Below are 46,182 nucleotides of genomic sequence, written 5' to 3' on the forward strand. Positions count from 1 at the left end.
AAGCTCGCCAGGACGTGTTCGACTACATCGAAATGTTCTACAACCCGAAACGCAAGCACGTCAGAAACGGGATGCTGTCGCCCGTCGAGTTCGAGAAGCAGCAGAGAACCTAACCCGAGGGTGTCTACAAAACTCGGGGCTATTCAGTCATTGATAAAAGCGGAGCCAATCTGGCTGGTGCGCAGGCTGTAAACAACATCCTGAAAATCACCGGTACAGGTAAAATGATCGAAATTCTTCAGGTCAAATATCTCAACAATATTCTTGAACAGGACCATCGCTTCATCAAGCGGATTACAAAACACACATTGGGCTTCAAGGCGTTTCACAGCGCTTCAGCAACAATTGCTGGCATCGAAGTGGCGCATATGATCCGCAAGAAGCAGTTCGCCAACAATAATCGCTCGCCATTCCAGCTCTTTGCGGAGCTCGCAGCATAAGTGCGTCCGGAGATACGGCCGCCTTTAATGTGATGAAAATTTTGCGACACAGCGGCTTCGTTATCTGATCTGACGAGAACGCATTCGAGTGAGTTTTCGGGATCGGCATTGATTTCCTGATGCGGCACATAGGGCGGCACGAAGATGAAATCGCCGGGTCCAGCTTCCGCGACATACTCCAAATGGTCGCCCCAGCGCATCCGTGCTTTGCCACGAATTACGAAAATGACACTTTCGAGTGGGCCGTGATGATGAACGCCGGTCTTGGCGTTCGGCTCAATGGCGACCGTGCCGGCCCAGATTTTCTGGGCAGCGACGCGGGCATGATTGATCGCCGCCTGTCGGAACATGCCTGGTGTCTGCGCTGTATTGGGGTCCAACTGATCGCCCTTGATAACCCTGATACCGTCGTGTTTCCAGCGCTCCGCGCCATCGTGGTGGTGATGTTCGTCCATCTTCCGTTTCTCCAATATGCTAATCACTCAGAAGCTGTACAGGCTATCATGAAAATGTTTGTGCTCATAAGTCGTTCTGACCAGCCGTCCGTGATTTCTTCAATGTAACGACGAGCCAATGGGAACGCATGGATGAGAAAACCGTCGCCGCTGATCTGATCGGCAACTTCGCCCATTCTGTCCGCGACCGAGGCCCGTGCCCCGACGAACTGAAGCATTCTTGTGGAGCGGCCAAGACACGCCTCGACCATATCGCATATGGGCATTGGCGGCGTAACGCCAGCACAGAAACTGAAAATGGCCAAGTGAATTCTACTGACGAGCCCCGTTAAAAACGGGGGATTACGGTAGCAATTCGAAATCGGTTAAATCAAAACGCATCATCACTGCCTCCAAATCAATGGAGACAGTGAACCATAAGCAGCTAAAACTGCAATAGAATATACGGGTATGTGACCTAACATAACGGGAGCATGCCAAGCTAATTGAGTCTATTCTAGGATCAGTTTTTTTCAGCTATGGCGCGATTAAAGCCTTCAATCACCTTGGAACGGTTGGCGTTGATTTCATTCCAATTTGGCAGAGAAAGGCTTTTTACACTACCATCTGCACCCCACGGCATTTTTTGCTTCGCATTGTCAGACAATTCAATGTCCTTCGTGGCTGGGCCAACGAAAATGCGCTCAGACATGCATTTTGCGGCTTCCTTGCCCACAGCAAAATCGATGAATTTCTCCGCTGCTTCTTTGCGTGGCGTGTTGGCAACAAGATGCAAACGGATGTCGCCACCGATTGCTCCCTCCTGAGGCACCACGAACTCGATTGGCAGGTTTTGGTCGCGCATCGCAAATACGGAGCTTGCATAATGTGCGCCAGCAATGACTTCCCCGCTCTGGAACAAGTTGGTCCCGGCACCGGCTGTGTCAAAATATGCAGCTACGCGCAATTTCTTGATGTCTTCCAGAACCGGGCCGATTTCGCTAAGTGGAGTGCCTTTGTGTTTGGCGAGTTCAGCCAGGAAAGGTACGCCCATCGCATTGGCCGGACTTGGGAAGGTCACAGCACCTTCATATTCCGCGTCCCACAGATCGCTCCAGGATTTAGGAGGCGTACTAACCTGATCCTTGTTAAAGGCCAGGCCAAGCGAATAGAAACCAGTGCTGAGAGCGAAAACCTTGCCATCAGCATCCTTATAGACGCCTTCCTCAACCAATCCGGCCACACCGGGGATTTTCTCTACGTCGATACTATCAAGTACACCTTGGGCGGCGGCTTGCTCGGAAACACCACCATCCAGCCATACCGCATCCAGAACGGGGGCATCCTTCTGTTGTAGCAATTTGCTCAGTGTAACGCCCGAGACGCCCGGTTCAGGCGTTACCTTAATACCTGTCGCTTCAATGAAGGGGTCAATGATACACGCCTGTAAGGCAGCACCCCATTCACCGCCATAAGTGGCAACGGTAATGGAAGACTGCGCCATTGCTGGCGCGCTTAGACAGCCAGCTGCAAGCGTGGCCATGACAATTTTTGCGAATTTTTGTTGCGTCATTCCGAAACTCCCCTTTTGTGTTGTATCATTCGGGAGGCATATTAAGTATTGTGAACACGGGAACAGCAAATTACAATTGATTTATCTGGGATAACTTCGAGTTATGAATGTCAGACAACTTGAAGCCTTCAAGGCCATAATGGAGCTTGGAAGTTTCACGCGCGCGGCCGAGAAGCTTCACCTCACCCAGCCAGCGGTCAGTAAACTGATCATGCTTCTCGAACATAAATGCGGGTTTCAATTATTCCACCGTCAAAAGAACGGCGTGATCCCCACAGCCGAAGGCGAAATGCTTTATTCCGAGGTGGAACGTGTCTTTTTGGGACTGGAATCCATCTCTGCCCGGGCGCGGGCGATCAAGCATTTCGATTTCGGCGAAATTGACCTTGCCGTATTTCCTTCGCTTGGCACCCGCGTATTGCCGCTGATTCTTGCCAGCTTTCTTGAAAACAAGCAGATCAAGCTCAATCTGACGAGTCGTAATTCATGGCTATTAGTGGATCGCGTCGCCACGCAAGGCATCGATGTTGGTTTCGGCATGGCCAGAACCGAGCGCCCCGGTGTGCAATTTTCCCACCTTTGTTCAATGCAAGCCGTGTGCGTTCTGCCCCCATGGCATCCTCTGGCAGAAAAGGACGCAATCTTCGTGCGCGACCTGGAGAATGAAAAATTCATATCTCTGGCCGAAGAAGACGGCGTTCAGGTGGCGATTGACCGCGCTTTCAGTGAATATGGGGTAAAACGTAATATCGTACTCAAATCACAGCTGTCAGAAAGTATCTGTTCGTTCGTTTCAGCAGGCCTTGGCGTTGCGATTGTCGATCCGATCAGTGCAGTCGGCTTCACCCGAGCCGAACTCATAGTCAAACCGTTTCTCCCTGTTATAAAACAGGATATTTGGGTGATAACCCCGAGTTTTCGCGAAGTATCGTTGGGGACGCAGGCCCTTATAAAGCACGTCAGAACCGCGCTTCCTGCCAAGATAAACGAGCTTACGGAAGCCATGGCTCCCGCTTCCAGGCCTTAGCTGGGCCCAGACATATCGAAAAGTTATGTGTGACTTATTATTAGAAATTTGATTTCCTTTGTCAGGCTGCGCATCCTTCATCAAACAGGAAATACTTCTTGTGCACTATGGAAGTACTCCCAATAATATTTTGATTGAATGGAAGTTTGTCATGGGAACGAGTAGAACTATTACAGTTCTAACGCCAACGGGTACGTTGGGCTATGGGTTCGGTGCTGAAGCACTTTCACGGGGAATGGAGCTGGGGCCTCAGGTCATCGCCGTTGATGCGGGCTCGACCGATCCGGGTCCTTCTTATCTCGGATCAAACGAACCTCTGGTGTCGGACTTCGGAATTCGCCGTGAACTGAAGCAATTGATCTCTGCAGGTCACAAGGCTGGCATTCCGGTTATCGTCGGCAGCGCCGGTGGGGCGGGTACTGGTGCACAAGTTGATCGCACGGTGGCTCTCGTACGCGACATTGTTGCCGAACTCGGGCTTCACATCAAATTGGCATGGATCTATTCCGATATTCCGATCGAACGTGCGAAAGCTGCTGTTCGCGCTGGCGAAATAGTTGACTTCGAAGTCGGCTCGCTCTTGACGGAAGAAATGCTCGATGGAACCTGTAACCTGGTTGCACAGATGGGGCATGAGCCTATCTGCCAAGCGCTTGAAGCCGGTGCCAATGTAATTATCGCTGGCCGAGCTTGCGATGACTCAGTTATCGCTTCATATCCGATCTGGCGCGGGGCTGATCCGGCGCTCGCCATTCACATGGGCAAGATTCTTGAATGCGGTGCTTTCTCGGCTGAACCATTTGCCATGGATGTAATGCTGGGTACGATCCATGACGAACACTTCGTTCTTGAGCCCGGCAGCATTAATCGCCGTGCGTCGGTGAAGTCGGTCGCCGCTCACTCCCTTTACGAACGCGAGAATCCATTCTCCCAAGGTGGCCCCGGCCATATTATGGATCTTTCCGACTGCGCGTTCGAGCAGATCAATGAGCGTCAGGTCAAAGTCACCGGCGCGAAAATTTCTGATACTGAGGATTATTATATCAAGCTCGAAGGTGCCCGTCTGGCCGGTTATCGCTCGATCTGCATCGCAGGTCTGCGCTGCCCGACACTGGCCGGTTCCATCGAACGCCTTCTGGAAGAAATACGCGTAAAGGCGCTCGACTATTTTGCCCCTGAAAAGCTGAATATCACTTTCCATCTTTATGGCCGCAATGCAGTCATGAAGGAGCTGGAACAATCGGCTCCTTCGGGTCACGAACTGGGTCTTCTGATTGATGTCGTTGCAGATAATCAGGAAATTGCACATGCTGTCTGTCACTATATCAGCGGCGGCCTGCTGCATTACCATTATCCGGAAGTCGTCAACCCGTCCGGCAATCTGGCCTTCCCTTATTCTCCCTCCGATCTCGACACCGGCCCACATTACGAGTTCAGTGCATATCACCTGATGAAGGTGGCGTCGCCAACCGAGCTCTTCCCCGTTCATTTCGAGGATTTATGAGATGACGAACCGCCCTCTGTATGAAATAGCCGATATTGTCCGCAGCAAAAATGCCGGCCCTTATCGCATTACATTTGATATTATCTTCACGGATAAAAAGCGTTACGAAGCCGTCCGCGATAGCGAGGCAATCACGCCTGAATCTGTTGCAGCCGCCTATGGCCTGGATATTTCGCAAATATCGTCTTTCTTTAAGATCGATCAGGCTATGGCGATGAAGATAACGATTAAGCGTCCAATCGCGCAGGGCGCTGCCGGTGATGGCGACATGTATGGTTGCCAACATCACGTCCCCCTGATGAATATTCCGGTACCAGTAACCAACATCAAGTGTGACAATGGCTAATTATATAGACGTCAGAAATCTTACCAAGCGCTACGCCGACTATGTCGCATTGAACGACGTGTCTATCGGAATCGCAGAGGGCGAGTTTCTGGCGCTTCTTGGGCCAAGCGGCTGCGGGAAGACCACGCTCCTGAGATCGATTGCCGGTTTCGTCGAGAACGTATCGGGCGAAATTTTCATTGACGGCAAATCGATGCGTAATCTGCCCCCTAATCGACGACCGGTAAACACCGTGTTCCAGAACTATGCGCTGTTTCCGCATATGACGGTTGCCGATAATGTCGCTTATGGTCCCCGCCGCAATGGTGCAAGTCGCAGTGCCGCTGCGGCTCTTGCTGAAGAAAGTCTCGCGACCGTTGGCATGCTGGATTTCATGAAGCGCTATCCGACGCAGCTTTCCGGCGGACAGCAGCAGCGCGTGGCGCTTGCGCGGGCGATTGCGAACCGTCCAAAAGTCCTGCTGCTTGACGAGCCACTCGGTGCACTCGATCTGAAACTGCGCAAGCAGATGCAGATCGAGTTGAAGGCGCTGCAAAACCAGCTCGGCATGACGTTCATCTTCGTTACCCACGATCAGGAAGAAGCATTGGTCATGGCCGACCGCATTGCGGTCATGGAGGCGGGCCGCATTGTTCAAATCGGATCCGGTGAAGCTATCTACCACAAGCCTTTAACGCGCTATGTCGCCGGCTTCATCGGCGACGCCAACCTTATTGATTGCCGCGTAAATAAAGACGGTGATTTGGAAACCGTCGATGGAAATATTGCATTCCCTATAAGCCACGATGCCGGGAATGGCGCTACCGTTACTTATCTGGTTCGCCCAGAAGCGATTACAGTCAGCACTGAAGCATCGCTATCGTCGGCGGATAGGGTAAGTTTGCAGGCCGTGATCAAGGATATTGTATTCGTTGGGAATGCGACACGCGTCTATGCGGAAGTGAAGGGACAAATCTTTACGTGCCAGTTCCCCTCCTCTCTGCAGACAACCAGCCTCAATAACGGTCAGCCAGTGCATATCAGCTGGCACCGCGACAGCGGACAGGTGTTATCACAATGAGAATAAAGAACCTCTGGGCCGTAATCCTCATAGCCATGCCACTGGCTTTTATGGCGGCATTTTTTCTGGTGCCGTTTCTGTTCAGCGTCGTGGCCAGCCTTCAGACCCCCGAAGGCGAATGGACGCTGGGCAACTACCAGAAAATAGTCGCGGATAGCTATTATCCCGGAATTTTCTATACGACGTTCAAACTATCCTTGATCGCCACCGTCGTATCCTTTTTCATTGCCTATCCAATCGCCTATTACATCGTGAACATGGTGAAATCACGTAATCTACGGCGGTTTTGCTATGTTCTCGTCATTATGCCGCTGTTTACGAGCAACATCGTCCGCTCTTTCGGCTGGCTGATCCTTCTAGGACGACAGGGGCTTGTAAATCAGGCCCTGGTTGCCCTGGGTCTGGCAGACAGGCCAATCGCAATCTTGTTTACAGAAACTGCGATCATCATCGGTCTGGCCTATATTCTGGTGCCGTTCATGGTGCTGACAATCGCAGCCGTTCTGCAAACCATTGACCGCTCACTCGTGGAAGCATCGCTTGATCTCGGCAGCAGCCGCCTTGCGACATTCTTCAACATCACCCTGCCATTGAGCCTGCCGGGTGTGATCGCGGGTTCGCTGATTGTCTTCACCCTTGCCGTCAGTGCCTATGTTGTCCCTGCGATTATGAGTGGCGGACGTATCATTGTGGCTGCGATGCCGATCTTCGACAACTATTCCACGCTGTTCAACTTCAACTTTGGCGCAGCGCTGGCCGTATCGCTCCTCATTGTAACCCTTATCCTCATCACGCTGTATCTGCTGTTTGTTGAACGCGGCAGCGCAAAAGCTGCGAGGCGGTCATGAGCATAATCGATCGTATCGCACGCTTGGGTGTCATCCTTCTGGCTTGGGCAGGTCTTATCTTCCTGACCCTCCCTCTTGTGATAATCATTGCAACTTCGTTCACCGAGACCCAGTTTCTTGCCTTCCCGCCAGTTGGCTTTACCTTGAAGTGGTATGGTGAGTTTCTTAAGGACACGTCCTATCTGGAATCGATCTGGACGAGCGTCGCCATCGCTGCACTCGCCACCGTTCTGGCGATCGTCATCGGTATTCTGGCCGCTTTGGTTGTCTCGCGCAGTGACATGAAGGGCAAACGGATCGTCAGTACGGTCTTCATCGCGCCGCTCATTCTCCCCACAATCGTCATTGGTGCCGCACTCCTGCAATATGCGAATGCCTTAGGATTTGCGCGCAGCTTCTTTGCATTGGTCGTTGGGCATACAGTTATCGTTGTGCCTTATGTACTGCGCACGGTGCTCGCTTCACTCGAGCGCTTTGACCAATCCCTTGAAGAAGCCAGCCATGATCTCGGCGGAACAGCAGTTTCGACCTTCTTTCTGATCACCCTTCCGATCATCAAGCCCGGCCTTGTTGCGGGCGCGCTTTTTGCCTTCATCATCTCTTGGATCAACGTCGAGCTGTCAATATTCAACGCGACCGCAGACTTGATGCCGATCCCGGTCAAGCTTTTCAACTACGTCCAATATGCGGTCGATCCAATGCTGGCAGCTGTCTCCGCCACAACGATCTATGTCGCGATCATTGCGGTCATTGTCCTCGACGTGTTCGTCGGCATCGACCGGGTGGCGGCATCACAGAAGTAATAAAATAAAGGGAAACTCAAAAAATGTCATTCGTTTCGGAAAACGCTGAAGGCACTTCAGCGCTGGGGGACATCCGTGTGCTTGAGCTCGGCTCCATGCTGGCCGGACCGTTTGTCGGTTCTTTGTTGGGCGACTTCGGCGCCCAGGTAATCAAGGTCGAAAAGCCCGGCAAGCCGGACGCCCTTCGCGAATGGCCACCGCACAAGGACGAGGTGCCTCTTTGGTGGAAATCCATGGCTCGCAACAAGCATGCTGTGACGCTGGATATTTCCCGTCCGCAAGCGCGCGATACGGCACTCAAGCTCATCGGCGGGAGCGATATAGTCATCGAAAACTTCCGTCCCGGCACGATGGAACGCTGGGGGCTTTCCCCACACGAGCTGCGCGAAGAATTTCCGCATATCATCTGGGTGCGCGTCAGCGGCTGGGGTCAGACCGGCCCCAAGTCCCTGGAAGGCGGCTATGCCACCATCGCTGAAGCTTTTTCCGGTCTTTCTTCTTTCACCGGTTACCCGGATAAGGGCCCGATGGTTTCAGCCTTTCCGATGGGCGATTATCTCGCAGGCGTTTTTGGGGCTTTTGGTGCTTTGGCAGCACTGCATAACCGCACCAAGACCAGTCAGGGTCAGATCATCGATGTGGCGCTTTACGAACCGATCCTGCGCATCATCGAGTCCCTTGTCGTGCGTTATGACCAGACAGGTCGCGGCAAGCCTCTTCTTGGCAACCAGATGGAAGAAGACGTTCCGCGCAATGTTTATGCTACGGCGGATGGCGGCGCGATTGCCATCAGTTGCGGGTCGCAAAGCATCTATGAAGGTCTCGCCAATGCCATGGAGCGTCCCGATCTCATCAGCGACCCGCGTTTCCTGACCATGGCATTGCGGGTTGAACATCGCGATGTCGTCGATGCGGAAGTAGCGGCCTGGATGAAAGCCCAAACTACGCAGCACGCTCTTCAAAAACTGCAAGAATTCCGCGTGGTTGCTGGCAAGGTCAATACAATCGAGGATGTTTTTACCGAGCCGCATATAGCTGCGCGTAAAGCCATTGAAACCATCGTTGACAGCCAGCTTGGCCCCATCCGTATGCCCGCCCCGACACCTAAACTGTCGGACACGCCTGGAAATATTCGCTGGGCCGGCCAGATGCCCGGCGACGCAAACGAAGAAATTTTCGGCAAGCTGCTTGGCATGAGCAACAACGAAATCGACGCACTTCGCGCACAGAAAATCATTTGAGGGACATATGAAGCGTGACAGCCAAATCGGCATCATAGGCTATGGTGCCACCGCATATGAGAAGAAGACTAGCCGTTCGCTGTTCTCCTTCCTATCCGAAGCGGGCCGAAAGGCTCTCGACTGTGCAGGCCTGACCTTTGCGGACATCGACGGTCTCGCAATCAGCTCGTTCGAGCTGCCGCCAGATAACACCGTCACCGCTGCCGAACAATTCGGCATGTCCATTTCCTGGGCCTATCTGGGAACCGCCGGTAGCGCTGGCCCGGTGGCCAGCATCATCAATGCCGTCCATGCTATCGAAAGCGGACAGGCAACGACCGTTCTTTGCATTGCTGGCGACAATTATGACGTCGGTGGTCATTTCAAGCTGATGGATAATTTCAGCCGCGGCTTACGCAATTACGGTACGCCGCTCGGTTTTGGCGGTGCAAACGGCCTGTTTGCAATCATCCAGCGCAAGCATATGGAAACATATGGCACCCGCATCGAAGATCTGGGCCGTATCTCGGTTGGGCAGCGCAAGAGTGCACAGCAGAATGAAGCTGCTCTGCTACGTGGTCCCATGACCATTGAAGACTACATCAACTCGCGCATTATTGCCGATCCTATCCGCCTTTATGATTGCGTGCTGCCTTGTGCGGGTGCGGAAGCTGTTATCGTGACTTCGCTCGACCGGGCCCCTGCCGGAAAGGGCGTGAGAGTGGTGACAGGCTATGAGCGCCACAATCATCCGCCGATGGAAATCGCCCCCCTCAAAGGTGGCTGGGAAACCTTTGCCAGCAAGCTTTATGCGGACGCCGGATATGGCCCCGAGGACATGGATTTCGTGCAGCTTTATGACGATTACCCTATCATGGCTGCAATCCAGTTTGAAGATCTCGGATTCTGCGCCAAGGGCGAAGTTAGTAAATTCCTCGCTGACAACACGTTTGATTGGGAAGGTTCCATGCCACTTAATACGGGCGGCGGACAGCTTTCTTGCGGACAGGCAGGCATTGCCGGTGGTTTGCTGAGCGTGACGGAAGCGGTTCGTCAGTTGCGTGGGGAAGGTGGTGGCCGTCAGGTCGCAAATGCCACTCGCGGGCTTGTCGCCGGTTACGGCATGGTCGGTTACGGCCATGGTCTTTCAGCAAGCAGTATCATTCTGGAGGCTACGCGATGAACCAGACATACGATTACCCCGTTCCATTTGAAGATGAAGACAACCGCGCATTTCTGACCGCATGGCGCGAAAAGGGTGAAATCCTGTTGCAGAAAGCGGCTGGTGGCGGCAAGCCGTTCTTCTATCCGCGACCTATCTGCCCTTATACGGGATCTGCAGATCTCGTTCCTCTTATTTCCAGCGGCAAGGGACGCATTGTGTCTTATTCGCTGGTGCTTCGCCCGAACCATCCCGCCTTCAACGATGAAGTACCGATCATCATGGCCGAAGTTGAATTGGAAGAAGGCGCGACCATGCTCGCGCGCATTATTTGCGATGATAGCGCGGAGATAGCCAGCGGCCTTGCCATTGAAACCCTGCCGCGCGATCAGGCGGCCCGCTATCCGCTTCCAACTTTCCGCCTTCAGAGGCAAGTCGATGCATAAAGGCATTCGCAGCTATAGTGATGCCGATGTTGCAGCGCGCCTTAACTGGTCTGCCTTGATAACAACAATGGAAGCTGCGTTCAAACGCGGCGCCGAAAGCCCCCCTCGTCCGCATTATGATATTTGTGTTCCCGGTGAGCCGAACGGCACATTGCTTTTAATGCCTGCCTGGGCCGAAGGCCACCACATTGGCCTCAAGACTGTTACGATATTTCCAGGTAATGCCGTTCGTTCAGAACCCAGCATTAATGCGCAGTATCTTTTGTTCAGTGCGGTAAACGGCAAGCTCGTTGCAATTCTGGAAGGCGGAGCACTGACAGCACGGCGCACCGCATCCGCATCTGCGTTAGCCTCAAGCTATCTCTCGCGCATCGATGCAAAACGCCTGCTCATTGTAGGCACGGGTCGACTGAGCACTAATCTTGCCGCAGCGCATGCATCAGTACGTGAGATTGACGATATTATCGTTTGGGGCAGAAATTTTACTAAGGCGAAAGCCATTGCCGATGAACTTATCACACAAGGCTTGCCGGGCAGAGCTTCTGACGATTTGGAAGTAGAGGCACGCGCCGCGGACATCATTTCGTGCTGCACATTATCGCGTAAACCGATCATCAAGGGCGCTTGGCTTAAGCCGGGATCGCACCTTGATCTGGTTGGCGCGTTCACACCGCAAATGGCGGAGGCGGATGACGAAGCGCTGCAACGCGGTTCGATATTCGTAGACACGGTTGAGGGTGCACTTCAGGAAGCAGGCGAATTGGTTCAAGCAATCAAACGTGGCGCAATAGAGCCAAAAGACGTCCAAGCCAGCTTGTTCGAATTGACCCGTAACGAGCATAAGGGTCGGCGCAACGATACGGAGATAACTATTTTCAAATCGGTTGGGTGTTCGCTCGAAGATCTAGCTGCGGCGGAGCTGTGTGTCTCTTGACTGGATAACCCATCCCAATGAAATTGCCGCCTGTTGATGGACCATTACCCGCCAACACCTCCGCAGCGTGGGGGATTCCGATTTTCTATGCAGTGGCGGTGTTGGCGCGCACATCTGTCATTGTGGTTATCCCAACTTTAGCCTTTCGTTATCTCGGGGAGGCGAGCCTTGTCAGTGCGATCTATTTCATCGCGAGCGTAGGTGGATTACTTACCAGCACGGTACTTCCGGCGGTTCTGAAGGCCATAGGTCCCTGGTGGTTAACGATTGGGGCCGGCTTAATGGGAGGCGTGTCCGGAATACTGTTTACAGTGCCTGGCAGTGTGCCGCTTACCCTCGGGCTGGCGAGCTATTTTCTGATGGTGCAGCTTTTTGAAACCGCCTCAAATATATATGCCCTGAACATGATACCCCGACGTTCTTTGGCTCGTTTTGAACCACGTCGCATAATGCTAGCAGGTGCTGCTTATGGCATTGGTCCGTTGATTGGTACATTTCTACTGCGACATGGTCCGGAGTGGTCTCCTTTTGCAATAAGCGCCGCTTGTGCATTTCTGGCACCATTCGTGTTGGTGTTCTTGGTCGATAATGTCCGAACCCCTATGATCATGCCTATTGCTTCAACAAAGCAAGAATTCGCTATTAAACAATTCCTGCGCCAACCGCGCTTACGCCTCGCCTGGGTTCTGGCGATTGGACGTGCGGCATGGTGGCAAGTATTTTTTGTCTACACACCAATACTTATCGTTGCAGCAGAATATGACCCATCATATACGGGAGCAATCGCTGGTATCGCATCTGGCCTGCTGCTACTTAGCCCAATTTGGGGGATGTTCATGCGGCGCATCGGATTGCGCCGCTATTTAACCCTCACATATGCGGTATGTGGCATTGCGACTGCTATTGTCGGTTTTGTTACTGAATGGTCATTCACATGGGCAATCATCGCTCTGATGTTTGCCGCGCTTGTAGCAAGTGGAATTGATAGCGCTGGCAACGCACCTTTCCTGCGTTCCGTCAAAAACCGGGACCGGCTACGCATGGTGCCAATCTACAATACATATCGCGAGATATCTCAAATCATTCCGGCAGCGATCTTCACGATTGTTCTGATGTTTCAAAGTGTGTCGCAGGTGTTTCTGTGGGTAGGCTTAGCGCTACTCATATTGTCATTTTACTGTAGGAATCTACCCCGCAGAACATAGTGCGACGTCCACAACCATCCCCTCCGAATGACACCGTCGCTCACCGCATTGGGGGGGAAGTTTACATGACTCAATTTTCAATGAAAATTATGCGCCTAACTGGCCGCTGTGTCGCAAAATTTTCATCACATTAAAGGCGGCCGTATCTCCGGACGCACTTATGCTGCGAGCTCCGCAAAGAGCTGGAATGGCGAGCGATTATTGTTGGCGAACTGCTTCTTGCGGATCATATGCGCCACTTCGATGCCAGCAATTGTTGCTGAAGCGCTGTGAAACGCCTTGAAGCCCAATGTGTGTTTTGTAATCCGCTTGATGAAGCGATGGTCCTGTTCAAGAATATTGTTGAGATATTTGACCTGAAGAATTTCGATCATTTTACCTGTACCGGTGATTTTCAGGATGTTGTTTACAGCCTGCGCACCAGCCAGATTGGCTCCGCTTTTATCAATGACAATCTTGTGCGGAATACCATTGCTTGCGATGGTTTTCATAAAGAAACGCCTTGCAGCGCCGAAATCTCGGCGCTCAGAGAGCATGAAATCAAGGGTTTGCCCCTCACGATCAACCGCTCGATACAAATACGTCCATTTCCCTTTGACCTTTATATAGGTCTCGTCAACACGCCATGAGCCAAGCGTTGTGCGTTTACGTTTTTGTGCCTGCGCAGCAATCTGCGGCGCGTAACGAACAACCCAACGGTTCAAGGTTGCATGGTCAACCTCGACACCACGTTCAGCCATAATCTCCTGCAGATCGCGATATGAAACTGAATAGCGGACATAGAAGAAAACGGCGTAAAGAATGACACTTTTCGGGAAGTGAGTACCTTTGAAATCCACCGCCATCCGCTTCCACCTCATTCAGTTAAATGCAACGATCCTGACATAGCTCAACAGAACTGAAAAATTTGCGACAAAACCCGATTGAATATCTACCTAATAGGCCAGTTCCAGCACTGACGAGCGAATACGCGAACGACGGGCAACCGGTCATTGAGCAGACCAGTAGCCCCCTACCCTATCGCCCTCAACAGCATGAGGAACCTTCGCAAGAAGCAAGCACAGCGAACTCCGCGCCAGTTCCTGAAGCCGCTGTCACGAAGCAAGCAAATATCAGAACGGTCAATCTGAGCGTCAAATTGCCAACAATGGGTCAAGACACGAAGACAGCAATTTCACCAGATGAAATCAATGATCGTCTTCAAGAGGTCGAAGCGCAGCTTAAACCAAGTGCAAAGCGATTATTGCAGGCTGTTAATGAGAAAGTCGAAGCCTCGGGCGCATCGCCTCGCAAGCGGAAAAGTTATCTCGACATATTCAACGCTACTGTCCCGGACCCGGAGGATGTTGGACTGATGAGCAATGTCACATTGCGAAAATAACCGCGGCGCGCAGGAGGCCGGCTGGTGTCTGCAAACCGCGCGAGAACTGTCGATGATGAGCTCATTTTTTGTGCCATTGCCGCGTAGAATGGATATTTGCAGGCCATGCTGGTGGAGAACTAAGGTTGACTTGTGACATGAGCCCTGCTTACTCGGTAGCGACGGACGATTGAAGGAATGGTTTGAATTTGTCTGAATTTACTCAACTATGTTGATTAAATGATGGCTCGTTCAAACTTGATAATGGTTTAAGACTCTTTTATTATACTCAGTATGGCTGAGCAAAACACCTCATTGTTAAACCGACTCGAGAGAGACCTGCCAGAAGGGTTGGTCGTGGATGCTGCCTGGCTGCAAGAGCGCGGCATCGCCAGTAACCTGCGCGCTTACTACGTTAAGAACGGCTGGCTCGAACAGCCGGTACGTAGCGTCTATAAAAAACCGCGCGGCACGCTGAGTTGGCAGCAAGTCATCATATCGCTCCAGACCCTGCTTTTACGAGCACCGCTCTATGTCGGCGGACGCACGGCGTTAGAATTACAGGGCTTTGCGCATTACCTCGCTCACGAGACCAGGATTGTTCATCTCTACGGATCGGAAAAGCCGCCTGCATGGCTGAACAAACTGCAACTGCCCCAGCGCTTTGTCTATCACAACAGCGCTACCTTGTTCCGCAATGAACCAATCACACAAGGGCTTGGCAGCTTCGCATGGGGGCAGTGGGACTGGCCTATGACGCTTTCGCAGCCTGAGCGAGCTTATCTCGAAATGCTCGATGAACTGCCGCGCCATGAGAGTTTCCATCAGGCCGATATGATTATGCAAAGTGCCGCAAATTTCAGCCCGAGGCGGCTGCAAAAACTGCTTCTGGATTGCGACAGCGTGAAGGTCAAACGTCTGTTCTTTTATTTCGCAGATCGTCATGGCCATGCGTGGCTCAAGCGACTGGACAAAACCACAATCGATCTCGGGAAGGGTAAGCGCATGCTTGTGCCCGGTGGCAAGCTTGATCCGGTCTATCACATCACCGTACCGAGGGACTTCGATGGCATTTCGTGATCAGTACCAGGGCCAAGTCAGGCTGCTTATGCGTCTGATTCCTATTGTGGCGCGCGAAACCTGTTTTGCTCTCAAGGGTGGAACCGCGATTAATCTCTTTATACGCAATCTGCCGCGCCTCTCCGTTGACATCGACCTCATGTATTTGCCCATCAACGACAGGCCGGAGGCGTTGGCGGACATTGACGCAGCCATGAAGCGGATCAAAACGTCAACTTTAGCGGAAGTACCCGGTGCTCGCGTCGCCGAAAACGTCCACGATAGCGCGATCTTGCGGCTTCTTGTCATGGCCGAGGGAACACAAGTGAAGATTGAAGTCTCCCCTGTCTTGCGCGGCGTAGTGCACGAGCCTTCTGTGATCCCTGTCACCGAGGCGGTCGAAGAGGTCTTCGGTTTTGCCGAAACCAGCGTCGTGTCCTTTGAAGACCTGTTTGCAGGAAAATTGGTTGCTGCGCTTGATCGCCAGCATCCACGTGATCTCTTCGATGTGCGCAGTCTGTTCGCCCATGAAGGGCTGAGCGACGAGTTGCGCGAAGTTTTTCTTGTTTATCTCCTCAGCCACAATCGTCCCATGGGCGAGGTGCTTTCGGGCCGGGTCAATGACCTCGCGAATGAATACCGCAATGGTTTCGAAGGCATGACCGAGGAGGTGGTTCACATTGAAGAACTGATCGAAGCGCAGCAGCAGATGATTGAGGAACTGATCGACGGTATGCCGGATGAGCACCGCGAATTTCTGATCGGATTCGAGCGTGGTGAACCGGATTGGTCCTTGCTGAAGATCGGCCATGTTGCAGAGCTTCCGGCAATCCGCTGGCGGCAGCGAAATCTCGACAAACTCAAACCTGTTCAGCGCTCCGCCCTGGTCGAATTGCTGCGATCTTCCCTTGATCGGCGTGCACAAAAATAGCTGTTCCGCAGCATAAACCTTAAATGCAGCCGGAGCTTTAAAGGCTGAGAATGCGCGCGGCCAGCTTTGTTTCAGGTATCGAAGCAGAGCGTCATCGACCTTGATTGTGGCCTGCAGCACTGGGCCAGTGCTGCAAAAAGGAACAACCCACTAATAGATTTTTTGTTGATCCCGTCTTTTGGAGAGACCGCAACGCTGATTTGTCGTCGGGCTAGCATCCAGAACGGTCCGCATTGCGCCTCATTTCGGTCATTAAACCCGAATCGGGAACTCCCAAAAGCAGACGCGCATCTTATAACCATTATAATAGTTAGGAGGAAATTTAAACCTGCTAGGCGCCCCAAATACCGATTGCCCGTTAAAGCACTCTGCAGCCGCCGAGCGTGCGCCTTAGCCTCAGGGGACGAGGAGCAGCGCAAAGATTAGAGTAGAAACGGCGGCGTTGTCTCAACAATATTCGCTGATTGGCAAGTTACCGGCCTAATGACGTGACGCATTTGCATGCAATATTTTGGTGATCAAATCGGGCGAGGTTCGGCTCTCATAATGGAAATAAATATACCCGTCTGCCAATCATCGATGTAACCTCTAAGAATAACGAATGCCCGACTTGAATTTTCAGGATATTGTTCAGCTCAACTGGATTGTTGCCGTTCGGCTTCTCCTGCGGCCCCCCTTGATGGGCTGTTCGCCAATAACTGACTTTTTGTCGGTGACGTCGCAATCGTCTGACGTTCCGACTCGAAGGGAATGTCGTCTGCACGGTGGCGAAGAGGAACGATTGATAGCGATGCTTCGCTCTCGGCGACGCGTTCCTCGATCGCCAAGAATCAGATCCTGCAGTGACCAGGCGGACACTCGCTGTGGTATCGTAGCGAGCCGACCAGATTTTGTAAATTCAGCGGCACACGTCTGAACATCCGCGGACAGTGGCTACGCGGGGCAGATCGTGAACCGCATATTTTTGGAGGTGCACGTCACAAACTGCCTTTGTGGATCGTCATAGGGATGTAACGCTCACTATAGGATACGACTATGACGAATAAGCCCGTAAATCATTACAAGACTGTGCCCAATGTCTTCGTTGCGCTGGAAAAAGTGCACGTTGCTATCGATGAACATGGTCTGGACCGGATGTTACACCATCTCGTCCAGCTCCGTGCATCCCAGCTTAACGGCTGTGCTTATTGCGTGAAGATGCACACGAAGGAAGCCAGAGACGACGGCGAGACCAATGAACGGCTTGATCGCTTGGTGGTTTGGGATCATGTGAGCGACTTTTCCGCCAAGGAACGCGCCGCTCTTGCATGGACGGAAGCGCTGACCCAGATCGAGCGCAAGACCGACTATGGCGCGCTGCGCGCCGAACTGCGCGCGCACTTCAGCGATGCCGAGATCAGCGCGCTCACGACCACTGTTGCGATGATCAATCTGTGGAATCGCATTCAAGTGTCTGCGCACTGACATGGGGGGCGACGCAGACATTTTCGAGACCCGGCGGCCGTTTCTGACTGGTTTGGCTTACCGTATTCTCGGCTCATTCGCGGAAGCGGAAGATGCTGTTCAGGACACATGGCTGAAGTGGCGAAGCGCTGAGCACGGGGCTGTTTCCGATCCCGCGGCTTGGCTGACCACCGCCTGTACGCGCCGTTGCATCGATATGCTGCGCTCGGCGCGCCGCACGCGGATTGACTATGTAGGCGCGTGGCTGCCGGAGCCGATCCAGACGATGACCGAGGAAACGCCGGAAAGCGTAGTGGAACTGTGCGCATCACTCTCTCTCGCCTTCCTGCTCATGCTGGAGCGTCTCGCCCCAAAGGAACGGGCGGCTTTTCTCCTGCGCGAGATCTTCGACCAGTCCTACGAGGATGTCGCCGCTACGCTAGGCGTCCGGGAGGCGGCCTGCCGCAAGCTGGTTTCACGCGCGCGCAGTCGTGTCGGGCGTGCAGAACCGGGTGCGACCGTGCCAAAGGAGCGACAGGACGAACTGCTCGCAGCTTTTCAGACAGCGGTCACGACTGGAATGACCACAGAACTCGCGGCGCTGATGGCAGAGGACATCGAGCTTCGGGCCGATGGCGGCGGCAAGGCCCCAACCTTGCTCATGCCCCTGTTCGGCAAGACGGACGTGCTCAATTTCCTGGGCGAAGCCCTTCATGGCTACTGGCAGGGTTACAGATGGCAGCCCGCCGACATCAACAGTAACCGTGGAGCGCTTGTCTTCGACGGTGCGAACATCGCCGCATCTGTCAGCCTCGCCTGCGACGCACGAGGTTCACTGAAAGGCGTCTACATCATGCGCAATCCCGACAAACTCGCGCGTCTCGGCGACGCAGAAAAGACTCTTCAATGACGAGGACGGACACGATTTCAACCGCGCCAGGCTGGGGCGATCTGCTTTCCGGCGGCAACCTGATCCGCTCCCTCGCGTTGAGCGGCGGGGTCGCCCTTCATGCGGTCAACCTCTACATTTCGACAACGATCCTGCCGTCCATCGTCCGCGAGATCGGCGGATTGGACTACTACGCCTGGAACACGACGCTGTTTGTCATCGCGTCGATCCTAGGCGCAGCGCTATCCTCTCCGCTCCTTGTCCGCGGAGGGCCGAGGGGCAGCTATCTCGTGGCCACGGTCATCTTTATTGGCGGTACGCTGGTATGCGCCACTGCCAGCACGATGGAAATCATGCTGGTCGGGCGGTTCATCCAGGGCTTCGGTGGCGGCGTATTGCTGGCGCTGGCCTATGCCATGGTCCGCCGGGTTTTCGCGGAACCGCTGTGGCCCCGCGCATTGGCGCTTCTGTCCAGCATGTGGGGCATTGCAACCCTTCTCGGTCCAGCGGTCGGTGGAATCTTCGCCGAGATCGGCCTGTGGCGCGGCGCATTCTTCTTCCTGGTTCCGCTTGCGGGGATCGTTGCTCTCGCGGCAGTCCTCGTCCTACCGGCACGCGAGGAGGGATCGGGTGAGATGGAGCCGCTGCCTGTCGTGCAGCTTGCTCTGCTGACGCTCGCCGTCTTTGCCGCGTCCTGGGGCGGCGTCGGCGCCGGGATATCGTCAACGGCTGGCGCAATGACGGTGGCTCTGGTTCTGGTCGCACTTATGGTCGTGGCCGAGCGTCGGGCGAAGCACAGACTGCTCCCGGCCGGCACGCTCACACTACCCACAGCGCTCGGCAGCCTCTACGCTGCGTCCGCGCTTCTGGCTGTCACGGTCACCTGCACCGAGATCTTCCTGCCGCTCTTCCTGCAGGAGTTGCATGGCAGCTCGCCTCTTCAAGCCGGCTACATCGCCGCCGTTATGTCAGCGGGTTGGACTGCGGCGGCAATCTATGGGTCCGGGCTTCAGGGTAATCGCCGCATCAGGGCGGTGCACGCAGGGCCGGTTCTATCTCTTGTCTCCATGGGTGTGCTCGGTGTCGTCATACCCTGGCCGAGTGTGGACAGCGATTGGCTTCCGCTCACCCTCATCTGTGCAGCTCTGGTGATCGGCGGAGTAGGCGTCGGCCTTTCCTATCCGCATCTGTCGACTGCTGTGCTGCAGGTGGCGCCAGAGGGCGAGGAAGACAATGCGGCCTCTTCCATCATGACGGTGCAGCTTTGCGCCACGGCATTCGGAGCGGCCTTCGCGGGACTGGTGGTCAATCTTGCGGGGGCGAGCGGCGATGGTGACGGCATGGACACGGCCAATGCGGCCAGGTGGCTCTGCATCGCCATGGCGGTGGCTCCGGCGCTCTGCCTTGTCGTCATGAATAGTGCGTCGTTCAGGCAGGCAACTGACAGGTGTCGGTAAGACCTGCTGGAGAACGCGCCTGTGCGCACGTGAGTTGCGAAAACGTTCCAACAACTCATTTGAAGCGCGTTCAAGCAACCAGGGAGACATGTCTATGCAGTTGGAAGAAGTGGCTTTCCTGAAGCCAAATACAGACCTGCTCAATCGCCTGCTGCCGGTCGCACGAGGCGTATTTACCGACACTTTCTCGCAGCGCTACGAGCCAGCCGCGTTCGAGCGTTTTTGTGAGGAAGTGTATCGTCCCGGCGGAACTATGTCGCGGGACTTCAACGCGCCTGGCGTGCGCTGGCTGGTGGGGGTGGCCGCAGGTCAGCCGATCGGCTATGCGAAACTGACCCCGCTCCGCGCGCCGGCCGTTAATCCGGATCCGACAGCGTTGGAGCTGCAGCAACTTTACGTCGTGCGGCAGTGGCATGGTACCGGCGTTGCTGATCGCCTCACGAGTTGGGCTCTCGAAACCGCAGCTACCGAGAATGCACGCGAAGTTTACCTGACGGTCTTTGATCACAACGAGCGTGCCAAGCGATTCTACGCTCGTTACGGCTTTGAAGAGGTAGGACGATGCACGTTTCCGCTCGGCGATCGTGTGGACGACGATCGAATTTGGCGTGTGCGCTTGCCCCGATAGCCTATCGGGTTGCTGTGTCCTTAAAGTCTCTTTGAACGACCGCTAAGTGGGAGCGATAGCCGTGCCCCCCTGCTCAGCATGGAGAGTTAGTCAGATGGCATTTACTCAACCAATCAAGGATGTTGCCGCGTTGACCGACTTCGGGCGGCAGCAGCTTTCCGAACATTTCTTTATGCGCGAGATGTTGTATTCGGAGGTCGGTAATTTTTACGGAATTCCGAATGTTCCCGACGATCCTGAGCTTGCCTTGCAGGTGGGGCGTGCGGTCGCAACGCTGCTGCTGGAGCCGCTAAAACGCGCGTTCGGCCATGTGTCGGTGCGCAGCGGTTACCGCTCTCCAACCCTGAATGCCTTCTGTAACGAAAGTTTTCGAGCGGGAGACACCGCCTGCTGGTGTACAGTCAATGATCTGAATGCTGCACGCCACATTTGGGACCGGCACGACAGCGATGGGCATCTTGGCGGAACCGTAACCGTTTTCATCCCGGCCTATCTCGAATTTTACAGGAAAACCGAAGACTACCGACCTCTCGCGTGGTGGATTCGCGATCACATAGACGACTATGCCGAGCTGTTCTTCTTTAAGAACCTCTGCGCGTTCAACATCCGTTGGTATGAAGGGGCTTCGGACAAGGCGATCTGGCATCTCGATCCGCCAACGCGCACTATACTGACCAAACGGGGTATCGACGGGTTTGATGGAGACCACAGTCGGTTCTACCGCTCAATCCTCGACACGCGTGAATAGGAACACTTTCGTATCATTGCGTATCGTTGTCAGGGGAGCGGATCAGCGTGCGCTGTATGCGCTACCTGTTTTCCCGACTGGTGCAGAAGTTCGATTATTACGAATCGCGTAATAATGAAGTGCCAACTTTGGGCGTTCTGTCTGAATATCGTCCGTAGCACCCTGCGACTGCGGATCGGGAATGGACCCGGACGACACTCGCAGGAGCGCAGAATGAAGCTTTATCACCATCCGCTGTCAGGCCATTCTCACCGGGCACGGCTCTTCCTTTCGCTGCTCGGCCTGTCTCATGACCTGGTCGAAGTCGATCTCAAGTCGGGCGCACACAAGAAGACGGACTTCCTCGAAATGAACCCGTTCGGCCAAGTCCCCGTCCTTGATGACGATGGTGTCTTCATTTCCGATTCCAACGCGATCCTGGTCTATCTTGCGAGGAAGGCCGCCCGCACCGATTGGCTGCCGGAAGATGCGAAGGGTGCCGCCGCCGTCCAGCGCTGGCTGTCGGTTGCCGCCGGCGAAATCGCCTATGGCCCGGCCGCCGCGCGACTGATCACGGTCTTCGGCGCCAAGTTCAATCCGGAAGAAGTCATCAATCGCGCGCACACGGTACTGGGCAGAATGGAAAGCCAGCTCACCGGTCGCGACTGGCTGGTTGGCGACCGCCCGACGATCGCAGACGTCGCCATCTACAGCTATGTGGCACGCGCTCCCGAAGGAAACGTCGATCTTTCGGACTACCCGGCCGTCGGCGCCTTCCTCCGCCGTGTGGAAGCGCTGCCGGGTTTTGTGGATTTCGTCCGCATGCCGGTCGGCCTCGCAGCAGCCTGAACGCGATCGGAGCGCGCCTGCCCGCGCGCTCTGCCACTCCTGGAGGGCGGGACATGCGCGACAAGACACTGCCGACATGGCACGAAGGCGAAAGGCTCCTTCAGGAGAAGGTGGGCGTCGTCGAACGCATGGCCGACGTTGGGCAGCGCGTCGTCCGCGACTACATGCCCGACCAGCATCGCGACTTCTACGCCCATCTCCCCTTGATCGTGCTCGGCAGCGTCGATTCCGGGGATGACGCATGGGCGACCTTCGTCGAGGGCCGTCCCGGCTTCATGTCCTCTCCTTCGCCGGCCGTGCTCGACATTGCGGCGCCGACGGACGCAACCGACCCTGCCAGCGGGGGCATCGCGGACGGCAAGCCGGTCGGTCTGCTCGGCATCGAAATGCATACCCGTCGGCGCAATCGCATGAACGGGTTCGTTTCCGCGATGGAGGACGGCTTTCGCGTCAATGTCGACCAGAGCTTCGGAAACTGTCCACGCTATATCCAACTGCGTGATTTCGCATTCACTCGCGAACCCGGGCAGGCATTCTCGGGCACCATAGAGAACCTTCCCGAATTCGACGGCCCGGCCCGTGCCATGATCAGAAGCGCCGACGCCTTCTTCGTCGCATCCTATGTCGACCGCGAAGACAGGCGGCAGGTGGATGTCTCCCATCGTGGCGGAAATGCCGGTTTCGTCCGTGTCGGGGATGACGGGACGCTGACGATCCCGGACTTCGACGGCAACCTGTTCTTCGCCACGCTCGGCAACATCCTGCTGAACGGCAAGGCGGGGCTGCTTTTCGTGGACTTCACGACAGGCGATATGCTGCAAACGACCGGTGACGCCGAGGTCATTCTGGACTCCCCCGAGATCGCTGCCTTTCAGGGGGCCGAACGACTCTGGGCGTTCAAGCCCCGGCGGATCGTCCGCCGCGCCAATGCCCTGGCTCTGCGTTGGGGCTTCCAAAAGGACGGTTGGTCCCCAAGTACCCTGATGACGGGCAACTGGGCGCAGGCTGCCGACCGGCTGCGCGCGGCTGAACTTGCCAGACAGTGGCGCCCGCTGACTGTTACCAGGATCGTCAAGGAAAGCGAAACGATCCGCTCGTTCCACCTGCAGCCAGGCGATGACGCGGGACTTCTGCCGCATGCCGCCGGGCAACACCTGCCGATTCGCGTGACGCCGCCAGGCCGCGAAAAGCCCGTGATCCGCACCTACTCGCTTTCCGTCGCGCCCTCGGACGGCATCTACCGCATAAGTGTCAAGCGGAACGGACTGGTATCGCAGTTTCTGCATGACAGCGTTGCCGTCGGCGACATAATCGAGGCGCGAGCACCCGCCGGCGGCTTCACCATCGACGCCGGGGCGACACGCCCGGCCGTGCTCGTTGCCGGCGGCGTCGGGATTACGCCACTGCTCGCGATGCTCCGTCACATTGTCTACGAAGGGCTTCGCACGCAGCGCGTTCGTCCCGTCACGCTGTTCCATGCCGCGCGTTCAAAGGCCGAGCGTCCCTTCGAAAAGGAAATAGCCGAACTTGCCGACGCGACGAAAGGCGTGATGCGCGTTGTTCGGGTCCTGAGCGACACCGACGGCGCCGAAATGGGCATCGACTACGATACCGTCGGCAGGATCGACATGGCGCTGCTGACCCGCCACTTGCCGTTCAACGACTACGACTTCTATCTCTGCGGCCCGCCGCAGTTCACCCAGGCGCTTTACGACGGGCTTCGGGGCTACAATATCGCCGAAGACCGCATTCATGCCGAGGCGTTCGGCCCCTCGTCGCTGAAGCGAAACACTGTCGCGGCCGCGACTGCGCCGGTTCCGGCCCGTGCACCGCCGTCCACCCGACCTGTGCCTGTCGTGTTCACGAACTCGCTGAAGGAGGCGCGCTGGGCGCCTGATTCCGGCACGCTGCTGGAACTGGCGGAAGCGCGCGGCCTCGAACCCGAGTTCAGTTGCCGCACGGGAACCTGCGGCACATGCCGCACCAAGCTGATCAAGGGTACGGTGACCTATGTGAAGGAGCCGACCGCCACGATCGACGAAGACGAGATCCTGCTTTGCTGCGCCGTCCCTGCAGACGAGGTTCGCGGCGGTATCCAGTTGGCGGTCTGAAGGCGGGGATTACTGCGTCACGCGCAATAGCGCCTTCCTCGTTTTCGACGTTCAGCCTCAGGCGTTGCGGCGTCATTCTGCACATACGGGAGCCGCGTCTCTCACAACCGCCAAGAAGTTACAGATGTCACGCATGACGGTGACGTCATCGCGCCACCCTTTTCCTTTTCGTTGCAGCAACCCGAGGAGTTGAATGATGTCTCGTCCCCCGCTTCCCCCGTTCACCGAACAGAGTGCCATCGAAAAGATCCGCTTCGCGGAAGATGGTTGGAACAGTCGCGATCCCAAGAAGGTCGCTCTCGCCTATACCCTGGACACGCGGTGGCGCAACCGCGCCGAATTCGTGACCAACCGTGCAGAAGCGCAAGCCTTCCTGTCCCGCAAGTGGAACAAGGAACTGGAATACCGCCTGATCAAGGAGCTCTGGGCCTTCACAGGAAACCGGATCGCAGTGCGCTACGCCTACGAGTACCGCGATGACAGCGGCCAATGGTTCCGCGCCTATGGCAACGAGAACTGGGAATTCACCGAGGACGGCCTGATGCGGACCCGCCATGCCAGCATCAACGAACACCCGATCAGCGAGGCCGATCGGAAGTTTCGCTGGCCACTTGGCCGTCGGCCGGACGATCACCCCGGCCTGAGCGACTTCGGCTTCTAAAGTAATTCCAGCGAAAGTGCGAAGCAGTTTAGCGTCCGGGAATTGCATTAAAATAAGAGTTAGCGTGTTTTTGCGATTCAAACACAAGCGGAAATGCTCTGGATCACGGCCCACGTTTGGGAGAGATCGACCCATGACCGGGTTCAAGCTGGACGAGCGCATCCGACTGCCGGTGGAGCTCGCGCTCACTGCGACGAGCAACGATTCTTCCTGTTTCGGAAACAGGAAGAATCCGCACGCGCCATAGGCATGATGGCCGCACAGGCCTGTGCGCGCGAAGCTGCGCGGAAATCGAGAAGATGGCGGCGGCGTTCCGGCAGTCGAGCTCCTGAGCCACGGTCGGTTTCACATGAAGTCTTGCTGCCTTACCCACGACATCCCTACTATCGTCTCCAGCGCTGGGAGGTAAGCAGATGGATCGTTGGCAAGCAATGCGGATATTCGTGAAGGTCGCAGAAACCGAGAGCTTTGCAGAAACTGCCCGCCACCTGCATATGAGCGCGCCTGCAGTGACACGCGCCGTCGCTTCGCTCGAGAGGCTCATCGGAGCGCGTCTGTTCGTACGAACGACGCGCTCGGTAAAGATGACCGAGGCAGGGTCACGCTATTTCGAGGATTGCCGCCGGATTCTTGCGGACATCGCTGAAGCAGAGGCCGCAGCGGGAGGCTCCGATGCCACGCCGACGGGAACGCTTTCCCTGACCGCTTCAGTGTTGTTTGGCCAAATGCATGTGCTTCCGATCGTGATGCAATATCTCGACGCTTATCCCGCAATGAAGGCCAAGACCCTTTTCGTTGATCGTCCCGTCAACATTGTCGATGAAGGGATCGATGTGGCGGTCCGTATCGGCCGTCTCCCGGACTCGGGTCTTTCAGCCATAAAGGTCGGCACTGTCCGGCGTGTTATCTGCGGATCGCCGGGCTATTTCGAGCGTTATGGCATTCCGAATACTCCAGCGGACCTCAAGGATCACCGCATCGCCGCCTCAACAGGCGCCTGGGCCTCACCTGAATGGCGGTTCGCCAACGAACAGCGCGTGACAATCGATGCCACCCTCCAATGCAACACCAACGAAGCGGCAATCACGTTCGCACGACAAGGCCGGGGGCTGACCAGAGTTCTCCACTACCAGATCGAACCGGCACTCATGGCAGCAGATCTGCAGATCGTACTCAGCGAGTATGAAGAGCCGCCAATACCCATCCATATCCTGCATCCAGAGGGGAGGTCCGCCTCAGCAAAGGTTCGCGCGTTCGTAGTTATCGCTAAAGCAGTCCTTCGTGAGAATCGTTTTCTCAACTGAATCCTCTTGCGGAGACGTCAGTCTGTGACGTCTCAGGCTTGTGCCGACCTGGCGGGTGCGACGGCATGACAATCAGCATCTGGAAATCGTCAGGTTTGTTTCCGAAACCAATCCAGCAGCGTCGTGAGCCGTTCTTTTGCCGGATGGCTCGTGAGGAAAACCGCCCAGTAGGTTGGCCCCGGCAAGGCGATGTCCGACAGCCGCAGGAGCGCGCCTGTCTTCAATTGATCTCCGACGAGATGTTCCGAGGCGAGCACGGCTCCCTGGCCCGCCAGAGCGGCGTCCAAAGCGTGGACTTCTTCGGAAAATGTCTGGCTGGGTTTTGGTAAAGCGCCGTCTGCCCGTGCATGGGCCTGCCACCGCTCCCAGTTCGGCGCATTAGCCGCTCCCGATCTCCAGCGATAGTGCAGTAACGGGAGGGCGAGGACTTGATCCGGCGAAAGCAGCTCTGTGCCCGACAGCAGCCCGGAAGCGCAAACGGGTATGAGGCGGTCTGGAAATAGCCGATGCCATTCGGCATCCGTGCCGGGACGCTCGGCATAGCGTATCGCCATGTCGATGCCCGACGCATGCAAGTCCGCAACGCGGTCATCCGCCTCGATGGCGACGCTCAATCCTGTCTGCTCGCGCAGTCGCGGGAGACGAGGCATCAACCACCTGCTGGCAAAAGCCATGGTGACGGAAAGGCGCAGCGGGCCATCCTGACGGTCTGACAACTGCTCAATGGAGGTTGCGATGCGATCGAGGGAATCCCTGAGCACCGGAAACAGTTGTTCGCCCGCAGGTGTAAGGCGCACCGGGCGCGGATAGCGCCGAAATAGCTCGACGCCGAGAATCTCCTCCAGTTGTCGCACCTGATGGCTGATAGCCGTCGGTGTCAGATGCAGCTCCTCGGCCGCAGCTGAGAAATGCAGATGCCGGGCCGCTGCCTCGAAGGCTCGCAGGCCGTGGAGCGGTGGAAGCTTTCGCATCGATAGACCTCCAGAGACTAAGTATTGTCTAGGATGAATCTGATTCATCCAGCTCCTGAGATATACGCTTTGGCCAGTTTTTTCCACGCCTGATAATTTCAAAGCAATTCCAACCAGCAATGAAAGGAAAATTCGATGAGCTGGCTATATCTTGGAGCTGCCGTAATCTTTGAAATCGCCGTTGCGATCAGTGCCGGGAAGGCGAAAGGTTTTACGCATGTCGGGTGGACCGCCGTAACTCTCGTCAGCGGCGCAATCGCCACCTTTTTCCTCAGTCTCGCGCTGCTTACCTTCGATGTTGGCGTTGGTTACGCCATCTGGACCTCGGTCGCGGGCGTCGGAATCGTCGTCCTTGGGGCGCTGTTCTTCGGCCAGCAATTGAACATGAAGAAGCTGCTCGGAATCGCCCTCGTTATCGGCGGGGTCGTCGGCCTGCGCCTTAGCGGCGCGGCATAGCAAGCACTTTTCCTCCACCCATCCCCTTCCGATCTAAAAGGATACTGAAATGACAAATACAATCGAACAGCCGCAAAGCAGCGGACGCGCATGGACCATGTTGATGCTCGCGAGCGCCTTCGAAATTGGCTATGCGCTCAGCGTCGGCGGCAGCCAAGCCTTTACGGTCCTGAGTTGGTCCGTGGCCGCTCTGCTTTTCTTCCTGCTTACGCTTTACTTCCTCAGCGCCGCCTTGCGGACCATCGATGTGGGAATTGGCTACGCTGTATGGGCGGGCATCGGCTCCGTCGGCGCGGCCGCGGCAGGCGCGGTCCTTCTCGACCAGCCGCTGACGCTGATGCAGGCATGCTGGCTCGCGGTTATCATCGCTGGGGTCGTCTGGTTGAAGCTCTCCGACAGTCCGAAGCTCCAGGGGGCATCCTGATGGTCGCCAGCACTTCATCCCGCCTGACGCAGCTCATGGAGGAGGCCGTCGCCTTCTCCATGGAGCATGTCCACGAAGGCGGCATTCCATTCACCGCCTTCGTTGTCGATCACAAAGGCCAGATCCTCGGGCGCGGGGTCAACCGTGTGCGGGCCCATCACGATCCCACCGCTCATGCCGAGGTCGAGGCAATACGTGATGCCTGCCGCATGCACGGCACGACCCATCTGACCGGAGCGACGTTGCTCGCGTCGGGAGAACCGTGCGCCATGTGCTACATGAGTGTGCGTAGTGCAGGAATTTCGCAAGTCTTCTTTGCTGTCGACCGTGACGAGGCCGCTGCGCATGGCTTCGATTATCGCGGCAGCTATCGTCTTTTCGCCGATGACCCTCAAACATGGCAATCGCCTAACGTGAGCAAGCTTGCTGTATCGACGGGATTGAAGCCTTTTCTGGCGTTTCATCCCGAACGGCGGGCTCTATAGGATCGCGCCTTTGCGAACTCAGCCTTCGGACGAAACCTCTGATCCTGACAGCAAGAGACGTGCCCATCGCCTGGTATTGGCAGCTATTCCTCACAACGCTTTGCCTTGTCTTGCGGCCGGGCGTAGTCGGCGAGTCGCTTTTCGTCTTAAGACAGACGACAAGGCCGCAGCGGCGGCGGCCTTGTCCCGATCAGTCATCCCTTTTTCAAACGCTGCATGCCTGCGGCTAGCGTCCAAAGCGCGCGATTAAGGCCGACATTCTGATCAATGCCATTTATGGATCGCGCTTGCGTGCGGCGAATGCGACCATCCGACGCCAGCCGCCGCCCCAGCAAACCGCCTCGGACAAGATTCTCCCGAATGACGTTGAAAGCCGTCCAGGGGTCTTGATGGTTATCCTCGCGGCGGCGCGGGACAATGATCCGATCGGGCCTGATGGGGCTTTCTCCGCTCACTATGCTGGCGCGAGCTTGAGCGCCACGATGCCGACAACGATCAGCGCAACGCCGCCGAGCCGCATCAGGTTGATCGTCTCGCCGAACAGCGCGATGCCGAGCAGCACCGTTCCGGCTGCGCCGATGCCGGTCCATATCGCATAGGCGTTGCCGACCGGCAGAACCTCCAGCACCCGGCCGAGCAGATAGACGAAGGCGGCGAGTAACGCGAGAGACAGGATCGTCCAGCCGGGGCGTGTGTAGCCTTCGGCATATTTCATCGAGATCGCCCAGGCCACGTCGAGAAAGCCGGCGATGATCAGCAGCAGCCATGCAAGACCCTGGCTCATCATTGCATCGCCAGCGGTTCTGCCATCACGACGCCACCTTCATGCCTTCGGCGTGCATCGCCTCCCGTACGGCGGGACGTTCCCCGACCCGAGCCTGGAAATTGCGCAGATGCGGGAAGGCGGCAAGATCGACCTTGGCGAAATCCGACCATCCGACAATCGTGAACAAGTAGGCGTCGGCGGCGGTGAAGGTTTCGCCGAGCAGGAAGGGGCCGGCTGCCGCCAGATGACGCTCAACATGGGCCAGCCGCTGGGCAATCTTGGCACGCGCGACCTCCTGCGCCTGCACGCCATATTCCGGGTGGAACAGCCACGGGCTGAACATCTTGTGGAGTTCGGTGGCGATGAAATTAAGCCAGGATTGCAGCGCCACGCGCTCCGACGTGCCAGCGGCGGGGGCGAGCCCGGAGCCGGGCCTGAGGTCGGCGAGATATTGGACGATTGCGACGCCCTCCGTCAGCACCGAACCGTCGTCGAGGACCAGCGCCGGCACGTAGCCGCTCGGGTTCACGGCCGTATAGTCGTCACCATTTCCAGTGACATGCGGCGATTTCCTGATGTCCACACGCTCCAGATCGAGCGGGACACTGGCTTCGCACGCCACGATATGCGGCGAGAGCGAGCAGGTGCCGGTGGCGTAGTAGAGTTTCATGGTCCAATCTCCTGAAGCTTGTAGCCTGATGTCGAAGCCAATCTAGCGCCAGCGGAAGCGCAAGGCTCATTGGCATTTCGCCAGCGGCGCTTGCGTGACTGCAAGCGAAGAAGATGCTATTCCTGTCAGCATGGACGATTGGAACGAAGTCAGGCTCGTGCTGGCGGTTCAGCGCGCCGGCAGCCTGACGGCGGCGGCGCTAGCGCTCGGCATCGACCACTCCACCGCCTTCCGCCGCCTGAAAGCGCTGGAGGAACGGCTCGGCGTGCGGCTGTTCGAGCGGCTTCCGGCCGGCGCTTATCAGACGACCGAGGCAGGCGCGCGCATGGCTGCCGGCGCCGAGCGCATGGAGGACGAGGCGCTGGCGCTCGACCGAGACATCTCGGGCCGTGATCGTCGTCTGTGCGGACGCCTGAAGGTCACGTCATCCGAGACGCTGGCCTACAGCCGATTGACAACGCATCTCGCTGCGTTCCGGCACGCCCATCCCGGCATCGTCGTGGAACTTGCGATCGACAATCGCGTGCTCAGCCTTTCGCGCCGCGAGGCCGACATCGCGTTGCGGCCGATCCGTCCGAAGGAAGGCGATCTCTGGGGGCGCAAGCTGTCGCGCATCGCCTGGGCGCTCTATGCCAACGCGACCTATCTCGACGCCAACGGTGGCCCGCTCTCAACCGCCAGCGACGTGGATCGCCATGCACTTATCGGCTGGGAGGAACCTGCCTCGGGCATCGCCGCGGCCGACTGGCTTTCGCAGGCAGCCCCCTCGGAGGCGTTCGTTTATCGCACGAACAGCCTTGTCAACCAGCTCGTCGCAGCGAAGGCCGGCATCGGACTGGCGCTGCTGCCCTGTTATCTCGGCGACAGCGAGGCCGGTGTGACAAGAGCCGTGCCGGAGCCGGTCGCCGAATTGAGCGGCGAACTCTGGATCGTCACCCATGCCGATCTCAAGGGGACGGCGCGCGTGCGGGCCTTCTTCGATCTCGTCGGCGAAGGGTTGGCGCGCGAGCGGGAATTGTTTGAGGGTGCGGCCAACTCGTATGCAATGGGCCGCGCTATCGCTACCTGATGTCCTGGAAACGGCAGAATTCCGATCGGTCCCGACGTATATGATCGTACTGCCGATGTCTGGTGCCCTGTCTTCAGGCAGAGCGTGGAGCGGTTGGCATCGCTAGCCGCATGAGCGCTGAAACAAAGACGAACGCCCCCGCCGGAGCGGAGGCCGTGCGCATACATTGGATCAGGATGTGTGAGAGCCTTAAAATGGAGGTCCTTAAGCACCCTGATCACCATATTCCTGGCTGGTCAGCAGATCGGCAAGTTTCTGCGCTGCGGGCCCAAGTGCCTCGTCCCGACGGTGGGCGACATAAGCGCTGGATGTAATCTCCCCATTGCGGCCCATGGCGCTAACATTGAGGCGCGCGAGCGTTCCCTGTTCCAAATCCCTCTCAACGAGCCAATGGGGGAGCCGCCCCCAGCCTGCTCCCCCCAGGATGAGATGGTGCTTGGTATCCTGCGTGTTGACGCGACAGGTCTGTGAAGAAACCACTCCGAAATCCCGGCCCGCCGATATGTCGGACGGGTCGGTCAGAACGATCTGGAGATGATCGGCAACATCCATCAGCTCCAGTGGTTGGTCCGCATGGCGGTGGGCCAGCGGATGGTTTGAAGCGACGACCGCGACCTGGCTGATGGCTATCAGCGGCTCGAACTTGATGCGGGGGTCGCGGAAATCTTCACCGACCATCACAGCAAGCGCACAACGGCTCTTCCTGAGCGCATCAAGCGGACCGCCCATAGCCTCCGACCAGACGCGGACGGCAACGGCAGGGTAATCGTGTCGCATCCGTGAGATCGCGCGTGCGACCTCCTGCATGGGAAAGAGTGTATCGACGGAAATCGCGAGTTCCGTTTCGACACCATGCGCAAAACCGCGCGCCTGGGCGCGCAATACGTCCACGCGCAGAATGATGTCGCGTGCGTTGCCGAGCAATACCTGCCCCTGCAGTGTCAAGGCCGGCTTGTAGCCGGAACGGTCGAATAGTTCCACGCCAAGTGCGGCCTCAAGGTTGGCGATGGTGGCGCTGACGCCCGACTGGACGCGTGAAAGCTTCTGGGCTGCGGAGCGGAAGCTGCCGCTGTCGGCAATCGTTACGAAAGTCCGGATCTGATCGAGCGTAAGGGCATCCAGCATGATCTATTCTCATGATCGTCTATATCATTTTTATATCACTTATTTCGCTCATCCATTTGATGCAACCTTTCGCTCAATGAAATCAATGAGAGGTCAACGAGATGACGAAGGTGCTGGTGCTTTACTATTCCTCCTATGGGCATATCGAGACGATGGCTTCGGCCGTGGCTAATGGCGCGCGTGAGGCGGGTGCGACGGTGGCGATCAGGCGGGTGCCTGAGCTTGTTCCCGAAGCGGTTGCTGCAAAGTCCGGATACAAGGTCGACCAGTCCGCGCCCGTCGCAACGGTGGCCGAACTCGCGGATTATGACGCCATCATCATCGGAACGCCGACCCGCTTCGGCAATATGGCGTCCCAGATGAAGAACTTTCTCGACCAGACCGGCGGGCTCTGGTTCGAGGACAAGCTGGTCGGAAAAGTAGGCAGCGTCTTCACCTCGACCGGCAGCCAGCATGGCGGGCAGGAAACAACGATTCTGTCCACCCAGACCGTTCTGTTCCACCTCGGCATGATCATTGTCGGTTTGCCCTACAGCTTCAAGGGCCAGATGCGGATGGACGAAATCACCGGCTGCTCGCCCTATGGTGCATCGACGCTGGCCGATGATGGTCAGGGAGGGCACCGTGAGGTCAGTGAAAACGAGCTGGAGGGCGCGCGCTTCCAGGGTCGCCATGTCGCCGGGATCGCGGCCGCCCTCGTGGCCGGGTACGCGGCAAGGGGCTCGTGATGGACACGCCATCAACAACGAAAGCAGTGTCTACGCACTGGACCGCCGTGTTCGTCATCGTCGGCAGCGGGATTGCAGCCGCCTTGCAGGTTGGCAAGGCGGCGATTGCAGCGCCCCTGTTGCAGAACGATTTTGGAATCGGGCTGACGGCGATCGGCTGGCTGACTGGAATATTTGCGCTCATCGGCCTTGTCGGCGGCATTCCGACTGGGGCGTTTGTCGCGCGTTTCGGTGCACGGCGCATCCTCATCATCGGGCTTTTGGTCACGACAGCCGGCGCGGCCCTTGGCGCGGCGGTACCGGGACTGCCCAGCCTGTTTACCGGCCGCATTATCGAAGGGGCGGGTTTCCTGCTAGTGACGGTCGCGGCGCCCTCATTGCTCCAGGAGGTTACGCGACCTGCTGATCGTGATCTGGCCTTCGCCCTCTGGAGCTGCTTCATGCCAATCGGCATGGCGGCGGCGATGCTGGTGGGGCCGTTCTTCGAGGACTGGCGGACAATGTGGTGGGCGAGCGGCGCGCTGGCGCTGGCCATCTGCATCGCCGTTCCACTTGTCATTCCGGCCGGCGGGCAAGGCCAGATCATGTCCTGGAACAGCTTGCGCCGCGACAGCATGACCGTGGCACGCGACCGGGGCGCTGTGGGGTTGGCGATCACCATTGCGCTTTACAGCATGATGTTCTTCGCGGTCTTCAGCTTCCTGCCGGTGCTGCTGATGGAGCGGTTACAGGTGACGCACCAGACGGCAGGACTGCTCAGCGCACTGGCCTCGGCCGTGAACGTCATCGGCAATCTGACGGCGGGTCTGCTCCTCTCCAGGGGCTTTAGCCGCCCGGCGCTCCTGATCACCGCGTGCCTCGTTATGGGACTGACCAGCTTCGGGATCTTTCTCCCCGTGCTGCCGGACGGTGCGGCCTTCGGCCTGTGCCTGTTGTTCTCGACTGTCGGCGGTGTGATCCCGGCGATCCTGCTGTCCTCCGCGCCACTCGTGGCGCCAGCGGCAGGGTTGGTTCCGGTCGTTCTGGGTCTGATCATTCAAGGCAGCAATCTCGGTCAGATTCTTGGCCCGACAGCCATCGGCGGCGCACTGGATCGGTTCGGCTGGTATTCAGCCGCCTACATCGTGGCGGGCACGGCGGTGATTGCCGTGCTCGTGGTGGCCTCGACGCTCAGGCGGGTCGGGGCACAGCGGGTAAGCTTCGGGATGGGAGAGCACTGATGAGCATCGAATTCAACCACACGATCCTGGCGACGCAAGACGCACACGGCTCTGCCCTGTTTCTGGCTGAAATGCTTGGGCTCCAGCCGCCGCGCAGATGGGGGCCATTCTGGATGGTCACCACCGACAATGGCGTCAACCTCGACTATATGGATGTGGGCCATGCCGTCGTTCCGCAGCATTACGCGTTCCTCGTCGATGACACGAGTTTCGACGCTTTGCATGACCGGCTCGACAAGCGGAGCTTGCCTTACTGGGCCGATCCCCAACGGCGGAAGCCGGGGATGAACAACCACGATGGCGGCCACGGGCTCTATTTCAACGATCTCAACGGGCATCTGCTCGAAGTGATAACCCGTCCCTACGGTAGCGGCGGCTGGAACCCATGACCGATGATCGCGGAAAGCCTCTCTCGCAGAGGCCGAAAGTTCGGCAGATCCTGGAAACCGCCATCTACGTGCAGGACGTCGCGCGCGCTGCGCAGTTTTATGACCGCGTTTTCGGCTTTCCCGATCTGGTGTGCAACGAACGCGTCGTCGCCTATGACGCCGGGAACGCAACTGTTCTGCTGCTGTTCAAGCGCGGCGCAACGCTCGTTGACCTGGTACTGCCGGGTGGGACCATTCCCTATCACGACGGCACCGGACCGTCCCATTTTTGCTTTGCCATCGACCCGGATGCATTGCCCGGCTGGGAAAACCATCTGGAGGCGCAGGGCATCGTGATCGAAGCGCGGATGCACTGGGAACTGGGCGGAACCAGTATCTACTTTCGTGATCCCGACGATCACCTGATCGAACTGGGGACGCCGGGTATCTGGCGAACCTTCTAGAACAAGAACCAAAGAGATAAGGACAGTGCCATGAAGGCCCGTTTCGACTTTCCCGCTATTGCGCCTGACGCCTATGAGGCGGTGGCCGATCTCGACACCTATGTGCGCAAAGCGTCCGGGATTGAGCCTCGGCTTCTGCACCTGCTCAAGTTGCGGGCCTCACAGATGAACGGCTGCGCCTATTGCGTTGATATGCACGTCAGGGAGGCGCGTCGCGATGGGTTGAGCGAGCAGTGGATCAACCTGATAGGCGTCTGGCGGGACTCGCCCGTCTTCGATGCTCGTGAGCGGGCGGTGCTTGGCTGGACCGAGGCGCTGACAAACGTTGCACAGACACACGCGCCGGACACCGACTTTCAGCCGCTCCAGGCCTTTTTCACGGAGGCGGAGATCACCCGCATCAGCGTTGCAATCGGGACGATCAATGTCTGGAATCGCCTCTGTGTCGGCTTCAGGTCGCAGCATCCGGTGGATGCAAGCTGAGCGAACGCGGCTGCTGTGTGACGCTCTGCGCGAGCTGTCCGGCCAGTCAAACCAAAATGAAAGAGAAAATGACATGACCAATAGCCCGCACATCACACGCTTGATCGGCGAAGCCGAGCGCACCTTGCAGGCCTTGTTGCAGCGTCAGCTTGAGAAGGCAGGTATGAGCTTTCCGGAGTGGGTTGCGCTGACAGTCCTGTCTGGCAATTAGGTGGTTTGTGCTGACAGCTAATGAAGCCCCTTCCGATACGCGCCGTCCTGAACCATAGGCACGGCTAGCGCCGCCTGATGCTTGGGACAAGTTGTCGCATCAAGGAGACGCGTTACTTCCTCACGGCACAAATCATCCACGGACGCGGTATGCGTTGGGCCTCGTGCCCGAAGTGACGCAGGTTCATGTCATCGATCAGATGTTGACGAAGCGGGCTGATCGCGGGCGAATATAGTTGGTTTTGCATGGTCAGGCTCATGGTTGAAGAAGCCAGTCATTCTCTGCTTGCTCCGGGCGACACTCAATGCTGAGCACAATGGTCGCTCTGTGCCTTTACCTCAGTCGCACGCGCCTTCCCGCGAAGCGGGTTCGTTCGCCGGCACCAAGTCGGCCGTCCGTCGCATCAAAAGTGAACGGCAAGTTTCCAAGGAGGCGCGGAAGCAAATCGGGAATTCGGTGTCATCCATGAATGCAGAGAATGAGCACAGCCTTAATGGACCGCCGCTTCGAAGGAAAAACATTCAGAAACAATTGCCGTTACTGTGAAGGATGAGCTTCGGCTGTCATGTCAACACCGAGCGCACGCATCACCGCCAGTGTTGTCCCCAAAGTCGGGTTTCCGCGTCCGCTGAACGAGCGATAAAGCTGTTCCCGGGATAGACCGAGTTTGCGGGAAATTTCAGTCATGCCCTTGGCGCGGGCGACGACGCAAAGCGCCTTGGCAACATAGGCCGCATCTCCCGTTTCAAAAGCATCTGCCATAAAAGCTGCGATTTCCTCATCATCGACCAGTGCAGCCGCTGGATCATAGGTGGTTACTTTTTCAGTCATCCTGTTCACTCCATTCATTTGCGAGCTTCCTGGCAGCATTCTCACCGCAACACATTGGGTCGCAAAAAGAGCCCGACTAAAGATGAAAAATCTTTGCCGTCAGAACTGCAGAAATCCTCCAAGGAAACTGATCATATCGGTTATCCATGCAACGGCTGCATTGAACCAGTCTCTCACGACAGTAGCAACGTACACGATCGCAACCAGTCCCATGACGAGCCAGAACAGAACCGCAAAGAATTTTGCAAAAGCTTCTTCGGTCTTCGGATCGGGAGGTGAATTACAGATGTAATCGTGTCGCATCATCCTCTAACGCTCGTGTTCGCCGCGTTCCTTCTTTTGCTGCTGCTCTTGTTCTAGTTCCTGCAATCGCGGAATCTGCTGTTGCGGCGGATCTGTACGGGTTGTCTCTCCGTCCCGAACGACGGCCTTTGTTTCCATATTCGCACGATTATCGAGCTGTTTGGCACCTTCAACTTTTCCATCTGTCCGATCCCGCTCTTCAAGCACGTTCGCTTCCCAAGCCCGGCGATCGACCATTTGTTCGACACGCTGCTTCTGACCGTCGACGTCCTGTATGACGGTTTTTAAAACGCGTTCCGTCCCAGTGGACCGCAAATGAATTTCATCACCGATATCAGCGCCGGCGCGATGCAACGCATCGGGTAATCCGACACCCCAGACCGTGCGATTACCATTGGCGGTTTCGATAACGACGAACGGCGAAGGCTCGTTCTTTTCATTATTCTGATAGGGCTTCTCTCCTGTCTCGACGAGGATACCCTGAACACCCTCTTTATAGTCGTTGGTTTTGGTGTGCGGCGTTCCGGAATTATCTGCATTCTGTTGCTCTTTATCGACCTTGCTCGACTGATCCGAACCTGCAGATTGCTCCTGATCCCGGTGAACCGCATCAAGTGCCCTTCCCTCGATCGGAACAATTTCATTACGCAAATAGGACTGCTCCCGGCGAGCCAAATCTTGCCAATCCAGTTCAGTCGGCTGATAGCCCTTGACCGAAATTCCGTGCGCCTGGCCCTCCAGCCAAGTTTCACGGCGGAACTCCTTGCTCCCCGTTATCTCGATGCTCGTCCAGCCTCGATGCGCTGCTGTTTCGATCATCAATCGAACGCCCTGAGCATCGAACGATTTTGCGCGCAGCTTCTCTCCATTGTCCTGGAACACTTCGCGCTCACCCTTTGAATCGGCAAAGACTCGCTGCGTCCCCCCGTGATCCTCACGAATATAATATCGGCTCGTGATTTCACTCGGGAATGAACGATCCATTTCGGCCTGATAAGATGCTGCCGCCGCTTTCTCCTCGTCATCCATGCTCGAACGAGGTTCGTTGGCAAAATCTGCAGATGGCCGACCCGGCTCTGCTTCCGCGACAACATGCGCTGGCTTTGCAATTTCGGAATCGGGTTCCCGAGCAATCTGCATCGACGAGCTATCCTGCTCGCTTTCACGCGATGGGGTTTCGACGCTCAATCCACGCTGTTCCGTCAATTCCATATGCTCGCGCATTAGATTGACATGCTCGCGCGTATACTGCGCTACCTGATCCAGATCCGCTTTCTCCTCCGGTCCGAGATTGCGGCCAAGCCGGAACAAAGCTGTTTCAACTTCTTTCTCATATGCCTCAAAATCGCTTCTCGACATTTCGCGCACTTTGTCACCCTCCAATATGATGTTTTGCAACTTTACCAAATTGGTGCGGTAATGTGACCCGAAATCTGCATGAACGATGTTAGAAGTTTTAGCTTCAGATTGAAGCGAACTGGTTGATATAACTATATCTCTTTGTTGCATGGCATACGCCGCAATCTGACGATCGCCGCTCGCCATTGCTACTTTCTCCCATCCCTGTGTTACCTTTATGGTATATTCACGGCTTCGGATGCTTCGAGCCATGCTACGCCGACCTGAGCGCTTTGCGTCATAGCGCGACTGAGCCGCCTCGCTTGTCCCTTCATGTTGCGTTCTTCCATCCCGACTAACCGGCCGAACCTGATTGCGCGTGTAGGCTGGAGCATTTGCGAACTCGCGCCTGTCGGTCATTTCCATTGCGATACCGTGTTCGCGCGCCTTTTCGGCCATAAGCTCGCGCCACTGACGAAAAACCTGTGGCGAGGTTTCCACCCGATCACCGGCATCCGAACGCATAGCGATAATGGCATGAGCATGTATATGCGGTCGCTTTCCGCCCTGCCCCATCTCCTTCGGGTCGCTGAACGGATCATGCATCGCAAATATGTAGCGATGCCCTTCGAACTGCGCGGCCAGAAAATCCCGAACAGCGCATTCGAAAGCCTGAACATTGGTGCCAGCTTTGGCAGACATGATGAGATGCATCACATCCCTGCCCTTACGGCTATGCAATTCCCGACGCCACTGCTTTTGCACCAGGTCGCCGGCGGAACGCGCATCTGAGACAACGCGCCCCTTATGATCACGAACGTCGCCCTTATGATCCTCGACCAGACTTCTCAGCTTGGCGGCGCCATATTCAACGCCATTTCCATACCCGGTAAAACGGAACCGCGCCCTCTCGAGCTCGGACGCTGCGCTTTCGTTGTAACGCCTCTGAATAATGTCCGCCGCCTTCGTGTCGCCGGTCAACCGCTCCCCTTCCATGCTGCGCAACACCAACACCCCGTCAACGTCTAAAACGCCATGCGATGGCTGCGAAACAGCATAAGCAAAGCTGCGATGACCGAATGCGCTTGCCAGACTATCCCGCACGAGTTGGTGCAAAGCTTCTTCTGTTGCGAAACCGACAGCTTCGATCGTCACCCGGAACGTTCCAATATCCCTGCTCTCGGCACGATTTTGAAACAATGGTTCCCAATCTCCACGCAACTGGGCAAGTTCCTCGCGACCCTGAAGGCGCTCACCGTTTTCCTTTTCGACGCGTATTTCCCCGCTTCGCGAAACGTAATTGACCATCGCACCGAACCGCGCACCGCCACCGTACGACGCCATTTTCACCACCGCCGGTTGACTACCCGCTGCGACTGCGGCCAAACGTGTTTCCATCGGTCTGGGGGCGGCAATCGGCTTGTTTGCCGCACTATGAACGCTCGCCAGCGCTCTTGATGTTCGCGCCCGCGTTTTGGGCACTGAGACACCGCTTGCTGCTGCGCCACCGCCTGCGATCTGTAATTCGCGCAACCTCCGGCGCATTTCTTCCTCGGCGCTTCCTGCAGCACTCGAACCAAGTGAAAGCTCATGCAGCAACGCCGCTCGGCGATGCTCCCACTCACTCTCAAAAGCCCCGAGAAAAAATTCCATGGTCGCTAGTCCTTGCTGCGGTACCTATACCCTGACCGCTTGGTAACGCGTCTCAGTTCACTGAGAACCGCAACCTGCATCTTTTGTACGTCACCCACCACCATGCAGATTTCGCCATCTGAAACCGATTTGCCGCTATTCAGCGCTCGAGCGACCTGATTGAGATTGATGCCAATCATGCGCATATCCTCAAGCAGGAGAGACAAAAGCGCCCTGTCTTCGTCGTTGAAGATCGGTTTTATCCCGGCGCCTTGCAGCAAAACGGCCTTGAAAAATGCGCTCATCGTCATGTCGGCCGCCTTTGCGGCTGCGTCGATCGCGTCATATTCGTCCGCCGAAACACGGCTATGAATGGTTTGCGGCTTGGGTTTTGCGACCCTTATATCCTCTGAAATTGCTTCATTCATAGGCGTTGTTAGCTCCAATTCAGCGCAGCAATCGACAATCACGGACGTGTTTCGCGATTGGTCAGAAAAAAATGTAGCACATTTTTCCGTATCCTGCCCAACCAACTACGAGCAGAACCATTTAATATTCGTCTTATATGGCCTCGCTCCGCTCACCCCTTACGCCGAGGCTACGCCCCGGCGCTTCAAAGGAACTACGCTCACCAGGGTTCACCTCCAGACCGCCTTAATCGCCTTTTTGTACCCCTCGTACTCGCCAGCAAGGGACGCTACGCTCTTCGCCCTTGCCGGACTGCGTGCGAGCGGTACAGACGGCTCTTGCGCGGCTCCGGGGTTCACACTCGATTGGGAGAAACATGTTCCCAAACTCTAGTCATTGAGTGATGTGATTATTTGATGTGAACACATGGTGTGTCACATGCTTCAATGAGTGTTGTCACATCGTGTGAAACTACCTTAACTTGACATATACTCTCGCGCCGTGTGGGCAGCATTTGCCGACGCTTCGGGCAATAAATCGACACAAACAAAACCAGCACTATCCAGGTACAGGAGGGCCAGCGTGACACTTCGAATCTCTTCAGTAAGCGGCAAAGGTGGAGCGGGGAAGACGACCGCAGTCATTTTGACTGCAGGTGAACTCGCACTCAAAAATCGACGAGTATTGCTAATTGATGCCGATCCACGACAGAACTTAGCCGAGTGGTGGAAGCGGTGCGAGGCCAAGGACAATGTACCGGCGTCGATTTCACTGGCGACGGCACTTCGTCAGAACAATATAGAGAAGTTAATGGCGTCACAGGAGGCCAACTATGACGCCATTTTGATCGACGCGCCGGGCGTCGATAGTGTTGTGATGGATACGATAATCGACCATTCAGATATCGTCATCACGCCCATTCAGCCCGCCCAGGATGAGATTAAAGCAGTTGGTGAAGCAGCGGAGGCAATTGCGATGCGAACGGACGTTCTTGACCGTAGTATCCCTCAAGCAGTTCTGCGAACGCGCATCACTATCGTCAATCGGCATCTCGAAGAATACCGGATCATTCGCCCTTTCGTCCAAAATTTGAGCGAACACGGATACAATTCCGTACTTCTCGATACGGAATTGATCGAACGAAATTGCTATCGAGAAATCCGCAGCGGTCTTGGCACACTACAAATGCTCGAACCGAGTGAACCGGTTCTCAAGGCCAGAGCGGAGGTGAATGCATTCGTCGAGGAGTTGGAGCAACTTAAAAAGGAACACCGCGGGGAGACTATCAATGGCTAAGGGAAAAATCTCTCTTTCTGATTTCCCTGTCGCGGAACGTCGAAAACGTTCTGTTGATCTGGATAAAGACACTGCCACTCCGCCTATTTCTCACGTGCAAGAAGAAGGCGCTGCAAACGTTGGAAATGAATCGGCGTTCATGACATCAAGTCGCAAAAAGCAGGATAAATCTCTCGAGACAACGCCGGAACAACACCGCGCAAGTGCAATTGAAAATGCGAACCGTCGAGAAGACTCCCGTAACCGACTGCGCGAGCTTCGTAAATCCCGTGAACGCGAAAGCAAACATTTCGTCAATGTTTCGCTTGATTATGAAACCAAACGTCGTCTTGAGAACGCTGCTCATGACAATGGCCTCAAAATGACGGTCATTCTTCGTGATGCCATTGATCAATATCTTAAAGATAATGGATACTGACCGTGTTCGGCCGTAGTTTTCTCGTCGGGATAGCGCTCGGAATTGCCATTGGAATCTATATTGCTCCATCGCTACACACCAAACCAGATATTCACAATGACGAACCGACGATCGCTCGTGTGGCAAAGCAAAGCTACGATGCCATCTGGCCTGATGACGAAACAGCCAAGACAGAGCTATTTCGATTATCGAACTGGAATTACGCCGGATACGGCCATTCTTCCAAAGTGTCAGTGCTACGTTGTATTCTAATCAAAGAGCAGACCGCTGCATGCGAATTGTCTGCATCGCTAAGCTGGCTGAACGAGACCAAAGTTATCGAAGCAGTCTTCGAGGGCGCGGCCAATGATTGGCGCCTTGTGGCGGTGAAATCCAGATAACCGAAGTGACAACGTCGGCATTGGAGGCCCCAAAACAACATAACGCTGAAATCGCTCTCCTGCTTCATTTCAATATAAACGCGCGTTGAAACAAGCGAACACCACCTCTGGAGTGCTGCAATTTTCAGAAAATGTGATAATGATCGCTGTTGTGGCACGGCAGGCAAAAGGGGTTTCCGCGTGAATCGTGAGGCATTGGATTTCGCTAACGAACATTCTTTGGAAAAAACCAATGATCCTGAGATCGATAAGCCAGTCTTTAGGCGTCCGGGCTTTAATGGAATAAGTACGTTTGAAGAAATCGATCACCGGCTTGCGAAATACTTGCGTGAAGCACGCGACAAGGCAGGCTTGAAACAAGCCGATTTTGCTCCGCTCATGGGACTTTCTACGCCGGTTTATGGTCGCTATGAACGCGCGTTTTCAAAGCTGCATGTCACTCGCATGGTGCATATCTGCGAAGTGCTGAACATTATGCCCATCGAAATGCTTTACGAGGCAGCACCTCATTTGTGGGGCAAAAGTGAGGAGGAAGCCAAGGATCGCGTCGAACTTGCGAAACTGGTGGCTGATCTCCCGCACAGCACTACGCGTGACTTGCTTTCGTTGGTTAAAAAAATGGCTGACCTACAAAGCCAAGTCGACGCCAAACCGCAAAGCGCGGAGTGAATTAAATAGTCGTAGCCACCAATGGCTATTGCGAATAGCCGGCCATTGCTCGAAATGCGCGATCTAAGAACCAATCACCGATTGGAGGATCGTGTTCGCTATTGTATTACCTCACTTAATATGGTACTAAATTTCGTACCTAATTTGATATGGAATTGTTATGCAACGTGTGGAAGCAAATATAGCGGTTAGCGTTTCAGACCTCAAAAAAAGTCCGTCCGCAGTAATGGACGAGGCTAACGGCGAGGCTGTGGCCGTTCTTAATCATAATCGAATTATGGCTTATATGGTTCCAGCTAGCGTCTATGAAGCCATGCTCGAACAGCTGGATGATATTCGCCTCACTGAGATAATCCGGAAACGAGCCGACGAAAAAGGAATTTCGGTCGATATCGATGCCTTATAAGCTTGAATTCTTGCCGTCGGCTCTCAAAGAATGGAATAAACTCGGCTCAACAATCCAACAGCAATTAAAGAAAAAACTGCGTGAACGCTTGGAAACGCCGCGGGTCGTTAGTGCCTCACTTCACGGTATGCCTGATCATTATAAAATAAAATTACGTCAATTAGGCTATCGGCTGGTTTATTCCGTCAACGACGACACTGTGACGGTGTTGGTCGTGGCAGTTGGAAAACGTGAGCGTGGCGATGTTTACAACACCGCTCGCACCAGAACACAGTAATAACTCATCTGTCAGACCCGATGCAGCGGGAAAAGTCCCGCTGGACCTCGAGGTCGCTTACGCGACCTCCGGTCTGTGTATCGATGTGAGCCCATGCAGATAATCGGCAACCGCCTGAGCTTTGGCTGCAGCGGTGATAATGACGCGTTTATCAGCCTTCAGGACGGCCAGCCAATTTTCGATATAAGCGGCTGTGTTTTCGTGAGGATCATGAGCCACGCCCAGGTCAGCGCAAAGGAATGCTGCGGACAGTTCGGCGACGAGTTCTTCGACCGCGTAAGCGTTGGTGCCGAAGCGGCCAGACAGATCGCGATCAAGGCGATGTTTTGCGCCCGACCAGTGACCAATTTCGTGCAGAAGTGACGAATAAAGGTGGACGTCGCTTAGAAAACGCTCGCGGTCGGGCATGAGAATGTCGTCAGGTCCAGGACGATAGCAAGCCTTCGTGCCGCCATAGTGAACGACAGCCCCGGTCTTGCGAACAAAGGTGTCGACGGTTTCGTTGCGCGGCACCGGCGCCGTCGGCATCAGTTCAGCTGGGCTGTAATAGTCGGCAGGCAGGTTCTCGATCTGCTCTACGTTGAATACCGTGTATCCCTTGAGATAAGAGATTGAACGGTCGTCTTCGGCGTCCTGATCCTTGCGCGTAAAGGTGCCATATTTGACGACGAGCGATCCGCGTTCGCCCTTCCGGACCTGACCGCCGAGATCCTTTGCCTGACGATAGGTCATCCAGGTGGTCTCCTCGTAGCCGTTCATCTGCGACGCGATCCAGAGCATGAGAACATTGATGCCGCGATAGGCTTCACCACTGGATCGGCGCGGGATGATGGTGGTCGGGCGGGTATTTCCGCGCCAAGGCCGCACCCAGGGTTTGGTGCCCGCTTCCAGCTGCTCGATGATGAGGTCTGTGATGCGCTGATAGGTGTCGCTGACGTTGTTCATGGCCGTCTCCATTCGTTGGTTGACGGCAAGAAACGGAGATAGCCGAGACGAGCCCATGCACCCTTTGGGCCGCAACAGGAGTGGAGGACCGCGAAGCGGTTGCATGGGGGAGTGGCTATCGCAGCTTGTCCGTCAATCAGCCAACGAGTGGGGCGGGCTAAATGTCACTCACCGAAGTTAACAGACTGGCTCTCTGCGCAGAGGGTTGCACCTCTTATCGTTCGCGGTCGTCGGAATCCCGCTCGGGCTGCTTTTGCGCCGACAGCTCCGCAAGCCGGGATGGGTCCGCGGCTATTTTCTGCTCTGGTGACATTCGCTCGACGGTGGGATTATCTGCATTTCTGACCTGATCCGGGCGCGACAGGCGGGAGAAGTCAGAACGTGCCGTAAATGTGATTTCGGAATCGTCATCGGGCAACCGCTCTGGAAGGTCGGCGCGATCGACGGCGACAATCCCGTGGTCGGTAACAAGGCTGGCTACACGTATATCGTGCCTGAGAACCTGACCTGAAATCTGTTCGCCCGGCCTGGCGGTGCGCACGTTGTGCTCGAAAGCATTCTCACCGCGCATTTCCAAATCGACGAACGCAGCTCTTATGGCTTCCTGCCGGTTTGGATCGATCGCGTCTTCAAAGATATGTTTCATCGCCGGACTGGAGCGCTCGTTGGTCGTCGCGATCGATGCGTCGATCATACGCGGCTTGGTAATGACCGTGAAGTCAACCTCATGACCATATTCGCGACCGATGGATGCTAGCAGTGCCTCCTGGGCCCGTCCGTTGCCTTCTCGAAACGGGTGCACGTAATTCAACTCTGCCAAGACTTTTCCAGCGATTTCGGCGAACTGTTCGCCCGACGATCCACGCAATATCTCGGGATTCCTGATGGGTCTAAAGGCTTCGTCCAAGCCCATCTCGATACGTGAACCGTGCAGGAACGAGGTTCCGCCTTTCGACAGATTACCAATCGGCTCCACTCTCTGGCCGTCAACGACCGGGCTTTCATCGCGGGTATGACCGGCCCATTCATAAATGTCTTGGAAAATATGACCATGAATGGCCTTCAGATGTTGCGCGTCGAAAGTCCCTTTCGGGCCGTCTCCTTCGGCAATTTCAGCCATCCGGAAAGCTGCCGCGCGATATTCTTCGACGCGTAGTTCCCTATGCGACTGGATCCCAAGTTTGTTGCGCAGCACATTCCTGCGGTCTGGATCGCCCGATGTGTTCGGATATGTATAGGAACCGTTGGATTCCGTTTCAGCCATGGCGAAAAATCGGGTAGGAGGGCATTTTAGGCCCTCCCCCCACACCACCGTACGTACGGTTCCGTATACGGCGGTTCATGAAGCGTAGTGTAGGCGTCGATGTTCCTTCAGGAACGAGATCAGCCCGAGCTTGGTGAAGTAGGCATTGGGTAAG

At 56.1% G+C, this 46,182-nt stretch carries 52 protein-coding genes and 2 pseudogenes; 41 read left to right on the forward strand and 13 right to left on the reverse strand.

Annotated elements, in window-relative coordinates; genetic code table 11:
- Both FJQ48_RS18010 and FJQ48_RS18015 read left to right on the forward strand, forming a co-directional pair.
- Window positions 1-113 (forward strand): IS3 family transposase (locus FJQ48_RS18010; protein ID WP_139973699.1); only part of this gene is annotated, 113 nt, incomplete at its 5' end.
- Window positions 114-146: 33 nt separating this feature from the next.
- Window positions 147-440 (forward strand): annotated as a pseudogene (locus FJQ48_RS18015) (DDE-type integrase/transposase/recombinase); the annotation flags it as partial.
- Between the two features lie 47 nt (window positions 441-487).
- On the opposite strand, the pseudogene FJQ48_RS18020 reads toward FJQ48_RS18015, so the two are convergent.
- Window positions 488-895: pseudogene (locus FJQ48_RS18020) on the reverse strand (cupin domain-containing protein); the annotation flags it as partial.
- A 502-nt stretch (window positions 896-1,397) separates the two neighbouring features.
- Window positions 1,398-2,447, reverse strand: coding sequence for an ABC transporter substrate-binding protein (locus FJQ48_RS18025; RefSeq protein ID WP_139976347.1), 1,050 nt, complete (start codon window positions 2,445-2,447; stop codon window positions 1,398-1,400).
- A gap of 103 nt (window positions 2,448-2,550) precedes the next feature.
- Between FJQ48_RS18025 and FJQ48_RS18030 the strand changes: the two genes are divergently transcribed.
- The 11 genes from FJQ48_RS18030 to FJQ48_RS18080 all read left to right on the forward strand — a co-directional run bounded on the left by FJQ48_RS18030 (window position 2,551) and on the right by FJQ48_RS18080 (window position 13,002).
- Complete coding sequence (locus FJQ48_RS18030; RefSeq protein WP_139976348.1) at window positions 2,551-3,474, forward strand: LysR substrate-binding domain-containing protein; 924 nt, start codon at window positions 2,551-2,553, stop codon at window positions 3,472-3,474.
- Window positions 3,475-3,625: 151 nt separating this feature from the next.
- On the forward strand, window positions 3,626-4,978 hold the full coding sequence (locus FJQ48_RS18035) for an acyclic terpene utilization AtuA family protein (protein ID WP_139976349.1): 1,353 nt from the start codon (window positions 3,626-3,628) through the stop codon (window positions 4,976-4,978).
- A 1-nt stretch (window position 4,979) separates the two neighbouring features.
- The gene (locus tag FJQ48_RS18040; RefSeq protein WP_139976350.1) at window positions 4,980-5,324 is read left to right on the forward strand and encodes a DUF4387 domain-containing protein; all 345 of its coding nucleotides are present in this window, start codon (window positions 4,980-4,982) and stop codon (window positions 5,322-5,324) included.
- Window positions 5,317-6,384 carry an ABC transporter ATP-binding protein gene (locus FJQ48_RS18045; RefSeq protein WP_139976351.1) on the forward strand — a complete coding sequence of 356 codons (1,068 nt, stop codon included), beginning with the start codon at window positions 5,317-5,319 and terminating at the stop codon, window positions 6,382-6,384. Before FJQ48_RS18040 ends, FJQ48_RS18045 begins: the two co-directional genes overlap by 8 nt.
- Entirely contained in the window at window positions 6,381-7,232 is an 852-nt protein-coding gene (locus FJQ48_RS18050; RefSeq protein ID WP_139976352.1) for an ABC transporter permease, read from the forward strand. Before FJQ48_RS18045 ends, FJQ48_RS18050 begins: the two co-directional genes overlap by 4 nt.
- Window positions 7,229-8,035, forward strand: a complete 807-nt coding sequence (locus FJQ48_RS18055; RefSeq protein ID WP_139976353.1) for an ABC transporter permease — start codon at window positions 7,229-7,231, stop codon at window positions 8,033-8,035. Before FJQ48_RS18050 ends, FJQ48_RS18055 begins: the two co-directional genes overlap by 4 nt.
- A 23-nt stretch (window positions 8,036-8,058) precedes the next feature.
- Entirely contained in the window at window positions 8,059-9,276 is a 1,218-nt protein-coding gene (locus FJQ48_RS18060) for a CaiB/BaiF CoA-transferase family protein (RefSeq protein WP_139976354.1), read from the forward strand.
- A 7-nt stretch (window positions 9,277-9,283) separates the two neighbouring features.
- Window positions 9,284-10,438: a thiolase family protein gene (locus FJQ48_RS18065; protein WP_139976355.1), complete on the forward strand. Its 1,155-nt coding sequence runs from the start codon at window positions 9,284-9,286 to the stop codon at window positions 10,436-10,438.
- Entirely contained in the window at window positions 10,435-10,863 is a 429-nt protein-coding gene (locus FJQ48_RS18070) for an OB-fold domain-containing protein (protein ID WP_139976356.1), read from the forward strand. The genes FJQ48_RS18065 and FJQ48_RS18070 overlap by 4 nt, the downstream gene beginning before the upstream one ends.
- On the forward strand, window positions 10,856-11,797 hold the full coding sequence (locus FJQ48_RS18075) for an ornithine cyclodeaminase family protein (RefSeq protein ID WP_139976357.1): 942 nt from the start codon (window positions 10,856-10,858) through the stop codon (window positions 11,795-11,797). The genes FJQ48_RS18070 and FJQ48_RS18075 overlap by 8 nt, the downstream gene beginning before the upstream one ends.
- Window positions 11,798-11,814: 17 nt before the next feature.
- Window positions 11,815-13,002: an MFS transporter gene (locus FJQ48_RS18080; protein WP_139976358.1), complete on the forward strand. Its 1,188-nt coding sequence runs from the start codon at window positions 11,815-11,817 to the stop codon at window positions 13,000-13,002.
- Between the two features lie 158 nt (window positions 13,003-13,160).
- Here FJQ48_RS18080 and FJQ48_RS18085 read toward each other — a convergent pair whose 3' ends face one another.
- The gene (locus FJQ48_RS18085; protein WP_139976359.1) at window positions 13,161-13,847 is read right to left on the reverse strand and encodes an IS6 family transposase; all 687 of its coding nucleotides are present in this window, start codon (window positions 13,845-13,847) and stop codon (window positions 13,161-13,163) included.
- A 62-nt stretch (window positions 13,848-13,909) separates the two neighbouring features.
- On the opposite strand from FJQ48_RS18085, the gene FJQ48_RS18090 reads away from it, so the two are divergent.
- The 12 genes from FJQ48_RS18090 to FJQ48_RS18145 all read left to right on the forward strand — a co-directional run bounded on the left by FJQ48_RS18090 (window position 13,910) and on the right by FJQ48_RS18145 (window position 26,421).
- Window positions 13,910-14,383 (forward strand): hypothetical protein, encoded by a 474-nt coding sequence (locus FJQ48_RS18090; RefSeq protein ID WP_180350244.1) that lies wholly within the window; start codon window positions 13,910-13,912, stop codon window positions 14,381-14,383.
- Between the two features lie 273 nt (window positions 14,384-14,656).
- Window positions 14,657-15,442: a type IV toxin-antitoxin system AbiEi family antitoxin domain-containing protein gene (locus tag FJQ48_RS18095; protein ID WP_139976360.1), complete on the forward strand. Its 786-nt coding sequence runs from the start codon at window positions 14,657-14,659 to the stop codon at window positions 15,440-15,442.
- A complete protein-coding gene (locus FJQ48_RS18100) occupies window positions 15,429-16,352 on the forward strand; it encodes a nucleotidyl transferase AbiEii/AbiGii toxin family protein (RefSeq protein WP_139976361.1) in 924 nt (307 codons plus the stop codon). Before FJQ48_RS18095 ends, FJQ48_RS18100 begins: the two co-directional genes overlap by 14 nt.
- A 1,035-nt stretch (window positions 16,353-17,387) precedes the next feature.
- Window positions 17,388-17,816, forward strand: coding sequence for a carboxymuconolactone decarboxylase family protein (locus FJQ48_RS18105; RefSeq protein ID WP_109989429.1), 429 nt, complete (start codon window positions 17,388-17,390; stop codon window positions 17,814-17,816).
- Between the two features lies 1 nt (window position 17,817).
- Window positions 17,818-18,705 carry an RNA polymerase sigma factor SigJ gene (gene sigJ, locus FJQ48_RS18110; protein WP_139976362.1) on the forward strand — a complete coding sequence of 296 codons (888 nt, stop codon included), beginning with the start codon at window positions 17,818-17,820 and terminating at the stop codon, window positions 18,703-18,705.
- On the forward strand, window positions 18,702-20,141 hold the full coding sequence (locus FJQ48_RS18115; protein WP_125270197.1) for an MFS transporter: 1,440 nt from the start codon (window positions 18,702-18,704) through the stop codon (window positions 20,139-20,141). Before sigJ ends, FJQ48_RS18115 begins: the two co-directional genes overlap by 4 nt.
- Before the next feature lie 94 nt (window positions 20,142-20,235).
- Window positions 20,236-20,769 (forward strand): GNAT family N-acetyltransferase, encoded by a 534-nt coding sequence (locus FJQ48_RS18120; protein WP_139976363.1) that lies wholly within the window; start codon window positions 20,236-20,238, stop codon window positions 20,767-20,769.
- Window positions 20,770-20,863: 94 nt separating this feature from the next.
- The gene (locus tag FJQ48_RS18125; protein ID WP_139976364.1) at window positions 20,864-21,517 is read left to right on the forward strand and encodes a hypothetical protein; all 654 of its coding nucleotides are present in this window, start codon (window positions 20,864-20,866) and stop codon (window positions 21,515-21,517) included.
- Window positions 21,518-21,730: 213 nt separating this feature from the next.
- Window positions 21,731-22,345 carry a glutathione S-transferase gene (locus FJQ48_RS18130; protein WP_139976365.1) on the forward strand — a complete coding sequence of 205 codons (615 nt, stop codon included), beginning with the start codon at window positions 21,731-21,733 and terminating at the stop codon, window positions 22,343-22,345.
- 53 nt (window positions 22,346-22,398) lie between these two features.
- Window positions 22,399-24,456 (forward strand): pyridoxamine 5'-phosphate oxidase family protein, encoded by a 2,058-nt coding sequence (locus FJQ48_RS18135; protein ID WP_139976366.1) that lies wholly within the window; start codon window positions 22,399-22,401, stop codon window positions 24,454-24,456.
- A 196-nt stretch (window positions 24,457-24,652) separates the two neighbouring features.
- Window positions 24,653-25,117: a DUF1348 family protein gene (locus FJQ48_RS18140; protein ID WP_139976383.1), complete on the forward strand. Its 465-nt coding sequence runs from the start codon at window positions 24,653-24,655 to the stop codon at window positions 25,115-25,117.
- Between the two features lie 413 nt (window positions 25,118-25,530).
- Window positions 25,531-26,421: a LysR family transcriptional regulator gene (locus FJQ48_RS18145; protein ID WP_139976367.1), complete on the forward strand. Its 891-nt coding sequence runs from the start codon at window positions 25,531-25,533 to the stop codon at window positions 26,419-26,421.
- Window positions 26,422-26,510: 89 nt separating this feature from the next.
- Here the strand turns inward: FJQ48_RS18145 and FJQ48_RS18150 are convergent, their stop codons facing one another.
- Window positions 26,511-27,392: a LysR substrate-binding domain-containing protein gene (locus tag FJQ48_RS18150; protein ID WP_109989438.1), complete on the reverse strand. Its 882-nt coding sequence runs from the start codon at window positions 27,390-27,392 to the stop codon at window positions 26,511-26,513.
- A gap of 135 nt (window positions 27,393-27,527) precedes the next feature.
- On the opposite strand from FJQ48_RS18150, the gene FJQ48_RS18155 reads away from it, so the two are divergent.
- Genes FJQ48_RS18155 through FJQ48_RS18165 form a run of 3 tightly spaced genes read left to right on the forward strand, consistent with a single transcriptional unit; the run spans window position 27,528 to window position 28,757 of the window.
- Window positions 27,528-27,848, forward strand: coding sequence for a multidrug efflux SMR transporter (locus FJQ48_RS18155; protein ID WP_139976368.1), 321 nt, complete (start codon window positions 27,528-27,530; stop codon window positions 27,846-27,848).
- 49 nt (window positions 27,849-27,897) lie between these two features.
- Window positions 27,898-28,272, forward strand: coding sequence for an SMR family transporter (locus tag FJQ48_RS18160; RefSeq protein ID WP_139976369.1), 375 nt, complete (start codon window positions 27,898-27,900; stop codon window positions 28,270-28,272).
- Window positions 28,272-28,757, forward strand: a complete 486-nt coding sequence (locus tag FJQ48_RS18165) for a nucleoside deaminase (protein ID WP_139976370.1) — start codon at window positions 28,272-28,274, stop codon at window positions 28,755-28,757. The genes FJQ48_RS18160 and FJQ48_RS18165 overlap by 1 nt, the downstream gene beginning before the upstream one ends.
- A 454-nt stretch (window positions 28,758-29,211) precedes the next feature.
- Here FJQ48_RS18165 and FJQ48_RS22600 read toward each other — a convergent pair whose 3' ends face one another.
- Window positions 29,212-29,541, reverse strand: coding sequence for a multidrug efflux SMR transporter (locus FJQ48_RS22600; RefSeq protein ID WP_210236265.1), 330 nt, complete (start codon window positions 29,539-29,541; stop codon window positions 29,212-29,214).
- A 25-nt stretch (window positions 29,542-29,566) separates the two neighbouring features.
- Window positions 29,567-30,193 carry a glutathione transferase GstA gene (gene gstA / locus FJQ48_RS18175; RefSeq protein ID WP_139976372.1) on the reverse strand — a complete coding sequence of 209 codons (627 nt, stop codon included), beginning with the start codon at window positions 30,191-30,193 and terminating at the stop codon, window positions 29,567-29,569.
- A gap of 94 nt (window positions 30,194-30,287) precedes the next feature.
- Here gstA and FJQ48_RS18180 point away from each other — a divergent pair, with 94 nt between their 5' ends.
- Window positions 30,288-31,262: a LysR family transcriptional regulator gene (locus tag FJQ48_RS18180; RefSeq protein ID WP_246751716.1), complete on the forward strand. Its 975-nt coding sequence runs from the start codon at window positions 30,288-30,290 to the stop codon at window positions 31,260-31,262.
- A 204-nt stretch (window positions 31,263-31,466) separates the two neighbouring features.
- Here the strand turns inward: FJQ48_RS18180 and FJQ48_RS18185 are convergent, their stop codons facing one another.
- The gene (locus FJQ48_RS18185) at window positions 31,467-32,387 is read right to left on the reverse strand and encodes a LysR family transcriptional regulator (RefSeq protein WP_139976373.1); all 921 of its coding nucleotides are present in this window, start codon (window positions 32,385-32,387) and stop codon (window positions 31,467-31,469) included.
- Between the two features lie 101 nt (window positions 32,388-32,488).
- On the opposite strand from FJQ48_RS18185, the gene wrbA reads away from it, so the two are divergent.
- The 6 genes from wrbA to FJQ48_RS22480 all read left to right on the forward strand — a co-directional run bounded on the left by wrbA (window position 32,489) and on the right by FJQ48_RS22480 (window position 35,861).
- Complete coding sequence (gene wrbA, locus FJQ48_RS18190) at window positions 32,489-33,115, forward strand: NAD(P)H:quinone oxidoreductase (RefSeq protein ID WP_139976374.1); 627 nt, start codon at window positions 32,489-32,491, stop codon at window positions 33,113-33,115.
- On the forward strand, window positions 33,115-34,335 hold the full coding sequence (locus tag FJQ48_RS18195) for an MFS transporter (RefSeq protein ID WP_139976375.1): 1,221 nt from the start codon (window positions 33,115-33,117) through the stop codon (window positions 34,333-34,335). The genes wrbA and FJQ48_RS18195 overlap by 1 nt, the downstream gene beginning before the upstream one ends.
- Window positions 34,335-34,724 carry a VOC family protein gene (locus tag FJQ48_RS18200; RefSeq protein WP_109989447.1) on the forward strand — a complete coding sequence of 130 codons (390 nt, stop codon included), beginning with the start codon at window positions 34,335-34,337 and terminating at the stop codon, window positions 34,722-34,724. Before FJQ48_RS18195 ends, FJQ48_RS18200 begins: the two co-directional genes overlap by 1 nt.
- A complete protein-coding gene (locus FJQ48_RS18205; RefSeq protein WP_109989448.1) occupies window positions 34,721-35,167 on the forward strand; it encodes a VOC family protein in 447 nt (148 codons plus the stop codon). The genes FJQ48_RS18200 and FJQ48_RS18205 overlap by 4 nt, the downstream gene beginning before the upstream one ends.
- 30 nt (window positions 35,168-35,197) lie before the next feature.
- The gene (locus tag FJQ48_RS18210; protein ID WP_109989449.1) at window positions 35,198-35,650 is read left to right on the forward strand and encodes a carboxymuconolactone decarboxylase family protein; all 453 of its coding nucleotides are present in this window, start codon (window positions 35,198-35,200) and stop codon (window positions 35,648-35,650) included.
- Window positions 35,651-35,723: 73 nt separating this feature from the next.
- A complete protein-coding gene (locus tag FJQ48_RS22480) occupies window positions 35,724-35,861 on the forward strand; it encodes a hypothetical protein (RefSeq protein ID WP_180350246.1) in 138 nt (45 codons plus the stop codon).
- Window positions 35,862-36,398: 537 nt separating this feature from the next.
- Here the strand turns inward: FJQ48_RS22480 and FJQ48_RS18215 are convergent.
- From FJQ48_RS18215 to FJQ48_RS18230, 4 genes are all read right to left on the reverse strand, one after another.
- Entirely contained in the window at window positions 36,399-36,692 is a 294-nt protein-coding gene (locus tag FJQ48_RS18215; RefSeq protein WP_139976376.1) for an addiction module antidote protein, read from the reverse strand.
- Between the two features lie 99 nt (window positions 36,693-36,791).
- Window positions 36,792-36,998, reverse strand: a complete 207-nt coding sequence (locus FJQ48_RS18220; protein WP_109989452.1) for a hypothetical protein — start codon at window positions 36,996-36,998, stop codon at window positions 36,792-36,794.
- A gap of 3 nt (window positions 36,999-37,001) precedes the next feature.
- Window positions 37,002-39,986, reverse strand: coding sequence for an LPD7 domain-containing protein (locus FJQ48_RS18225; RefSeq protein WP_139976377.1), 2,985 nt, complete (start codon window positions 39,984-39,986; stop codon window positions 37,002-37,004).
- A 5-nt stretch (window positions 39,987-39,991) separates the two neighbouring features.
- Window positions 39,992-40,393, reverse strand: a complete 402-nt coding sequence (locus tag FJQ48_RS18230) for a MobC family plasmid mobilization relaxosome protein (protein ID WP_180350247.1) — start codon at window positions 40,391-40,393, stop codon at window positions 39,992-39,994.
- Window positions 40,394-40,955: 562 nt separating this feature from the next.
- Between FJQ48_RS18230 and FJQ48_RS18235 the strand changes: the two genes are divergently transcribed.
- The 6 genes from FJQ48_RS18235 (at window position 40,956) to FJQ48_RS18260 (ending at window position 43,819) form a co-directional block, all read left to right on the forward strand.
- Window positions 40,956-41,669 (forward strand): ParA family protein, encoded by a 714-nt coding sequence (locus FJQ48_RS18235; RefSeq protein ID WP_139976379.1) that lies wholly within the window; start codon window positions 40,956-40,958, stop codon window positions 41,667-41,669.
- The gene (locus FJQ48_RS22780; protein WP_247870414.1) at window positions 41,662-42,087 is read left to right on the forward strand and encodes a hypothetical protein; all 426 of its coding nucleotides are present in this window, start codon (window positions 41,662-41,664) and stop codon (window positions 42,085-42,087) included. Before FJQ48_RS18235 ends, FJQ48_RS22780 begins: the two co-directional genes overlap by 8 nt.
- Before the next feature lie 2 nt (window positions 42,088-42,089).
- Window positions 42,090-42,467: a hypothetical protein gene (locus tag FJQ48_RS18245; protein ID WP_138787172.1), complete on the forward strand. Its 378-nt coding sequence runs from the start codon at window positions 42,090-42,092 to the stop codon at window positions 42,465-42,467.
- Between the two features lie 180 nt (window positions 42,468-42,647).
- Window positions 42,648-43,136, forward strand: a complete 489-nt coding sequence (locus FJQ48_RS18250; protein WP_139976380.1) for a helix-turn-helix transcriptional regulator — start codon at window positions 42,648-42,650, stop codon at window positions 43,134-43,136.
- Window positions 43,137-43,296: 160 nt separating this feature from the next.
- On the forward strand, window positions 43,297-43,542 hold the full coding sequence (locus FJQ48_RS18255; RefSeq protein ID WP_128095071.1) for a type II toxin-antitoxin system Phd/YefM family antitoxin: 246 nt from the start codon (window positions 43,297-43,299) through the stop codon (window positions 43,540-43,542).
- Window positions 43,532-43,819 carry a type II toxin-antitoxin system RelE/ParE family toxin gene (locus FJQ48_RS18260; RefSeq protein ID WP_180350248.1) on the forward strand — a complete coding sequence of 96 codons (288 nt, stop codon included), beginning with the start codon at window positions 43,532-43,534 and terminating at the stop codon, window positions 43,817-43,819. The genes FJQ48_RS18255 and FJQ48_RS18260 overlap by 11 nt, the downstream gene beginning before the upstream one ends.
- Before the next feature lie 57 nt (window positions 43,820-43,876).
- Here the strand turns inward: FJQ48_RS18260 and FJQ48_RS18265 are convergent, their stop codons facing one another.
- Both FJQ48_RS18265 and FJQ48_RS18270 read right to left on the reverse strand, forming a co-directional pair.
- Entirely contained in the window at window positions 43,877-44,764 is an 888-nt protein-coding gene (locus tag FJQ48_RS18265; protein ID WP_139976381.1) for a zincin-like metallopeptidase domain-containing protein, read from the reverse strand.
- Between the two features lie 214 nt (window positions 44,765-44,978).
- Entirely contained in the window at window positions 44,979-46,028 is a 1,050-nt protein-coding gene (locus FJQ48_RS18270; protein WP_139976382.1) for a Fic family protein, read from the reverse strand.
- Window positions 46,029-46,182: the final 154 nt, after the last annotated feature.

This window comes from Ochrobactrum sp. CGA5 (assembly GCF_006345815.1).
In the GTDB taxonomy this organism is placed as follows: Bacteria; Pseudomonadota; Alphaproteobacteria; order Rhizobiales; family Rhizobiaceae; genus Brucella.

Bases quoted from the DNA above. Each gene is read 5' to 3' on its own strand.
- FJQ48_RS18025 (WP_139976347.1), bottom strand. From the start codon at position 2,447: ATGACGCAACAAAAATTCGCAAAAATTGTCATGGCCACGCTTGCAGCT.
- FJQ48_RS18030 (WP_139976348.1), top strand. From the start codon at position 2,551: ATGAATGTCAGACAACTTGAAGCCTTCAAGGCCATAATGGAGCTTGGA.
- FJQ48_RS18035 (WP_139976349.1), top strand. From the start codon at position 3,626: ATGGGAACGAGTAGAACTATTACAGTTCTAACGCCAACGGGTACGTTG.
- FJQ48_RS18040 (WP_139976350.1), top strand. From the start codon at position 4,980: ATGACGAACCGCCCTCTGTATGAAATAGCCGATATTGTCCGCAGCAAA.
- FJQ48_RS18045 (WP_139976351.1), top strand. From the start codon at position 5,317: ATGGCTAATTATATAGACGTCAGAAATCTTACCAAGCGCTACGCCGAC.
- FJQ48_RS18050 (WP_139976352.1), top strand. From the start codon at position 6,381: ATGAGAATAAAGAACCTCTGGGCCGTAATCCTCATAGCCATGCCACTG.
- FJQ48_RS18055 (WP_139976353.1), top strand. From the start codon at position 7,229: ATGAGCATAATCGATCGTATCGCACGCTTGGGTGTCATCCTTCTGGCT.
- FJQ48_RS18060 (WP_139976354.1), top strand. From the start codon at position 8,059: ATGTCATTCGTTTCGGAAAACGCTGAAGGCACTTCAGCGCTGGGGGAC.
- FJQ48_RS18065 (WP_139976355.1), top strand. From the start codon at position 9,284: ATGAAGCGTGACAGCCAAATCGGCATCATAGGCTATGGTGCCACCGCA.
- FJQ48_RS18070 (WP_139976356.1), top strand. From the start codon at position 10,435: ATGAACCAGACATACGATTACCCCGTTCCATTTGAAGATGAAGACAAC.
- FJQ48_RS18075 (WP_139976357.1), top strand. From the start codon at position 10,856: ATGCATAAAGGCATTCGCAGCTATAGTGATGCCGATGTTGCAGCGCGC.
- FJQ48_RS18080 (WP_139976358.1), top strand. From the start codon at position 11,815: ATGAAATTGCCGCCTGTTGATGGACCATTACCCGCCAACACCTCCGCA.
- FJQ48_RS18085 (WP_139976359.1), bottom strand. From the start codon at position 13,847: ATGGCGGTGGATTTCAAAGGTACTCACTTCCCGAAAAGTGTCATTCTT.
- FJQ48_RS18095 (WP_139976360.1), top strand. From the start codon at position 14,657: ATGGCTGAGCAAAACACCTCATTGTTAAACCGACTCGAGAGAGACCTG.
- FJQ48_RS18100 (WP_139976361.1), top strand. From the start codon at position 15,429: ATGGCATTTCGTGATCAGTACCAGGGCCAAGTCAGGCTGCTTATGCGT.
- FJQ48_RS18105 (WP_109989429.1), top strand. From the start codon at position 17,388: ATGACGAATAAGCCCGTAAATCATTACAAGACTGTGCCCAATGTCTTC.
- sigJ (WP_139976362.1), top strand. From the start codon at position 17,818: ATGGGGGGCGACGCAGACATTTTCGAGACCCGGCGGCCGTTTCTGACT.
- FJQ48_RS18115 (WP_125270197.1), top strand. From the start codon at position 18,702: ATGACGAGGACGGACACGATTTCAACCGCGCCAGGCTGGGGCGATCTG.
- FJQ48_RS18120 (WP_139976363.1), top strand. From the start codon at position 20,236: ATGCAGTTGGAAGAAGTGGCTTTCCTGAAGCCAAATACAGACCTGCTC.
- FJQ48_RS18125 (WP_139976364.1), top strand. From the start codon at position 20,864: ATGGCATTTACTCAACCAATCAAGGATGTTGCCGCGTTGACCGACTTC.
- FJQ48_RS18130 (WP_139976365.1), top strand. From the start codon at position 21,731: ATGAAGCTTTATCACCATCCGCTGTCAGGCCATTCTCACCGGGCACGG.
- FJQ48_RS18135 (WP_139976366.1), top strand. From the start codon at position 22,399: ATGCGCGACAAGACACTGCCGACATGGCACGAAGGCGAAAGGCTCCTT.
- FJQ48_RS18140 (WP_139976383.1), top strand. From the start codon at position 24,653: ATGTCTCGTCCCCCGCTTCCCCCGTTCACCGAACAGAGTGCCATCGAA.
- FJQ48_RS18145 (WP_139976367.1), top strand. From the start codon at position 25,531: ATGGATCGTTGGCAAGCAATGCGGATATTCGTGAAGGTCGCAGAAACC.
- FJQ48_RS18150 (WP_109989438.1), bottom strand. From the start codon at position 27,392: ATGCGAAAGCTTCCACCGCTCCACGGCCTGCGAGCCTTCGAGGCAGCG.
- FJQ48_RS18155 (WP_139976368.1), top strand. From the start codon at position 27,528: ATGAGCTGGCTATATCTTGGAGCTGCCGTAATCTTTGAAATCGCCGTT.
- FJQ48_RS18160 (WP_139976369.1), top strand. From the start codon at position 27,898: ATGACAAATACAATCGAACAGCCGCAAAGCAGCGGACGCGCATGGACC.
- FJQ48_RS18165 (WP_139976370.1), top strand. From the start codon at position 28,272: ATGGTCGCCAGCACTTCATCCCGCCTGACGCAGCTCATGGAGGAGGCC.
- FJQ48_RS22600 (WP_210236265.1), bottom strand. From the start codon at position 29,541: ATGAGCCAGGGTCTTGCATGGCTGCTGCTGATCATCGCCGGCTTTCTC.
- gstA (WP_139976372.1), bottom strand. From the start codon at position 30,193: ATGAAACTCTACTACGCCACCGGCACCTGCTCGCTCTCGCCGCATATC.
- FJQ48_RS18185 (WP_139976373.1), bottom strand. From the start codon at position 32,387: ATGCTGGATGCCCTTACGCTCGATCAGATCCGGACTTTCGTAACGATT.
- wrbA (WP_139976374.1), top strand. From the start codon at position 32,489: ATGACGAAGGTGCTGGTGCTTTACTATTCCTCCTATGGGCATATCGAG.
- FJQ48_RS18195 (WP_139976375.1), top strand. From the start codon at position 33,115: ATGGACACGCCATCAACAACGAAAGCAGTGTCTACGCACTGGACCGCC.
- FJQ48_RS18200 (WP_109989447.1), top strand. From the start codon at position 34,335: ATGAGCATCGAATTCAACCACACGATCCTGGCGACGCAAGACGCACAC.
- FJQ48_RS18205 (WP_109989448.1), top strand. From the start codon at position 34,721: ATGACCGATGATCGCGGAAAGCCTCTCTCGCAGAGGCCGAAAGTTCGG.
- FJQ48_RS18210 (WP_109989449.1), top strand. From the start codon at position 35,198: ATGAAGGCCCGTTTCGACTTTCCCGCTATTGCGCCTGACGCCTATGAG.
- FJQ48_RS22480 (WP_180350246.1), top strand. From the start codon at position 35,724: ATGACCAATAGCCCGCACATCACACGCTTGATCGGCGAAGCCGAGCGC.
- FJQ48_RS18215 (WP_139976376.1), bottom strand. From the start codon at position 36,692: ATGACTGAAAAAGTAACCACCTATGATCCAGCGGCTGCACTGGTCGAT.
- FJQ48_RS18220 (WP_109989452.1), bottom strand. From the start codon at position 36,998: ATGATGCGACACGATTACATCTGTAATTCACCTCCCGATCCGAAGACC.
- FJQ48_RS18225 (WP_139976377.1), bottom strand. From the start codon at position 39,986: ATGGAATTTTTTCTCGGGGCTTTTGAGAGTGAGTGGGAGCATCGCCGA.
- FJQ48_RS18230 (WP_180350247.1), bottom strand. From the start codon at position 40,393: ATGAATGAAGCAATTTCAGAGGATATAAGGGTCGCAAAACCCAAGCCG.
- FJQ48_RS22780 (WP_247870414.1), top strand. From the start codon at position 41,662: ATGGCTAAGGGAAAAATCTCTCTTTCTGATTTCCCTGTCGCGGAACGT.
- FJQ48_RS18255 (WP_128095071.1), top strand. From the start codon at position 43,297: ATGCAACGTGTGGAAGCAAATATAGCGGTTAGCGTTTCAGACCTCAAA.
- FJQ48_RS18260 (WP_180350248.1), top strand. From the start codon at position 43,532: ATGCCTTATAAGCTTGAATTCTTGCCGTCGGCTCTCAAAGAATGGAAT.
- FJQ48_RS18265 (WP_139976381.1), bottom strand. From the start codon at position 44,764: ATGAACAACGTCAGCGACACCTATCAGCGCATCACAGACCTCATCATC.
- FJQ48_RS18270 (WP_139976382.1), bottom strand. From the start codon at position 46,028: ATGGCTGAAACGGAATCCAACGGTTCCTATACATATCCGAACACATCG.